This window comes from Pseudomonas sp. Fl5BN2, assembly GCF_009908205.1.
Lineage (GTDB): Bacteria > Pseudomonadota > Gammaproteobacteria > Pseudomonadales > Pseudomonadaceae > Aquipseudomonas.
The window spans coordinates 54855-101816 of sequence record NZ_JAAARL010000025.1 but is presented as its reverse complement, the minus strand read 5'-3'; the positions used below and the strand labels follow the sequence as shown (position 1 = coordinate 101816).

14 protein-coding genes (1 of these 14 cut by a window edge) are annotated in these 46962 nt (G+C 67.0%); 8 read left to right on the top strand and 6 right to left on the bottom strand.

Features of this window, described 5'->3' with window-relative positions:
• Positions 1–245: 245 nt before the first annotated feature.
• From GV819_RS27815 to GV819_RS27790, 6 genes are all read left to right on the top strand, one after another.
• Positions 246–434 (top strand): DUF1843 domain-containing protein, encoded by a 189-nt coding sequence (locus GV819_RS27815; protein WP_161759240.1) that lies wholly within the window; start codon positions 246–248, stop codon positions 432–434.
• A gap of 35 nt (positions 435–469) precedes the next feature.
• Positions 470–1105 (top strand): DUF1842 domain-containing protein, encoded by a 636-nt coding sequence (locus tag GV819_RS27810; protein ID WP_161759239.1) that lies wholly within the window; start codon positions 470–472, stop codon positions 1103–1105.
• 50 nt (positions 1106–1155) lie between these two features.
• Complete coding sequence (locus tag GV819_RS27805) at positions 1156–1761, top strand: DUF1842 domain-containing protein (RefSeq protein ID WP_161759238.1); 606 nt, start codon at positions 1156–1158, stop codon at positions 1759–1761.
• Between the two features lie 135 nt (positions 1762–1896).
• On the top strand, positions 1897–3363 hold the full coding sequence (locus tag GV819_RS27800) for a GDL motif peptide-associated radical SAM/SPASM maturase (protein WP_161759237.1): 1467 nt from the start codon (positions 1897–1899) through the stop codon (positions 3361–3363).
• 200 nt (positions 3364–3563) lie between these two features.
• Positions 3564–3977, top strand: coding sequence for a VOC family protein (locus GV819_RS27795; protein WP_161759236.1), 414 nt, complete (start codon positions 3564–3566; stop codon positions 3975–3977).
• A 242-nt stretch (positions 3978–4219) separates the two neighbouring features.
• Positions 4220–4996: a helix-turn-helix transcriptional regulator gene (locus tag GV819_RS27790; protein WP_161759235.1), complete on the top strand. Its 777-nt coding sequence runs from the start codon at positions 4220–4222 to the stop codon at positions 4994–4996.
• A gap of 88 nt (positions 4997–5084) precedes the next feature.
• Here the strand turns inward: GV819_RS27790 and GV819_RS27785 are convergent, their stop codons facing one another.
• From GV819_RS27785 to GV819_RS27765, 5 genes are all read right to left on the bottom strand, one after another.
• The gene (locus GV819_RS27785) at positions 5085–7043 is read right to left on the bottom strand and encodes a MacB family efflux pump subunit (protein WP_161759234.1); all 1959 of its coding nucleotides are present in this window, start codon (positions 7041–7043) and stop codon (positions 5085–5087) included.
• A gap of 2 nt (positions 7044–7045) precedes the next feature.
• On the bottom strand, positions 7046–8197 hold the full coding sequence (macA, locus tag GV819_RS27780) for a macrolide transporter subunit MacA (RefSeq protein WP_161759233.1): 1152 nt from the start codon (positions 8195–8197) through the stop codon (positions 7046–7048).
• 160 nt (positions 8198–8357) lie between these two features.
• Positions 8358–23063: a non-ribosomal peptide synthetase gene (locus GV819_RS27775; protein ID WP_161759232.1), complete on the bottom strand. Its 14706-nt coding sequence runs from the start codon at positions 23061–23063 to the stop codon at positions 8358–8360.
• Entirely contained in the window at positions 23060–36175 is a 13116-nt protein-coding gene (locus GV819_RS27770; RefSeq protein ID WP_161759231.1) for a non-ribosomal peptide synthetase, read from the bottom strand. Before GV819_RS27770 ends, GV819_RS27775 begins: the two co-directional genes overlap by 4 nt.
• Before the next feature lie 285 nt (positions 36176–36460).
• Positions 36461–42841 (bottom strand): non-ribosomal peptide synthetase, encoded by a 6381-nt coding sequence (locus GV819_RS27765; RefSeq protein WP_161759230.1) that lies wholly within the window; start codon positions 42839–42841, stop codon positions 36461–36463.
• A gap of 615 nt (positions 42842–43456) precedes the next feature.
• Between GV819_RS27765 and GV819_RS27760 the strand changes: the two genes are divergently transcribed.
• Both GV819_RS27760 and GV819_RS27755 read left to right on the top strand, forming a co-directional pair.
• On the top strand, positions 43457–44257 hold the full coding sequence (locus GV819_RS27760) for a helix-turn-helix transcriptional regulator (protein ID WP_161759229.1): 801 nt from the start codon (positions 43457–43459) through the stop codon (positions 44255–44257).
• A 60-nt stretch (positions 44258–44317) separates the two neighbouring features.
• A complete protein-coding gene (locus tag GV819_RS27755; RefSeq protein ID WP_161759228.1) occupies positions 44318–45739 on the top strand; it encodes an efflux transporter outer membrane subunit in 1422 nt (473 codons plus the stop codon).
• A gap of 364 nt (positions 45740–46103) precedes the next feature.
• On the opposite strand, the gene GV819_RS27750 is transcribed toward GV819_RS27755, so the two are convergent.
• Positions 46104–46962, bottom strand: partial view of an MFS transporter gene (locus GV819_RS27750; RefSeq protein ID WP_161759227.1) — the 3' portion only. 362 nt of this gene lie beyond the right edge of the window; the window shows 859 of its 1221 coding nt (coding positions 363–1221); the start codon falls outside the window, past its right edge; its stop codon occupies positions 46104–46106.

Genomic DNA, 46962 nt, shown 5'->3' with positions numbered 1-46962 from the left:
CCCCAACTGAAAAACCCGCCAATCCCGCCTGATCTATCGCCGCCAGCGATCAACCCAGCGGCTGCATATCGCCCTTTGGAATGACCACTCAAAGGCTCTGCAACAACCCTTTCCCAAGCGTGAATCCACCTGTCGGAAACCCCTTAAATCAATGTGCCATTAGCCTTCCATTTCCAACCGCGCTGCTTAACTGCAAAGGCTGCTGAACACAGCAGCCCCCTCAACACCCATGGAAGGCACACGCCATGAGCAACGCATCTCAACACACGATTCCACCCTACGGGGTGGCCATTCAGTCGGCGATCTCCGAAGGCAAACTGCCACAGATGAAAGCCCTGCTGGCCACGCGCGATCCGAAAAAATCCGAAGCCAAGGATCTGCGCAGCGCCTACGAACAGCTGGCCAAGGAAGTCGCCCGCCTGGAACACCACTAATCGCTGTTCCCCTGTCACGAATGGAGGCAAAGCAAATGTCCGGTTCCAACTCGCACGCCGAAGGCCTGTTCCCCCTGAGCTACCGCATCGGTACGTCCCAGCCCGGGGCCCCAGCCCTGATCCTCAACCTGCTGGTGTACTCCCCGGAGCACAGCGTACGCGGCACCTCATCGATCACCCAGGCAGTCAACCCACCCCTGGACCTGCACAGTGATGTCTGGGGCCAGTACACCTACATGACAGTCATGTCCCCCACGTCCAGCAAGATCCTCATCACCGCCCAGGGCAATCAGGGCGGACCTGGTTCCAACTCCATCATCAACTTCAAGCTGCACCTGGTGGTCGGCGACAACTGGAAGGAAGGCATCGCCAACTACCAGTACTTCAACGGCCACAGCTGGGTTTCAGTGAACCAGGTGCCGGCTCATCTGCAGGAAACCGTGCAGTCCAGCACGCTGTCGACGCCAGACCTGCAAGGCAGGAACAGCGCCGTACAGACCACCAGCGCCGCGCTGTATGGCGGGCCGATTCACGGGGCCATCGCCAGCGGCGACCTGGCGCAGATGAAAAGCCTGCATCGGGTAGCCACCCAGCAGCTGGAACAACTGCCGCTGATCCGCACGGCACTGGATTCGGCCAAGGCCGAGATCAGCCGGCAGGAACGACGCTGATACCGGTGGTCCAGCGAACCTGATGTCTTCCATAGATAAGGAGTTGCAGCATGACAATTGGACTGTTCCACACCCGTATCATCGTCGCCAACCCGGTCATCGGGGCCCCCGTACTGACCCTCGACTTGCTGGTCGACACACCGAAGAAACGCGTCAGCGGCGTCGCCCGGATCACCCAGAGCACCTCGCCACCGGTGCACTTCCACGCGGATGTCTGGGGCGACTATTCCCAGGTCAAACTGGACCCTTCCAGCGAGGGACACATCATCCTCAACCTCGCGGGCAACCCCGTTGGCCCCACCAGCCACATCGTCGAGACCTTTCATCTGCAGGGCATCCTCGGCCTCGACTGGGCCAGCGGCTTTGCCAGCTATCGGTATCAGTACCTGGGCCACTGGCATGTGGTGCAACACGCCGCCGTGAGCCAGGCACCGGTGGACCAGCAGTCCGCCGAGCGAGCCCCTCAGGCCAACCAGCCGAACCTGCATCCCCATCCGCTGTATGCCGTGGCGTTGCAGGAAGCCCAGAGCAGCGGCGATCTGGCGCGGCTCAAGGCCTTGGTGGCCCAAGGCGAAAAGCAACTGGCCAACAGTGAAAACCTGAGCCAGGCGGTGCAGCAGTTGCAGGCAGAAATCAGCCGCCTGGAACGGCGCTGAGTCCAGGCACTCGGGGCCGGCCGATCATCGCCGGCCCCGGGTCCCGCTGTACCTATCGCGCCATTGCCGCTCAAGGAAGGCGCGCCTATTTCGATGGGTTGGTGCCGCGTACCGCTGGGTACGCAAGGATCTTTCATGTCAGACCGTCTCCCCGCCCGCTACCTCAGCGAAACCGACCTCAAGCGCTATGTGCCGGTGCACGTGGTCTGGGAAATCACCCTAGCCTGCGACCTCAAGTGCCTGCATTGCGGCTCCCGCGCCGGGCATCGACGTCCCGGTGAACTGAGCACCCAGGAATGCCTCTCGGTGATCGATTCCATCGCCGCCCTGGGCACCCGGGAAGTCACCCTGATCGGTGGCGAAGCCTATTTGCGCAAGGACTGGACCCGACTGATCCAGGCCATCCACGACCACGGCATGTACGTAGCGATCCAGACCGGCGGGCGCAACCTGACCCCGGCCAAGATGCAAGCCGCGGTGGACGCCGGGCTCGACGGTGTCGGCGTGTCCCTGGACGGCCTGGCGCCGCTGCATGACGCGGTGCGCAACGTCCCCGGCTCCTTCGACAAAGCCCTGGACACCCTGCGCCGGGCCAACCAGGCGGGGCTCAAGGTCAGCGTCAACACGCAGATCGGCGCCGCCACCCTGCCCGACCTGCCGGCCCTGATGGACTTGATCATCGACGCCGGCGCCCGCCACTGGCAGATCCAGTTGACGGTGGCCATGGGCAACGCCGTGGATCACCCCGAACTGCTGATGCAGCCCTATCAACTGCTGGAAGTGATGCCGCTGCTGGCGCGCCTGTACCGCGAAGGCAACGAGCGCGGGCTGCTGATGAACATCGGCAACAACATCGGCTACTACGGCCCCTACGAGCACATGTGGCGCGGCTTCGGCGACGACCGCGTGCACTGGAGCGGCTGCGCCGCCGGGCAAACGGTGCTGGCCCTGGAGGCCGACGGCACGGTCAAGGGCTGCCCGTCCCTGGCCACCGTGGGTTTCTCCGGCGGCAACGTGCGCAACATGAGCCTGCACGACATCTGGCACTACAGCGAAGGCATCCATTTCGGCCGCCTGCGCTCGGTGGATGACCTCTGGGGCTACTGCCGTACCTGCTATTACAACGACGTCTGCCGCGGCGGCTGCACCTGGACCTCGCACTCGTTGCTGGGCAAGCCGGGAAACAACCCCTACTGCCATTACCGGACCCTGGACCTGCAGAAAAAGGGCCTGCGCGAACGCATCGTCAAGCTTGAAGAGGCCGGCCCGGCGTCCTTCTCCGTGGGCCGCTTCGACCTGATCACCGAACGCATCGACACCGGTGAAGCGGTGTCCAGCGTCAGTGACAGCGGCCAGGTGATCAAGCTGGCCTGGGTCAACCAGGGCCACGCCTCTCCCGCCGAAGGCCGTATCCCGCCGCGCCTGGCCCTGTGCCGCAGTTGCCTGGAGTACATCCATGCCCATGAGAGCACCTGCCCGCACTGCAGCGCCGACGTCGCCGCAGCCGAAGCCCGGCACCAGGAGGACCGGCTGCGCCAGCAATCGCTGATCAACACCCTGCACCACCTGCTCGGCTTGCCCCAGGACCAGCCGCACCTGTAGTCGCGCCCTACCCCAGCCGCGCCACAGGTTCGGTGCGGCTGGGTCTAAGCGTTGTTCAGGTCATGGAAAAAGCGTCTAAGAAACCCCTCCCGCTCAAGGCTGATTGGGGCTTTGCTATGGACAGTCTTCCGGCGGGCCCTGGCGCCCGCCGGTTGTTCCTGGGCAATGCCCGACCTGATGCCTGCACGCGGGAGTACAGCATGAAAATCAACCCCTACCTGATCTTCAACGGCGACTGCAAAGCTGCCTTCACCTTCTATGCCCAGTGCCTGCAGGGCCAGATCGAAATGCTCATGAGCTTCGGTGAAAGCCCGGCCCGGGAGCAGATTCCCGCCCACTGCCATGACCGGGTGATGCACACCCGGCTGAGCGTCGGCGACCAGGTGATCATGGGCTCGGACACCACCCCGGACCGTCCTACTCAAGGCTTTCACGGTTGCTCGGTGTCGCTGAACGTCAGCAGCGCCAGCGAGGCCGAACGGGTGTTCGCCGCCCTGGCGGACCAGGGCAGCATTCAGATGCCCCTGGAAGCGACCTTCTGGGCCGAGCGTTTCGGCATGCTGGTGGATCGTTTCGGCGTGCCGTGGATGGTCAACTGCGAAAAAACCCAATAATCAACCGCGCCTCGGGCAACCCACCGGGGCTTCACTGCCGGGTGCTCCGCAACGGAGCACCGCGCTGATTCCATTGCGAACAGCAGATTTTTCGGCACTTCATCAAACCGCCACCAGAACCCTGTACTAGGATACGAGGCGACCCTTTGTCGATCTGCGTAAATTGGAGGTAAATCAACACCCACCCAAACTCGTTGCTATAAAGACAGTCCTTCCACACCTTCACATTCATGGATGAAATGATGAACTCACAAGTACTGTTTCCACACATTGGCAAGGTCATCGCCAGCACCGGCAGCCGCAGCTTTCCGCGCATGCTGCACGACCTGATACTCACCCAAGTGGCGGTGGATGCCACCCATATCACCCAACTGCGGGTGAACCCGGAACACCCAGTGAGCAGCACTGGCCAGACACAGATGCAGACCCGGCATCCGCTGTACAGCGATGTCCACAACGGTGACGATCCGCTGCTGCGTGCGGCCTTTCCCGAGCCCTGCGCCGCGCCGCTACCCCGCTCTCGTCGAGACAGCGAGGACCCCGCGCAATTGCACCTGACCGGCCGCAAGGACTCCTACCACTACGTGCTCTCGGTGTACCGCAGCAGCCAGGCGCAAAGCTTCTCCCCCCAGGAACGCCTGCTGCTCGAGGACATCTCGCCACTGCTGCTGCCGATGGTGGAGAAACACATCAGCGCCCTGCAACCGCGCGGCGACTCGCCGGAACAGGAATGCGCCGCCATCGAGGGCCTGGAAACCCTGCGCCTGCGCTTTGCCGACCGCTTGGCGCAGTCCGGGTTGCGCCTGTCCAACCGCGAGATGGAAGTGTGTGTCGGGCTGCTGGCCGGACGCACTGCGCCGCAGCTGGCCGAGCAGTTCGAGCTCAAGGTCAACACCGTGGAGAGCTACCTGAAACGCGCCGCGATCAAGCTCGGCATCAGTGGCCGGCATTCGCTGCTGCGCTGGATGTATTCCCCGCAAGAGGCCTCGGACACCCCGGCCGGCAACTTGCCGACCTGATGCCCTGCGCGGCGTTCAAGCACTAACCCCTACCCCGCCGGCCCTCAGTGCCGGCGGTCTGCTTCTGCTCATGGCTTTCTGTCCGGGCTCAATCCCGGGCCAGGGCTTCGATCGGGTCCAGTCGCGCGGCATTGCGCGCCGGCACAAAACCGAAGACGATGCCGATCAGGGTCGAACAGGCGAACGCAGTGATGATCGAGCCCATGGAGAACACCATTTCCCACTCCTTGATAAACAAGGTGAACAGGTAGCCGATGCTGAAGGACAGGGCGATGCCGATGGCCCCGCCGATCAGGCAGACCATCACCGCCTCGACCAGGAACTGCTGGCGGATGTCCGACTGCCGCGCCCCCACCGCCATGCGGATGCCGATCTCCCGGGTGCGTTCGGTGACCGACACCAGCATGATGTTCATCACCCCGATGCCGCCCACCACCAGGGAAATCACCGCGATCAGCGACAGCAGCAGGGCCAGCGAACGGCTGGTGCGCTGCACCGTCTGCATGATGCTGTCGAGGTTGTTGGTGAAGAAGTCCTTGGTGCCGTGGCGCTGCGTCATCAGTTTCTGCACGTGCTCTTCCACCACCTTGCTCGGCTGGCCGTCCTTGATCCGCACGCTGATGCTGTCCAGGTGACGCTGGCCGAGCACCCGCCCGGCGGCGGTTTCATAGGGCAGCCAGACGTTCAGCAGGTTGCTGGCGGCGAACATGTTCTTGTTCTCCCGGGTCACGCCGATCACCGTGCACGGCAGGTTGCCCACCAGAATCACCTGCCCCAGGGGGTCGACGTCCGGGCCGAACAGGCGGTTGCGGGTGTTGTGGTCGATCACCACCACCTGGGCCTGGCGCCGGGCATCGTTCTCGCTGAAGGCAATACCGGCCGCCAGCTTGATGTCGCGCACCTGGAAGTACAGGTGGCTGACGCCGTTGACCGTGGCATTGAGGTCGATGTTGCCGTAGCGCAGCAACAGGTTGCGGCCGACCATCGGCGTGGCGCTGTCGACGTAGTACAGCTGGTTCAGGGCTACCACGTCGGCGGGCATCAGGGTCTGGATCGCCGCGGCCCGGCTGTCGCCGAAACTGGCCCCGGGAAAGATGTCGATGGTGTTGCTGCCAATGGCCTGGATGTCCTTGAGCACGTAGCGCTTGGCGCCCTCGCCGATGGCCACGATGGACACCACCGAGGTGATGCCGATGACAATCCCGAGCATGGTCAGCAAGGTGCGCATGCGGTGGGAAATCAGCGCCACCCAGGCCATCACGAAGGCTTCCTTGAACAGCCCCAGGCTGGCCACCAGGCGCCGCGCACCGGCCGGCCGCGCGGTCACCGGCGGCTCGCTCGGCGCCTCGTCGGCGGGGCGCTGGTTGGCCTGGTCGCTGACGATCTCGCCGTCGCGCACTTCGATGATGCGCTCGGCGTTGGCCGCCACCTTGGGGTCGTGGGTGACGATGATCACCGTGTGCCCGGCGGCATGCAGTTCCTGGAGGATGCGCATCACCTCCTTGCCGCTGCTGGTGTCCAGGGCCCCGGTGGGTTCGTCGGCGAGGATCACCTCGCCACCGTTCATCAGCGCCCGGGCGATGCTCACCCGCTGCTGCTGGCCGCCGGACAGCTGGTTGGGCCGATGGTCCAGGTGCCCGGACAGGCCCAGGCGCGCCAGCAGCTCCCGGGCCCGCTGGTGACGCTTGCTCTCCGGGGTGCCGGCATAGATCGCCGGCATCTCGACGTTGTGCATGGCGTTCAGGTGCGGCAGCAAGTGGTAGCGCTGGAAGATGAAGCCGAAATAATCCCGGCGCAGTTCCGCCAGGGCCTGATCGTCGAGGTCACGGGTTTCCCGGCCGTTGACCTGGTAGCTGCCGGCGGTGGCGTAGTCGAGGCAGCCGAGGATGTTCATCAGGGTCGACTTGCCTGAACCCGAGGCCCCGGTGATCGCCACCATTTCCCCGGCCTGGATGCTCAGATTGATGTTTTTCAGGGCCAGGAACTCGCGGTCCCCGGCGGTGAAGCTGCGGCTGATGCCAGTGAGCTGCAACAGGGGCTGGCTCATGCTCAGGCCCCTGCCGTGCCGGGCGCCGGATCACCGATCACCACCTTGTCGCCCTCCACCAGGCCGTCCTTGATCTGCACCTTGACGTTGTTGTTGATCCCGGTGCTGACGTTGCGCGCCTGGGCATGGCCCTTGGCGTCCAGCACCCGCACCGCGAAGCTGCCGTCGGCATTGCGCGGGCCGAGGGCGGCCACCGGCACCATCAGCACGTCCTTGGCAGTATCGAGGACGATGCGCACCTGGGCGGTCATGGCAATGCGCAGCCGATGGTCCGGATTGGGCACATCGAACAGCGCGTTGTAGAACACCGCAGTGTTCTGCTTGGGGGTGCCGGCGGTCTGGGTTTCGAGAAAGTTCTGCGGCGCCGGCTCGGTGCCGCGCAGCTGGGCGTAGTAGCGCTTCTCGGCCTCGCCGAGGATGGTGAAATACACCTGCTGGCCGGGGGCGATGTGGATCACGTCGGCTTCCGAGACCTGGGCCTTGACGGTCATGGTGTCCAGGTCCGCCAGCTTCAGCAGGATCGGCGCCAGCTGATTGGCGATCACTGTCTGGCCTTCCTGGGTCACCACCCCCACCACGTCGCCGTCGATCGGCGCGATGATGCGGGTGTAGGCCAGGTTGACCTTGGCGGTGTCGATCTGGATGTGCGCGCTCTTGATCTGCGCATCCAGGGACAACAGGTTGGCCCGCTGCACCCCATAGTTGGACTCGGCGGTTTCAAAGTCCTGCTGGGAAATCGACGCGTCCGACTGCAGGTCGCGGTAGCGCTCGTAGATCGCCTTGGTTTCCTTGAGCTGGGCGGCGGTGGCCTGGCGCTTGGCTTGCAGGTTCTCCTCATCCACCTGGGCCTGGCGCAGGGTGTTCTGCAACACCAGGGGATCGATTTCCGCCAGCCACTGGCCCTTTTTCACCTTGTCGCCGACCTTGACCTTGAGCGACTTCAATTGCCCCGACACCTGGGCACCGACGTCCACCTGCTTGATGCCCTCCAACAGGCCTGCGGCCAGGACCGCGTTCTCGATATCCCCTCGTTCGACCTTGGCGGTCAGGTACAGCGGCGGCTCTGCCGGGGCCTGCACCGTATAGAAAATCAATCCGGCCACAACCACCAGCAACAGCCCCATACCGATTTTGCGAAACTTCGACTTTTCCATAGATGACCACAAGTCCGTTGAGAGCGGGCTCCACCGGCCAGCGGCGAGCCCCCTTGCAGAACACCGTGCTGCCGTAGTGAGCGGTGTTCCAGATGAGTGAAATCTGTTGTTCAGCCAACGGCGGGCACCCTGCCCGCCGCCGTGCCGGCTGCGCCGCAACTCATGACACCACCTCCCCCCGGGCCAGCGACAGACCGTCGTGCCACCAGGCTGCCAAGTGGTAGACGTTGGGCGCCTTGAGCAGGCTGAAGTGGTTGCCCGGGCCGTACCAGACTTGCAGGTCCGTCCCTTGCCGACGCCAACCGTGGATCATTGCCTGCTGCTCGCGGCGATTGCCGGCAGCGTCCAGGCTCGGGTCGTCCGCCAGCACCAGGCGCACCGGGCCCTGGTAGCTTCGCTGCGGCTGGTAACGGGTGCGCAGCGCGGTGGCGAAGGTCCGCGCCGGGCCGTGCAGTGCCCGAGGGTCGGCGCGCCGAGACAGCAGGCCGACCCGCACCATGCCGGCGTGCAGCAGCTGCATCTGCATGCTGTGGTCCTCGGCGGCAAACAGCTCGGGGTCGATGCCCATGCTCTGGCCCGACGCCAGCTGCATGGACTCGATCAGCCACCACAGGGCCGCCGAGGTGGTGTAGGGCCGTCCCACCACGCCATTGCCCCCCGGGGCTTCGCTATCGATCAGGGTCAGGGAGGCCACCTCGCGGCCGGCGGCCTGCAGCATCCCGGCCATCTCGAACGCCACCCAGCCACCGAAGGAATGGCCGATCAGATGCAACGGCCCTGCCGGATACTCCGCCTCGATAGCCTGCAGGTAATGCTCGGCCGCCACCTCCACCTGGCCGTGGGGCACGCCGTGGCCGTCCAGGCCCCGGGCCTGCAGCCCGAGAATCGGCCAGTCCGCCCCCAGGGCCTCGGTCAGGCCGATAAAACCGGTGACGCTGTCGCCGGCCCCCGGCACACAGAAGATCGGCGTCTGCCCGGCGTTGCCGCTCTGGATCCGCAGCAACGGCTGATGCGCTGCCTGGCTGGCCAGCACCCTGCTGCGGGCAGCCTGAGCCTGGGCGATGGCGCGGCTCATGGCCTGGCCGAGGTCACGGATGTGCGGCGCCTTCATCATGCTCAGGTGATCCCCGGGCACGCTGACACAGTGCAGGCGTTCCGCGCCCAGCACCTCGCCCCAGCCCAGGGTCGGACTGCGCCGGGACAGCTCGGTGGGCCGCTCGGCAGCGCAGAACAGATGCACCGGCATGGCCAGTGGATGCAGGCAGTAATGGGCCAGCGCGTGACCGTGGGCCACCTCGCGATCCAGGTAATGCCACAGTGCCTCGGGCGCGGCCGCCGCCAGTTGTTCAAACAGCAGGCCCTGCTCCCGGCAGTGTTGCAGCAGGCCGGCAAAGTCGACGCTGTCGAGGTCCTGGCGCAGTTGTTCCAGGGCCTTCAGCGGCTGCACTCCAGCGGCGCCCTGGGCGCTCCAGAAGGCATGGCATTGCAACAGCAGGTGCTGCTTCTGGGCATGGGCCCCGGACCAGCGCGCCTTGCCCTGGTCGGTCAGGCGCGGCACATAGCTGTCGATCAAACCGAGGAATTCCACCTCCTGGTCCAGCCCCAGCAACTGCTGGGCGATCTCATAGGCCAGCACCCCACCGAAGGACCAGCCGGCCAGGCGATATGGCCCTTGCGGCTGTACCCCGCGCAGCACTTCCAGCAAGCGCGTGGCCAGGCACTCCAGGGTGCGCAACTGCGGCTGCCCGATGGCCACGCCCGGCAGGCCGTAGATCGGGAAATCCCCCTCCAGGTGTTGCCCCAGCGCCGGGAAGTACACATCCAGCCCGGTGAATTCATGCACCAGGAACAGCGGCGGCTGGGTGCCGCCGCTGCGCACCGGAATCAGCTCCAGCGCCCGCTCCGGTGCCGCTGTGCGCTCACTCAGCAAGCGCGCCATGGCGGCCACGCTGGCGTGCTGGAACAACTCCGCCAGGCTCACGACGAACCCGGCCTGCTGCAGCCGGTTGACCAGTTGGATCGCCAGCAGCGAGTGCCCGCCGCGCTCGAAGAAATGCTCGTGGCGCCCCACCTGCGCAAGCTTCAGGACTTCGGCCCAGTGCTGCGCCAGGGTCTGCTCCAGGGCATTCTCCGGGGCTTCGAAGGCCGCAGTGATCTGCGCCTCCAGGGTCGGCAACGGCAGGGCCTTGCGGTCCAGCTTGCCGTTGTTGGTCAGGGGCAATGCCTGCAATTGCACATAGGCCAGGGGCACCATGTACTCCGGCAACTGGGCTTGCAGATGGCCGCGTAACTGCTCGATGGCCGGCGGCGCCAGGTCCGGGTGCACGGTGTAGTAGGCCACCAGGTGCTTGTCCCCGGGCGCGTCTTCACGCACCAGGACCACCGCGTCGCGCAACCCGGGGAAGCTCGCCAGGCGTGCTTCGATTTCCCCCGGCTCGATGCGGAAACCACGGATCTTCACCTGCTCGTCATTGCGCCCGATGCATTCCAGCAGGCCGTTTTCCAACCAACGGCCGAGGTCTCCGGTGCGGTACATCAAGGCCTCGGGCTCAGCGCTGAACGGGTCGGCAAGGAACTTCTCGGCCGTCAGTTCGGGGCGCTTCAGGTAACCCTTGGCCACGCCCTGGCCGCCGATGTAGAGCTCCCCCACCACGCCGATGGGCAGCAGTTGGCCCTGGGCGTCCAGGACATACACGCAGGTATTGGACAGCGGCCGGCCAATCGGCACGCTGTCGGCCTCCGCGGCCAGTTCCCGGGGTTCATGGGTGACCGCGAAGGTGGTGGTTTCCGTCGGCCCGTAGCCATTCACCAGGCGCAGGTACGGGGCCTGTGCCTGCATCCGCCGGAACGCGCTCGGGTCGGCCCGCTCGCCACCGCAAAGGAGCATCCGCAAGCCTTTGAGGGCCTGGGGAATCAGTTGCACATACTGGTTGAACAGGCTGGTGGTGAGGAACAGCAGCGTGGCCCCGGAAGCCGTCAGCAAGTGGCCGAAGGCCTCGGGGTCGAGCAGGGTCGCATGGTCCACCACGACGACCCGGCCACCGTTGAGCAACGGCCCCCAGACGTCCATGGTGCTGGCGTCGAAGGCCGGATTGGAGGCAAAGGCGACCCGGTCCGCAGGGTTGAAGTCGGCGTAGCCGTTGTTGATCACCAGCCGGGTGATGGCCCGGTGCGGCACCAGCACGCCCTTGGGCATACCGGTGGAACCCGAGGTGTACATGATGTAGGCCACCGCCTCGGATGACTGCGCAAGGCCCGGGTTGTGGCCCGGCAACCGGTCGAGCCGCAGCCGGTCCAGATCGACCCGCGTGGCCGCGACGTCCAGCGGCTGTCCACGGTGGCTGAGCACGACCACCGCCTGACAGTCCTCGACCATGAAGCTCAGGCGCTCGGCCGGCGCGTTGATGTCCAGCGGCACATAGGCCGCGGCACACTTGCAGATGGCCAACTGGCCCAGCAGCAGGTCCAGGGAGCGTGGCAACAACAGCGCCACAGTGTCCCCAGGCTGCACGCCGAGCCCCAGCAGGTGATGGGCCAGCTGGTTGGCCCGGGTATTGAGCTGGGCGTAGCTCAACGCCTGCTCGCCATGCACCGCGGCCACTTGCTGCGGATGCGCCAGCACCTGCTCCTCGAAGCGCTGCTGCAGGGTCTGCTGGCGTGGGTAGTCGCGCGCGGTGGCGTTGAAGGTCACCAGCAGCTGTTGGCGCTCGGCCGCCGGCAGCACCGGGACTTGCCCAATGGCCCGCTGCGGATCCTGCTCCAGCGCCAGCAACAGGTTCTCCAGGGTGCAGTGCAAGTAATCGCAAATGCGTCGGGCATCGATCCCGGCGGCCACGGCGGTGAGCATGAAGCCGTCCCCCAGGTCGTCGATGCTCAGGGTCAGCGGGTAGTTGCTGCGCTCCTCGGCGTTGAGCAATTGCATGCCCGCCCAGGCCTCGCCTGCCGCCGCGGAATGGGCCGCCGACGGCGCGCTGTGGCGGTAGTTGAGCAGGCTGCTGAACAACGGCGTGCCCGGTTCCACCGCGCTGCAACGTTGCACCAGGGCCAGGGGCGCCTGTTCATGACCGAGCAACTGCGCCAGGCGTTCATGGGTGGCCAGCAGTGCACTGCGCACCGGCAGGTCCCCCAGGTCGACCCGTAGCGGCAAGGTGTTGATGAACACCCCCAGGGCCCGCTCGGCGCCCTCGCCGCCCTGCATCCGCCCCAGCAGCACAGTGCCGAACACCACCTGCTGCTGCGCCGCCAGGCTGCCCAGGACCCGGCCCCAGGCCAGGTGCATCAGGCTCGCGGCGCTGACCCCCAGTTGCCGCGCCTGCAAGCGCAGGCGCCGGCTCAGCAGGCGGTCCAGGGGCTGGCGCGCTTCGCTGAGTTCGGCGCTGCCCCCCGGCACTTCCTGCAGGCCCAGGGGCAGGGTCGGCTGATCAATGTCGCCGAGCATCTGGCGGAAGAAGGCTTCGTGCTCCGCCTCGCCGATCCCCAGGCGCGCCTGGGCCACGTAGTTGCGGTACGGCACCGCGTCCCCCAGGCGCTGGTGCTGGCCAAGAAGGAAGGCCTGCAGTTCGTGCTGCAGCACCTCCAGGGCCACGTGGTCCATCACCAGGTGATGGAACAGCAACAGCGCCACCAGCCGCTGGTTGACCGGGTCCCGAGCGTACACCAGCCGCAGCAGGGGCGCCTGGGCGATGTCCAGGCGGTAGCGGCGGCTGTCGAAGCGCGCCTGCAACTGGCCCAGGATGTCACCTTGGTCAGCGTTCAGGGCGATCTCATCGGCCGCCAGCGGCGCCTTGCGCCAGACCACTTGCAGCGGCTCTTCGAGGCCTTCCCAGAGCACTGCGCTGCGCAGGATGTCGTTGCGTTCGATCACCCCCTGCAAGGCTCGGGCAAACGCTTGCAGGCGCTCGCTGCTGTCGAAGGCGAACTGCGCCTGCAGCACATAGGGATCACCCTGGCTTGCCGCCAAATGGTGATAGAGGATCCCGGCCTGCAGAGGCGCCAGCGGGTAGATGTCCTGGACATTCGCGGTGCCGCCGGGAACCGTGGCCACCACCCGGTCGATGGCCGCCTGGTCCAGCGCCAGCAACGGCAGCATCGGCGGGGTGATGCGTGGGCAATCGCGGAAGATCAGGTTGGCCGGCACCGCCACTTCCCGGCCCCGACCCACGGCCGCGGCCAGGGCCGCCAGGGTCGGCTGGCCGAACAGCACCCGCACATCCGCCGACAGCCCGGCCCGGCGCATGCGACCAATCAGGCTCACCGCCAGCAGCGAATGCCCGCCGAGTTCGAAGAAGTGATCGTGGCGCCCGACTCGCTCGACCTTGAGCAACTCGGCCCAGAGCTGCGCCAGGAGGATTTCCACCTCGCCGACCGGCGCCTGGTACTCGCGCACCGTGGCCGCGGCCAGCCCCGGGGCCGGCAGCGCCTTGCGCTCCAGCTTGCCGTTGGGGCTCAGGGGCAAGGCCTCCAGGTGCACGAACAGCGCCGGCACCATGTAGTCCGGCAGGTGCTCCAGCAGCGCCAGCCGCAGTTGCTCCACCGCCAGAGGCGGGTGCCCGTCGCCAGTGGTGTAGTAGGCCACCAGGCGCTGATCGCCGGGCACGTCTTCGCGGGCCAGCACCACCGCCTCCTTGACCCCGGCCAACTGGGTCAGGCGGGCCTGGATTTCCCCCAGTTCGATGCGCAGGCCACGGATCTTCACCTGATCGTCATTGCGCCCCAGGTACTCGAGGGTGCCGTCGACGAGGTAGCACCCGAGGTCGCCGGTGCGGTACATCCGCCCCCCGGACACAGGGCTGAACGGGTCCTCGAGGAAGCGTTCGGCGGTCAGTTGCTCGCGGTTCAGGTAACCCCGGGCCACTTGCACCCCGCCGATGTACAGCTCGCCCACCACGCCCCGGGGCACCGGCTGCATCTGGCCGTCCAGCAGGTACATCCGGGTGTTGGCGATCGGCTTGCCGATCGGCGTGTTGTCCGCGGTCTGCGCCAGCGGGCCGGCGCAATCCCAGGCGGTGACGTCCACTGCGGCTTCGGTGGGGCCGTAGAGGTTGTGCAGCGCGGTGCTCGGCAGTTGCTGCTTGAAGCGTCGCACCAGGCTGCCCGGCAGCGCCTCGCCGCTGCACATCACCTGGCGCAGGCCGGCGCAGTCACGGGTATCGCCATAGGCCAGGAACACGTCGAGCATCGACGGCACGAAGTGCAAGGTCGTGATGCCTTCGCGCTGGATCAGCTCACGCAGATAGGCCGGGTCCTTGTGCCCGTCCGGGCGCGCCATCACCAGCCGCGCGCCGGTGAACAGCGGCCAGAAGAACTCCCACACCGACACGTCGAAGCTGAACGGGGTCTTCTGCAACACTGCGTCGGCGGCCGTCAGCCGGTACTGCTCCTGCATCCACAGCAAGCGGTTGACCACCGCCCGGTGTTCGTTCATCACGCCCTTGGGCTGGCCGGTGGAACCGGAGGTGTAGATCACGTAGGCCAGGTGACTCGGGCTCAGCTCGGCGAGCTGCGGATTGACCGGTGGCTGGTGATTCCAGAGCGGTTGCTCGAGGTCCACCAAAGGCAGCGCCAGCGAACCCAGCAGCTCGCGGCTAGCGCCCTGGACCAGCACTGCCAGGGGTGCGCTGTCCTGCAACATGTAGGCGATGCGTTCCCGCGGATAGGCCGGGTCGATGGGCACGTAGGCGCCGCCGGCCTTGAGGATCGCCAGCAGGCCGAGCACCATCGGCAACCCGCGCTCGACGCAGATCGCCACCCGGCTGTCCGGGCCCACCCCCAATTGCCGCAGGTGCCCGGCCAGTTGATTGGCCTGTTGATTGAGTTCGCGGTAACTCAGTTGTTGCTCACCCGCTTGCAGTGCCAGGGCTTCGGGGCTGCGCAACACCTGGGCCTCGAACAGCCCGTGCAGGGTCTGCTCCAGGGCATAGTCCCGGGTCGTGGCATTGAAGCCTTCCAGCAGTTGCTCGCGCTCTGCGCTATCGAGCAGCGGCAGTTGCTCCAGCAGCGCCTGATCGTCCGCCACCATGGCCTGCAACAACCGCTGCAGGTAACCGGCATAACGCTGGACGGTGGCTTCATCGAACAGCGCCGTGGCGAATTCCAGGCTGCCTTCGATGCGGTCCTGCACCTCGCCCAGGCTCAGGGACAGGTCGAACTTGGCGAAGTGGCTGGCCTCGTGGATGCCTTCCAGGCGCAGGTCGCCCAGCACCAACTCCGGGCCGTCGCCGCTCTGCCAGGTCAGCAGGGTCTGGAACAACGGGCTGTGGGACAGGCTGCGCAGCGGCCGCAGGATTTCCACCACCTGCTCGAATGGCAGGTGCTGATGGGCCTGGGCCTCCAGGGTCCGGGCCTTGACCTGGGCCAGCAGCGTTTCCACACGGGGCGCCGCGCCGAGGTCCAGGCGCAAGGCCAAGGTGTTGACGAACAGGCCGATCAGCCCTTCGACCTCGGCGCGCATGCGGTTGGCCACCGGGGTGCCGATCACTACTTCGGCCTGCCCCGAAAGACGCCCGAGCAACAGCCCCCAGGCCCCCAGCAGGGTCATGTACAAGGTGGTGCCGTGGCGCTGGCTCAAGGCCCGCAGGCCGGCGGTCAGTTGGCTGTCCAGGCGCACCTCGACGCTGCTGCCGGCGTAATCCTGCTGGGCCGGCCGTGGCCGGTCGGTGGGCAACATCAGCAACGGCGGCGCGCCGTCCAGGGCCTGGCGCCAGTACTGCGCCTGCTGCTCCAGTACCGCGCCGGACAACCAGCGTCGCTGCCAGTGGGCAAAGTCGCTGTACTGCACCGCCAGCGGCGGCAATGGGTCGGGCAGACCACGGCTGAAGGCGTGGTACAGCGCCACCAGTTCCCGGGTCAGCACGCCCATGGACCAGCCATCGCTGACGATGTGGTGCAAGGTCAGCAGCAACACATGGTGATCGTCGGCAAGGCGGATCAGCCGTCCGCGGATCAGCGGCCCGCGTTGCAGGTCGAACGGCGCCGAGGCTTCGCCCTGGACCAGGGCCTGCAAGGCTTGCTTGGCCTGGGGATGGCCGCGCAGGTTTTCCACCCGCAAATCGAGCCCGGCTTCCACCGGGGCGATCACCACCTCGGCTTCGTCAGCGTACTGGGCGAAGCGGCTGCGCAGGGTTTCATGGCGCGCGACGATGCGCTCCAGGGCCTGCAGCAGGGCGTCGCCGTCCAGCTGCCCGCGCAAGCGCAGGCCGATGGGAATGTTGTAGGCCGTGTTGGCCCCTTCCATCTGCGCCAGGAACCACAAGCGCTGCTGGGCGAAGGACAGCGGCAATGGCTGGCCCGCAGGGACCGGCAGCAGGTCCGGCAGGTCGCTGCGCGCGGAGCGCGCCAGGGCCTCGGCCACGGCGCTCAATTGGGCATTGGCGAACACGTCCCCCAGGGCCAGCTCCACCCCCAGGCGCTGACGCACCTGGGACAGCATGCGCATGGCCAGCAGCGAGTGGCCGCCGAGCTCGAAGAAGTGATCCTGACGCCCGACCCGCGGCAAGTGCAGCAACTCGCTCCAGATCTGCGCCAGGGCTACTTCGCTGGCGCCCTGGGGCGCCTCATAGTCCCGGGACAGCACGGCATCGAGCTGCGGCTGCGGCAGTGCCCGGCGATCCAGCTTGCCGTTGGCGGTCAGCGGCAGCGCCTGCAGGTGCACGTAGGCCGCCGGCACCATGTACTCGGGCAATTGCCCCAGCAACTGCGTCCGCAGTTCGGCCGGGGTCGGGATGGCGGTGCCGGACGCGGTGAAATAGGCCACCAGGCGGCTCTGTCCCGGCGAGTCTTCGCGCACCAGCAGCACTGCTTCCTTGATCCCCGGCAACCGGTTGAGGCAAGTCTCGATCTCGCCCAGCTCGATGCGCACGCCACGGATCTTCACCTGATCGTCGTTGCGCCCCAGGTACTCGATGCGCCCGTCCGCCAGCCAGCGGGCCAGGTCGCCGCTGCGGTACATGCGTGCGTCCGGATGATCGCCGAAGGGGTCCTTGAGGAAGCGTTCGGCGGTCAGTTCCGGGCGATTGAGGTAACCCCGGGCCACCCCGGCGCCGCCCACATACAGCTCGCCGGCAACCCCCAGGGGCACCGGCTTCTGCTGTTCATCCAGCAGGTAGATGCGCGCATTGGCGATGGGCCGGCCGATGTCCAACGGGCCTGCGGCCTCGATCACCCCGGAAGTGGCGACCACCGTGGCTTCGGTGGGGCCGTAGTTGTTGATCAGGACAAAGCTTTGCCCCTGGCTGAACTGGCGCAGGCGGTCGCCGCCGATCAACAGGGTGCGCAGGTGCGGATGACCGAGGCCCTGGCTGAAGGCGTACTCGGCCACCGGGGTCGGCAGGAAGCTCACATCCAGCGGCTGGGCCTGCCACCAGCGCAGCAGCTGGTCGATGTCCTGGTGGCTGACATTGGCCGGCGGCAGGTGCAGGGTCGCACCGCCGCACAGCGCCGGCCAGACCTCCCAGGCCATGGCATCGAAGCCGAACCCGGCGACGCTGGAGGTGTGCCGGCCCGGCCCCAGGTCGAAGGCCTGGCAGTGCCAGTCCACCAGGTTTGCCAGGCTGCCGTGCTCGACCATCACGCCCTTGGGCAGGCCGGTGGAACCGGAGGTATAGATCACATAGGCAAGGTTGCCGCTGGTCAATCCAGGCACCTGCGGATGGTCCAGCGGTTGCTGTTGCCAGCCGGGCCGGTCGAGATCGATCAAGGGCAATCCCGGGGTGCCGACGGCACGGCGGGTCGCGCCCTGTACCAGCAGCGCCAACGGTGCACTGTCCTGCAGCAGGTAGGCGATGCGTTCCTCGGGGTGGCTCGGGTCGATGGGCACATAGGCGCCACCGGCCTTGAGAATCGCCAACAGGCCGACGACCATCTGTGGGCCGCGCTCGACGCAGATCGCCACCCGGCTGTCCGGGCCGACACCGAGCTCGCGCAGGTAATGGGCCAGTTGATTGGCCTGGGCATCCAGCTCGCCATAGCTCAGGCGCTGTGTCCCGGACAGCACTGCAATAGCCTCGGGCTGCGCGGCGACCCGGGCGGCGAAACGCTGGTTCAGGGTCTGGCCCCGCGGGTAATCCACCGCACTGGCGTTGAAGTCTTCCAGCAACTGCCGGCGCTCGGCCGGCTCCAGCAATTGCACTCGGGCCAGGGCCTGCTGATCGTCCGCGACCATGGCCCGCAGCACCTGGACCAGGTAACCGGCAAAACGCTGCACGGTGCCGGCGTCGAACAGTGCGCTGGCGTAGTCCAGGGAACCACGGATCTGCCCCTGGCTCTCGCCCAGGCTCAGGGTCAAATCGAACTTGGCCACCTGGCTGGCGCCGGTCACGCCTTCCAGCTTGAGGTCACCCAGCACCAGGTCCTGGGCGAAGTTGTCGACCCAGGCCAGCACCGCCTGGAACAGCGGGCTGTGAGACAAGCTGCGCTGGGGCCGGACGATTTCCACCACCTGCTCGAACGGCAGGTCCTGGTGGGCCTGGGCCTCCAGGCTGCGGGCGCGAACCTGGGCCAGCAGCCCTGCGACGCTCTGCTCGCCGCTGACATCCAGGCGCAGGGCCAGGGTGTTGACGAACAGGCCGATCAGGCCTTCGACTTCGGCGCGCATGCGGTTGGCCACCGGGCTGCCGATCACCAGATCACTCTGCGCCGACAGCCGCCCCAGCAGCAGGGCCCAGCCCGCGAGCAAAGTCATGTACAGCGTGCAGCCATGGCGCTGGCTCAAGGTCTTGAGCTGGGCGGTCAATGGCGAGTCCAGGAAGATCGCCACACTGCCACCGGTAAAATCCTGCTGCTGCGGCCGGGGCCGATCGCTGGGCAACACCAGCAAGGTCGGGGCACCGGCCAGGGCCTGGCGCCAGTAGTCGCCCTGCTGTTGCAGCACCTCGCCGCTGAGCCAGCGCCGTTGCCACAAGGCAAAGTCGCTGTACTGCACGGCCAGCGGCGGCAACGGGTCGGCACGGCCCTGGCTGAAAGCCTCGTAGAGGGCCACCAGCTCGCGGGTCAGCACGCCCATGGACCAACCATCGGCGACGATGTGGTGCAGGGTCAGCAGCAACACGTGGTGGTCATCCGCCAAACGCAGCAAACGCCCGCGAATCACCGGTCCCTGCTCCAGGTCGAAGGCCTGGGCAGCCTCGGCCCGCACCCGTTCGGCCAAGGTCAGTGGCGCCTCGGCGAGGTCCTCGAACGCCAGTTGCAGGGCGCCGTCGATCGGCCCGATCAGCACCTGGGGTTGATCGTCAACAGAGACAAAGCGGCTGCGCAAGGTGGCGTGCCGGCTGACGATGCCGTGCAGCGCCTGTTGCAGCGCCGGGCGATCCAGTTGCCCGCGCAGGGCCAGGCCGATGGGAATGTTGTAGGCGCTGCCGGCGCCGTCGATCTGCGCCAGGAACCACAGGCGCTGCTGAGCAAAGGACAGCGGCAGGTCCTGGTCCTGCAGCGCCGGGAAGATCTCCGGCAACTGGCTGCGCCCGGCCCGGTCGAGCACCGCGGCCACGGCGCTCAACTCGGCATTGGCGAACAGCTCCCCCAGTGCCAGTTCCACCCCCAGGCGCTGACGCACCTGGGACACCATGCGCATGGCCAGCAATGAGTGGCCGCCCAGCTCGAAGAAGTGGTCATGGCGCCCAACCCGCGGCAGGTGCAGCACCTCGCACCAGATCGCCGCCAGGGTGGTTTCGGTCGGGCCTTGGGCGGCCTCGTACTCGCGGGTGAACAGCGCCGCCTGGTCCGGGGCCGGCAGCGCCTTGCGGTCGAGCTTGCCGTTGGCGGTCAGCGGCAAGGCGTCGAGCTTCACGTAGGCCACCGGCACCATGTAGTCCGGCAACTGCGCCAGCAAATGCCCGCGCAACTCGCTCAGCACCAGCGCGGGGTGTGCTTCGTGCTCGGTGAAATAGGCCACCAACCGTGGGTTGCCTGGCTGGTCTTCGCGAGCCAGTAGCACCGCTTCCTTGATCCCGGGAAACTGGTTGAGCCGGGTCTCGATTTCCCCCAGTTCGATGCGCACGCCACGGATCTTCACCTGGTCGTCATTGCGCCCCAGGTACTCGATGCGTCCGTCCGCCAGCCAGCGGGCCAGGTCGCCGCTGCGGTACATGCGCGCGCCGGGAGCAGCGCTGAAGGGGTCCTTGAGAAAGCGTTCAGCGGTCAGTTCCGGGCGATTGAGGTAACCCCGGGCCACCCCGACGCCGCCCACATACAACTCGCCAGCGACGCCAATGGGCACCGGGCGCTGCTGTTCATCCAACAGGTAGATCCGCGCATTGGCCACCGGCCGGCCGATGTCCAGCCCCTGCCCCGCCTCGATCAGGCCGGAGCTGGCGACCACCGTGGCTTCGGTGGGGCCGTAGTTGTTGATCAGGGCAAAGCTTTGCCCCTGGCTGAACTGGCGCAGGCGATCGCCGCCGATCAGCAGGGTGCTCAGGGTCGGATGGCCGCGGTCCTGGCTGAACGCGTACTCGGCCACCGGGGTCGGCAGGAAGCTCACGTCCAGGGGGTGGGCGCGCCACCAGGCGAGCAAGCCATCCACGTCTTCCGTGCCGTCATGGGCCGGCGCCAGGTGCAAGGTGGCGCCGACGCACAGGGCCGGCCAGACCTCCCAGGCCATGGCGTCGAAACCGAAACCGGCGAGACTCGAGGTCTGGCTACCGGCCTGCAGGTCAAAGGCCTGGCAATGCCAGTCCACCAGGTTGCACAGGCTCTGGTGCTCGACCATCACGCCCTTGGGCAGGCCAGTGGAACCGGAGGTGTAGATCACATAGGCCAGGTTGCCCGGGGTCAGCTCCGGCACCTCACTGGCGTCTACGGACAGCCCTTGCCAGAGGCGCTGATTGAGCTCGATCACCGGCACCGCCAGGGCAGGCAGGCGGCTCAGCAGATCGGCCTGGATCAGCACTGCCTGGGGCCCACTGTCGTCGAGCAAGTAGCGCAGGCGTTCGGCCGGATGGGCCGGGTCGATAGGCACATAGCAGGCCCCGGACTTGAGGATCGCCAACAGCCCCACCAGGGTTTCCAGGCTGCGCCGGGCGACGATCGCCACTCGGTCGTCAGGCTGCACCCCAAGCCCGCGCAACTGGCGGGCGAGCACATTGGCCTGCCGATCGAGTTCGCCATAGCTCAGGTCGCGGCCCTGATACCAGGCCGCCACCGCATTGGGGGTGCGTGCCGCCTGGGCCTGGATGCGCCCGTGCACGGTCTGGCCCCGCGGGTAGTCCGCCAGGCTGCGGTTGAAGCCGTCGAGCAGTTGCTCGCGCTCGGCCGGGGGCAGAATCGACAGTTGCTCCAGGGCCAATTGCGGGGTCTGCTCCAGGGCCTGGGCCAGGTTCTCCAGGGTGCACAGCAGGTAGCCGAGGATGCGCTGCGGGTCGACCTGGGTGCTGGCCAGCAGGGTCAGGCTGAAAGCGTCGCCGAGGTCGTCGACGCTCAGGGTCAGGGGGTAATTGGTGCGCTCCTCGGAGCTCAGGGTGCTGATGCCGGCCCAGGCCGCCTGGGCCTCGGCACTGGCCCCGGCGGCGCTGTGGCGGTAATTGAGCAAGGCGCTGAACAGCGGGGTCGGCGCACTGACCCCGCTGCAGCGCTGGGCCAGGGCCAGGGCCGCGTGTTCATGCCGGAGCAAGGTGGTCAGGCGCCCGTGGGTGGCCTTGAGCGCATCGCCCAGGCCCTGCCCGTCCACATCCAGGCGAAACGGCAAGGTGTTGATGAAGATTCCCAGGGCCCGGTCGGTGGCCTCGGCGCCCTGCATGCGGCCCATCAATACGGTGCCAAACACCACTTTGTGCTTGCCGGCCAAGGTCCCCAGCACCCGCCCCCAGGCCAGGTGGAACAGGCTCGCGGCGCTGACCCCGGCCTTGCGCGCCTGGGCCCGTAGGCGCTGGTTCAACAACGGCGGCAGCGCCAGGCTGGCTTCGTCGATGGCCCGGCCATCGCCCTGCACGTCCTGCAGGCCGAACGGCAAGGTCGGCTCGTCGATATCGCCAAGCATCTGGCGGAAGAAGGTTTCGTGCTCCTGTTCACTGACCCCCAACCGGGCCTGGGCCACGTAGTTGCGAAATGGCAGCGCCGGTCCCAGGCGCCCGGCCTGGCCCATGAGGAACGCCTGCATCTCGTGGCGCACCACATCCAGGGCGCTGTGATCCAGGGCCATATGGTGGAACAGCAGCATGGCGACGATGCGCTGCCCGGCTGCATCCCAGGCATGCACCAGGCGCAGCATCGGTGCCTGGCTGATGTCCAGGCGATAGTGGCGGGCATCGAAACGTGCATGCAATTGGGCCAGCACCTCGCCGGCGGCCGGGTCAGTCTCGACTTCCTGAAGGATCAGCCCGGCCTCGCGCCAGACCACCTGCATCGGCTGTTCCAGGCCGTCCCAGAGCACGGCCGTGCGCAGGATATCGTGGCGCGCGATGACCCCGCGCAAGGCCTCGGCGAAGGCTTGCAAACGCGCCAGGCTGTCGAAGGCGAACTGCGCCTGCATGACATAGGGGTCGCCCTGCACGGCACTGACGTGGTGATAGAGAATGCCCTCCTGCAGCGGCGCCAGGGGGTAGATGTCCTGAACGTTGGCCACCCCGCCCGGCACCGTGGCGACAATCCGTTCGATGGCCGGCTGGTCGAGGTCGGCCAGGGGCAGCAGCTCCGGGGTGATGCGCCGGGTGTGCGGGGTGATGCCGTTGGCCGGCACCTGCACCTGCCCGGCCTTGGTCGGCGAATACTGCCCGGATCTGATCAACTCGATCAGCTGCGGTTTGTAGGCCCGCAGCCGGGCCAGCAAGGCCGCTTCACTCAAGGCCTGCTTGTTGCCCTGGACCACCAGTTGGTCGTCCTTGAGCACCAGTTGAACGTCCTTTTCCTTCAGTGTCGCCAACAGTTCGATCACGCTCACAGGACGATCTCCATTCGCTCGGTAATTGCCGCATAACCCGCCAGGGTCGGTTGTTCGAACAACGCCCGGACATCGGCTTCCATGCCTTCGTCACGCATTCGGCTGATCAGGCTGACTGCCAGCAGGGAGTGCCCGCCCAGTTCGAAGAAATGATCATGGCGACCGACCCGCTCGACGTTGAGCAACTCGGCCCAGAGCCGCGCCAGGGTGATTTCCACTTCCCCCTGCGGCGCCTCGTACTCGCGCACCAGGGCCGCGTCCAGCCCCGGCGCTGGCAGTTCCTTGCGCGCCAGCTTGCCGTTGGGCCCCAGGGGCAAGGCCTCCAGGTGCACGAACAGCGCTGGCACCAGGAAGTCCGGCAGATGCTGCAACAACTCCCCGCGCAACTGCTCGGCGGGCAGCCGTACGGCCTGGTCATGGGTGGTGTAGTAGGCCACCAGGCGTTTGTCGCCGGGCACGTCCTCGCGGGCCAGGACCAGCGCTTCCTTGACCGCAGCGAGCTGGGTCAGGCGGGCCTGGATCTCCCCCAGCTCGATGCGCAGGCCACGGATTTTCACCTGATCATCGTTGCGCCCCAGGTACTCCAGCGTGCCGTCGGCCCGGTAGCGGCCCAGGTCGCCGGTGCGGTACATCCGCGCTCGTGGCTGGTCGCTGAAGGGGTCCTTGAGGAAGCGCTCGGCACTCAGTTGCTCGCGGTTGAGATACCCCCGGGCCACCTGCACCCCGCCGATGTACAACTCACCTTCGACCCCCAGCGGCACCGGTTGCATCTGCCCGTCCAGCAGGTACATCCGGGTATTGGCAATGGGCTTGCCGATAGGGGTGTGGTCCGGGGTCTGCTGCAGCGGCCCGGCGCAGTCCCAGGCGGTGACGTCCACCGCCGCTTCGGTGGGGCCATAGAGGTTGTGCAAGCCAACCCCTGGCAACTGCGCCTTGAAGCGCCGCACCAGGCTGCCCGGCAGGGCCTCGCCGCTGCACATCACCTGGCGCAGGGCGACGCAGTCCGTGGCGTCGCCGTGGGCCAGGAACACATCGAGCATCGACGGCACGAAGTGCAAGGTGCTGATGCCTTCGTCGCGGATCACCTGGCGCAGGTACGCCGGGTCCCTGTGGCCCTCCGGACGCGCCATCACCAAGCGTGCGCCGGTGAACAGCGGCCAGAAGAACTCCCAGACCGACACGTCGAAGCTGAAGGGGGTTTTCTGCAACACCGCGTCCTCGGCCGTCAGGCGGTACTGCTCCTGCATCCACAGCAGGCGGTTGACCACCGCCCGGTGCTCGTTCATCACCCCCTTGGGCTGGCCGGTGGAACCGGAGGTGTAGATCACGTAGGCCAGGTGGCTTGGGCTCAGCTCGGGGCATTGCAGGTTGGCCACCGGGCGTTCGCTCCAGGCCAGTTGGTCGAGGTCCACCAGTGGCGCCGATACCGGCCCCAACAGTGCGCGGGTCGCGCCCTCGGCCAGCACCGCCAGCGGCGCGCTGTCCTGCAGCATGTAGCCGATGCGTTCTGCGGGGTACGCCGGATCGATGGGCACGTAGGCGCCACCGGCCTTGAGGATCGCCAGCAGGCCGACGACCATCGGTAGCCCGCGCTCGACACAGATCGCCACCCGGGTATCCGGGCCGACACCCAGCTGCCGCAAGTGCCCGGCCAACTGGTTGGCCCGCTGGTTGAGCTGGCGATAGCTCAGTTGCAGCTCCCCCGCTTGCAGTGCCAGGGCCTCGGGGCTGCGCAGCACCTGGGCCTCGAACAGCCCGTGCAGGGTCTGTTCCAGGGGGTAGTCCACGGCCGTGGCATTGAAACCGTGCAACAGCTGGCGACGCTCCTCCAGCGGCAGGATCGGCACCTGGCGCAACGGCGTCTGCGGCGCCTGTTCGAGGTTGTCCACCAGGGCCCGCAGGGCCTGCTCCATGTAGCCGCAGATGCGCCCGGCGCCAATTCGCGCGAGGGTCATCGCAGTGAGGCGAAAGCCCCGCCCCAGGTCATCGACGTTGAGGCTCAAGGGATAGTTGGTGCGCTCCTCACTGTGCAGGGTGTCGATGCCTTGCCAGGCCTGTTGCACCGCGCCGCTTTGGGCCGCGTCGCTGCCGTGGCGGTAGTTGAGCATGGCGCTGAACAGCGGCAGCGGCGCGGCCACGCCACTGCAACGCTGGGCCAGGGCCAGGGACGCATGCTCATGGCCCAACAGGGCGCTGAGCCGGGCGTGAGTGGTCTTGACCGCCGCACGGGTGCCGCGGTCATCCAGGTCGACCCGCAACGGCAAGGTGTTGATGAACATGCCCAGGGCCCGATCAGCCCCCTGCCCGGCTTGCAGGCGCCCCAGCAGCACGGTGCCGAAGACCACGCTGTCCTGGCCCGAGGTGACACTCAGGACCCGGGCCCATGCCAGGTGGAACAGGCTCGCGGCGCTGACCCCGAGCAAGCGCGCCTGGGCCCGCAGGCGCGCACTCAGCTCGGCCTCCAGCGGCTGCTGCAGTTCCTCGATGGCGTCGCCGTCGCCTTGCACGTCCTGCAAGCCGAACGGCAGGGTCGGGGCCTCGATGTCCGCCAGCATCTCGCGGAAAAACCCTTCGTGCTCCTCGCGGCTGATTCCCAGGCGAGCCTGGGCCACGTAGTTGCGGTAGGGAATCACCGCACCCACCGGCTCCTGCCCCAGCAGGCAGGCCTGGATTTCCTCACGGACCACCTCCAGGGCGGTGTGATCCAGGGCGATGTGATGGAACAGCAGAATCGCCACGATGCGCTGCCGCACCGGGTCCTGGGCATACACCAGGCGCATCAGCGGCGCCTGGGTCAGGTCCAGGCGCCAATGCCGGGCATCGAAACGTGCGTGCAGTTGCTCCAGGATGTCGCCGTGCGTCGGCTCCAACTCGATCTGTTCCAGCACCACCGCGGCCCGCCGCCAGACCACTTGCACCGGTTGTTTCAGGCCTTCCCAGAGCACCGCGGTGCGCAGGATGTCGTGGCGCTCGGCAACCCGCTGCAGGGCCGTGGCGAAATCCTCCAGGCGTTGCCGGTTGGCGAACCCCAGGTGCGACTGCAGCAGGTAAGGGTCGCCCTGCCGCGCACTGAGGTGGTGATACAGAATGCCTTCCTGCAACGGCGCCAGGGGATAGATGTCCTGCACATTGCCCACCCCGCCCGGAACCGTGGCGACGATGCGCTCGATGGCCGCTTGATCCAATTCGATCAGCGGCAACAGGTCCGGGGTGATGCACGGGCAATCGGCCGCGATCAGGCTGGCCGGCACTTGCACCTCGCGGCCGCTGCCCACCGCAGCAGCCAGGGCCGCCAGGGTCGGCTGGTTGAACAGCACCCGCACATCAGCGCCGAGACCGACCTGGCGCATGCGCTCGATCAGGCTCACCGCCAGCAGCGAATGCCCGCCCAGTTCGAAGAAGTGATCGTGGCGCCCGACCTGTTCGACCTGCAGCAGTTCACTCCAGATCCGCGCCAGGGCAAGCTCTACCTCGCCTTCAGGCGCCTCGAAGCCGCGGCTCAGCCAGGCGCCCTGCTCCGGTTGCGGCAGGGCCTTGCGGTCGAGCTTGCCGTTGGCGGTCAGCGGCAGGGCATCGAGCTGCACGTAGGCCACCGGCACCATGTAATCCGGCAAGCGGCCTTGCAGGTGGTCGCGCAGGTCTTCGGGGGCCGGGCCTTGGCCGGCAGCGCTGGTGTGCAGCGTGAAATAGGCCAGCAGGCGTCCATCGCTGACCAGCACCAGCGCCTCCTTGAGGGCCGCATGGCCGAGCAGAACTGCCTCGATCTCCCCCGGTTCGATGCGCATGCCGCGGACCTTCACCTGGTCATCGTTGCGCCCCAGGTAGTCGAGGCTGCCGTCGGCGCGCCAGCGCGCCAGGTCGCCGCTGCGGTACATGCGCGCCTCGGGCTCGGCACTGAACGGATCGTTGAGGAAGCGCTCGGCCGTCAGCCCGGCACGGTTGAGGTAACCCCGGGCCACCCCGGCACCCGCCACGTACAGCTCGCCCGTGACCCCCAGGGGCACCGGGCGCTGCAGTTCATCCAACAGGTAGATCCGCGCATTGGCCATGGGCCGGCCGATATGCAGGGCGCCACCGGCCGCGAGCAAACCGGAAGTGGCCACCACCGTGGCTTCGGTGGGGCCGTAGTTGTTGATCACCGCAAACCCCGGATCACGGGGGAATTGACGCAGCCGGTCACCGCCGATCAACAAGGTGCCCAGGGTCGGATGCCCGAGGTCCTGGCTGAAGGCGTATTCGGCCACCGGGGTCGGCAGGAAGCTCACGTCCAGGGGTTGCGCCCGCCACCAGTCGAGCAGCGCATCGAGGTCCTGGCTGCCGACCTCGGCCGGCGGCAGGTGCAGGGTGGCGCCACTGCACAGGGTCGGCCAGACCTCCCAGGCCATGGCGTCGAAACCCAGGCCGGCCAGGCTTGAGGCGTGACGTCCCGGGCCCAGGTCGAAGGCGCTGCAATGCCAGTGCACCAGGTTCTCCAGGCTCTGGTGCTCGACCATCACGCCCTTGGGCTGGCCGGTGGAACCGGAGGTGTAGATCACATAGGCCAGGTGCGCCGGGGTCAGGCGTGGCACCTGGGGATTGCCCAGGGCAGCGTCCTGCCAGACGTAGCCGTCGAGATCGATCTGCGGCAGGTCGAGGCTGCCCGGCAGCTCGCAGGTCAGGCTTTGCACCAGCACCGCCAAAGGCGCGCTGTCCTGCAACAGGTAGGCGATGCGCTCCGGCGGATGGCTCGGGTCGATGGGCACATAGCTGGCCCCGGCCTTGAGAATCGCCAGCATGCCGGTCAACAGGTGCGGGCCGCGCTGCAGGCACAGCGCTACGCGATCATCCGGGCGTACGCCCAACTCCAGCAGTTGCCTGGCCAGTTGGTTGGCCCGCTGGTTGAGCTGCCGATAGCTCAAGCGCAGCGTCCCTTGCACCAGCGCCACGGCCTCGGGGGCCTGCTGTACCCGGGCCTCGAACAGGCCGTGCAGGGTCTGCCCACGGGGATAGTCGGCGACGCTGGCATTGAAGCCTTCCAGCACCTGTTCACGTTCTGCCGACGGCAACACCGAGAGTTGCCCGAGCGCCAGCTCCGGGCTCCATTCCAGAGCGTCCACCAGTTGTTCCAGGGCACTGAGCATATAGCCGCCCAAGCGCTGGGCACCGATGCTGGCCTGGGCCAGCAGCGACAGGCCGAAGCCTTCGCCCAGGTCATCGACGCTGAGGCTCAGCGGGTAGTTGCTGCGTTCTTCGCCGCCCAGCCGTTCGACCCCCTGCCAGATATCCATAGCGTCCTGCACGGCCCCTGGCGGGGCGCTATGGCGGTAGTTGAGCAAGGCGCTGAACAGCGGCGAACTGGCCGCCACGCCGCTGCAGCGTTGGGCCAGGGCCAGGGACGCATGCTCGTGGCCGAGCAAGGCGCTGAGCCGGGCATGAGTGGCCTTGACCGCCGCGCGTACTCCGCCGTGGTCCACATCCACCCGCACTGGCAAGGTGTTGATGAACACTCCCAGGGCGCGGTCGGCGCCCTCGCCGCCCTGCATGCGCCCCATCAGCACGGTGCCGAACACCACCTGCCGGCGGTTCGCCACCTGCCCCAGCACCAGGCCCCAGGCCAGGTGCATCAGCGCCGCGGCACTCACCCCCAACTGCCGGGCGTGCTCGCGCAGGCGCTGGCTCAAGGCATCGGGCAAGGGCAACTGAGCCTCTTCGATATCACGGCCGTCGCCCTGCACATCCTCCACACCGAAGGCCAGGGTTGACGCGTCGATATCGCCAAGCATCTCGCGGAAGAACGCTTCATGCTCGGCCTGGCCGGCTCCCAGCCGAGCCTGGGCCACATAGTTGCGGTACGGCACCGGTGTGCCCAGGTGCTCGCTGCGGTTGAACAGCAGATCGCGCATTTCCTCACCGATCACCTCCATCGCGGTGTGATCCAGGGCCAGGTGGTGGAACAGCAGGATCGCCACCACCCGTTGCTGCGTCGGGTGCCGGGCATAGACCAGGCGAATCAGCGGTGCCTGGGCCAGGTCCAGGCGCCAGTGGCGGGCGTCGAAGCGCTGGTGCAATTGCTCAAGCAGATCACCGTCCGCCGGGTCCAGCAGTTGCTCCTGGACCTGCAGCGCCGCCTCGCGCAAGACCACTTGCAGCGGCTGCGGCAAGCCCTCCCAGAGCACCGCAGTGCGCAGGATGTCGTGGCGCAGGATCACCTGCTGCAAGGCCCCGGCGAAACGCTGCAGGCGCTCCAGACTGTCGAACGCCAGGCGCGATTGCAGCAGGTAGGGATCACCCTGCTCGGCACTCAAATGGTGATAGAGAATGCCTTCCTGCAAGGGTGCCAGGGGGTAGATGTCCTGCACATTGGCGATGCCTCCGGGGACACTGGCCACCACCCGGTCGATGGCGGCCTGGTCCAGCTCGATCAATGGCAACAGCTCCGGAGTGATACGCGGGCAATCCAGCGCGATGCGGTTGGCCGGCACCTGCACCTCGCGACCACTGCCCACGGCAGCGGCCAGGGCCGCCAGGGTCGGCTGGCTGAACAGCGCCCGCACATCGGCACTGAGGCCAATCTGGCGCATGCGTTCGATCAGGCTCACCGCCAGCAGCGAGTGCCCACCCAACTCGAAGAAGTGATCGTGGCGCCCCACTCGCTCGACCTTGAGCAACTCGCTCCAGATCCGCGCCAAGGCTGTCTCCACCTCGCCCTCGGGGGCCACGAATTCACCGCTGAGCAGTGCCGACGCGTCCGGCGCCGGCAGGGCCTTGCGGTCGAGCTTGCCGTTGTTGGTCAGGGGCAGCGCGTCGAGGCGCACATAGGCCAGGGGCACCATGTAGTCCGGCAACTGCTGTTGCAGGGCGGCGCGCAGGGCTTGCGCGGACAGCAGCGGAGCCTGCGCCGGCTGGGTGTAATAGGCCACCAGGCGCTTGTCCCCGGGTTCGTCCTCGCGGGCCAGGACCACGCCGTCCTTGACCCCCGGGCACGCCACCAGCCGCGTCTCGATCTCGCCCAATTCGATGCGCAGGCCGCGGATTTTCACCTGGTCGTCGTTGCGCCCCAGGCACTCCAGCAGGCCGTTTTCCAGCCAGCGGCCAATGTCCCCGGTGCGATACAGGAGCGCCTCGGGCCGGTCGCTGAAAGGGTCGCGGATAAACTTCTCGGCCGTCAGCTCGGGGCGGTTGAGATAGCCCTTGGCCACGCCGTCGCCGCCGATCACGATTTCACCCTGGGCGCCGATCGGCAGCAGCTGCTGCCGGGCATCCAGGACATACACCCGGGTGTTGGAAATCGGCCGGCCGATGGGCACGTGCTCGGCGTCATCTGCCAAGTGCTGGAGCTCATGGGTGGTGGCGTAGGTGGTGGATTCCGTGGGGCCGTAGCAATGCACCAGGCGCAGTTGCGGCGCCAGCGCCAGCAACCGGCGGAAGACCGCCGGGTCAGCGCGCTCGCCACCGCAAAGGAGAATCCGCAGGCCCTTGAGGGCCTCGGGGATCAGTTGCACATACTGGTTGAACAACGCCGTGGTGACGAACAGCACCGTGGCCCCCGAGGCACTCAGGGCGCGGCCAAAGCGCTCAGGTTCAAGCAACGTGTGGTGATCAATCACCAGCACTCGCCCGCCATTCAGCCAGGCGCCCCAGACGTCCATGGTGCTGGCGTCGAAGGCCGGGTTGGAGGCAAAGACCACGCGGTCGTCGGCATTGAAATCGGCGTAGCCATTGTTGATCACCAGGCGGCTCACGGCCCGGTGCGGCACCAGCACGCCCTTGGGCAGGCCGGTGGAGCCGGAGGTGTACATGATGTAGGCCAGGCTCTCGGAAGACTGCAGCAGGCCGGGGTTATGCTCGGGCAGCGCTGCCAGTTGCAAGCGGTCCAGGTCGACCCGGCGCGCCGGGAATTCCAGCTCCCGGTCACTGTGGGTCAGCCAGGCCACGCTCTGACTGTCCTGCACCATGTAGCCCTGGCGCTGGGCCGGCGCATTGATGTCCAGGGGCACATAGGCCGCGGCGCATTTGCTGATGGCCAGCTGGCTCACCAACAGGTCCAGGGACCGCGGTAGCAGCAGCGCCACAGCGTCTCCGGGCTGCACACCCAGTTCCAGCAGATGGTGGGCCAATTGATTGGCCCGGGTATTGAGCTCGGCGTAGCTGAGCTGCGCGCTACCCTCTACCGCCGCCACCCGCTGGGGATGGGCCAGGACCTGGGCTTCGAACAGCTGGTGCAAGGTCTGCTGGCGTGGGTAGGCGCGGTCGGTGGCGTTGAATTCCAGCTGCTGTTGCCGGCGTTCGGCCTCCGGCAGCACCGGGACTTCTTGCAGGGCCTTGGCCGGGGTCTGCTCCAGGGCCTCGGCGAGGTGTTGCAGGGCACAGTTGAGGTAACCACAGACCCGGGCGCCGTCCAGCTGCGCCACGGCTTGCACGGTCAGGCGCAAACCCTCGGTGTCATCGTCGATGTTCAGCGCCAGCGGGTAGTTGCTGCGCTCCTCGGAATCGAGCACGCGAATCCCGTCCCAGGTCGCCGGCCCCTGCTCGCGGCCGCTGTCCAAGGTGCCATGCCGGTAATTGAGCAGGCTGCTGAACAGCGGCAATGAGGCAGGCACGCCACTGCAACGCTGGGCCAGGGCCAGGGGCGCGTGCTCATGGCCGAGCAACTGTGCGAGCCGGGCGTGGGTGCCGCGCAGCGCATCCGCCACCCCCTGGGAGCCGAGGCTGACCCGCAGCGGCAAGGTGTTGATGAACATGCCCAGGGCCCGGTCGGCCCCCGCGCCGCCGTGCATCCGGCCCAGCAGCACGGTGCCGAACACCACCTCGTCGCGGCCGGACACTTGCCCCAGCACCAGGCCCCAGGCCAGGTGCATCAGGCTGGCGACGCCGACCCCGAGCCGCCGCGCCTGCTCACGCAAGCGCTGGCACAGCGCCGGGTCCAGCAGCAACGAGTGCTCGTGAATGCCACTGCCGTCGCGATTGACGTCCTGCAGGCCGAACGCCAGGGTCGGCTCGTCGATGTCCGCCAGCATCTCGCGGAAGAACGCTTGATGCTCCGCCTCGCTGAGCCCCAGGCGCGCCTGGGCCACATAGTTGCGATACGGCGCTGCGGGCGCCAATTGCCCGCAGCGCCCTTGCAGCACAGCGCCGATTTCCTCCACCAGCACGTCCAGTGAGGTGTGGTCCAGGGCCAGGTGATGGAACAGCAGGATGCCCAGCCAGCGCTGCTGTCCCGGGTCCTGGGCACAGGCCAGGCGCAACAGCGGTGCGCAGGTCAGGTCGAGGCGATAGTGCCGAGGGTCGAAACGCGCCTGCAGTTGCGCCAGGGTCGCGCCCTGGGCCGGGTCCAGTTCCAGCACTTGCAAGGCCAGGGGCGCATTCCGGCACACCACCTGCACCGGCTCATCGAGGCCTTGCCAGTGCACGCTGGTGCGCAGGATGTCGTGGCGCTGAATCACCTGCTGCATGGCCAGGGCGAAGGTTTGCACGGCGTCTTCGTCGCGGAATTCGAACTGCACCTGCAGCACGTAGGGGTCGCCGGCGGCGCTGCTCAGGTGGTGATAGAGAATGCCCGCCTGCAACGGCGCCAAGGCATAGATGTCCTGGACATTGGCGACGCCGCCGGGGACCGCCGCCAGCACCCGCTCGATGGCCGCCTGATCGAGGTCCGCCAGGGGCAGCAGCTCCGGGGTGATACGTTGGCAACCGGCACCGATGCGGTTGGCCGGCACCGATACTTCGCGCGGCCCCCCCACGGCGGCGGCCAGCGCGGCCAGGGTCGGCTGGCCGAACAGCACGCGGACATCGGCGCACAGGCCCACCTGGCGCATGCGCTCCATCAGCTTGACCGCCAGCAACGAATGCCCGCCCAGTTCGAAGAAATTGTCCTGGCGCCCGACTTGCGGCAGGTTGAGCAATTCCTGCCAGATCCGCGCAATCGCCTGCTCCACTTCGCCCTGTGGCGCAACATAGTCTTGCCGGGCCACGGCCTCGCTGTGCGGTGCCGGCAAAGCCTTGCGGTCGAGCTTGCCGTTGGTGGTCAGGGGCCAGGCATCGAGCAGCACAAAGGCGCTGGGCAGCATGTAGTCGGCCAGGCTGTGGCGCAGTTGCTCACGCAGCTGGGTGGCGCTGGGCGTTGCTCCTGGCCGGGCAATCACATAAGCCACCAGGCGCTTGTCCCCCGGGCTGTCTTCGCGGGCGATGACCACCGCCTCGCGGACCCCGGCGCAATCTGCCAGGCGTGCTTGGATCTCGCCCAACTCGATGCGGAAACCGCGAATCTTCACCTGGTCATCGTTGCGCCCCAGGTATTCCAGGCTGCCATCGTTGCGCCAGCGCGCCAGGTCGCCGGTCTTGTACAGCCGTGCGCCCGGTTGCGCGCTGAAGGCATCGGCAATGAAGCGCTCGGCCGTGAGCTCATCGCGATTGAGATAACCCCGCGCTACCCCGGCACCGCCCACGTACAACTCCCCCACCACGCCGGTGGGCAAGGGTTCGCGCCGGGCATCGAGTACGTACAGCTGCAAATCGGGGATGCGCCGGCCAATGGGGCTGCTGCCCACCAGCAAGGCATCCGCCGCCTGCAACGGTCGATAGGTCACATGCACCGTGGTTTCGGTGATGCCATACATATTCACCAGCTGGGTGCCGACGTTGTCGACCCGCGCGTACCAGGGCTTGAGCATGGCCGGTTCCAGGGCTTCGCCGCCGAAGATCACCTGGCGCAGGGAATGCTTGAGCGAGCTCTGGCCCTGGGCCGCGATCAGCGAGCGGAAGGCGCTGGGGGTCTGGTTGAGGATGCTCACCGAGGTTTCGCAGAGCAGCGTGTAGCAGGCGTCCGGCGAGCGACTGATGGCTTGCGGCACCACCAGCAATTGTCCGCCATGCACCAGCGCGCCCCAGATTTCCCAGACCGAGAAGTCGAAGGCAAAGGAATGGAACAGCGCCCAGATATCCCGCCAGTTGAAATCGAACCAGTCACGGGTGGCGGCAAACAACCGGGCAACGTTGCGGTGCTCGACCATCACGCCCTTGGGCAAGCCGGTGGAACCGGAGGTGTAGATCACGTAAGCCAGGTTGGCCGAGGTCAGCCCCGGCACTTCGGGGTTATCCAGCGCTTCATAGGCCAGGGTGCGGCTGTCGAGGTCGATCAGCGGCACCCGCAGGCCGCTCACCAGGCCTTGGGTATCAGCCTGCACCAACAGCGCCACCGGGGCACTGTCCTGCAGGGTGTAGGCGATGCGCTCGCGCGGGTAGGCCGGGTCGATGGGCACGTAGGCACCACCGGCCTTGAGGATGCCCAGCAGGCCAATGATCATTTCCAGGCCACGTTCGACACAGATCGCCACCCGCTGATCCGGCCGAACCCCGAGGGCCAGCAACCGATGGGCCACCTGATTGGCGCGCTGGTTGAGTTCGCCATAGCTCAGGCGCTGCTGTTGGTAGATCAGCGCCGGGGCCTCGGGCTGGACCCGGGCCTGGGCCTCGACCTGCTGATGCAGCAGCGGGCTGTCCGGGTAATGCGCCAGGGGCGTGTTCAAGCCTTGCAGCAAATAGCGCCGTTCGCTGGCCGGGAGCATTTGCAGGCTGTGCAGCGCGGCCTCCGGGGTTGCTTGCAGGGCCAGGGCCAGGCTTTCCAGGGTGGTCAACAGGTAGCCGCCGATGCGCTCGGCGCCAATCGTCGCGTCCACCAGTGCCGTGATGCGGAAGTCTTGCCCCAGGTCGTCGACATTGACGGTCAGCGGGTAGTTGGTGCGCTCCTCGGCCCCCAGCACCTGGATCCCCGGCACCAGTTCCTGGACGTCGGCACCATCACTGGCGTGGCTGTGGCGGTAGTTGAGCATGGCGCTGAACAGTGGGGTCGGTGCACTGACCCCGCTACACCGCTGGGCCAGGGCCAGGGACGCGTGTTCATGGGCGAGCAAGGCGGTCAGCCGCTGGTGGGTGGCCAGCACTCCGGCGCGCACGCCCTGGGCGCCGACATCCACCCGCAACGGCAGGGTATTGATGAACATCCCCAGGGCCCGTTCGCCACCCTCGCCGACCTCCATGCGGCCCAGCAGCACCGTGCCGAAGACCACGGCCTCGCGGCCGCAGACCTGGCCCAGCACGCGTGCCAGGGCCAGGTGCATCAGGCTGGCCGTGCTCACCCCCAGTTGCCGGGCCTGGTTACGCAGGCGCTGGCTGAGTTCGCGGTCCAGGGTCAGCCGGTGCTCTTCGATGTGCCTTGCCGTGCCCTGCACGTCCCCCAGGCCGAACGGCAAGGTCGGCTCGTCAATGTCGCCGAGCATCTCGCGGAAAAAGCCTTCGTGCTGCTCCTCGCGCTGGCCCAGCCGGGCCAGGGCCAGGTGATCACGGAACGGCACTGGCGCCGGCAGTCGGGCACTGTGCCCGAGCAAGCGGGCCTGGATCTCCTGGCGCACCACGTCCAGCGCGGCGTGGTCCAGGGCCATGTGATGGAACAGCAGCAGGGCGACATACCGCTGGTTGCCCGGATCCTGGGCGTACACCAGGCGCAGCAGCGGCGCCTGGCGCAGGTCCAGGCGGAAACGACTGGCATCGTAGCGTGCCTGCAGTTGGCCCAGGACATCACCGGCGGCGGGGTTCAGCGACACCGCCTCACACACCAGCGGCGCCTGGCGCAGGACCACCTGCAGCGGCTCATCGAGACTTTCCCAGGCAATCGCGGTGCGCAGAATGTCATGCCGGTCGATGACCCATTGCAGGGCGTCGGCAAAGGCTTGCAGGAGTGCCTCGCTGGCAAAGGCGAAGCGCGCCTGCAGCACATAGGGATCGCCCTGGGGCGCGGACAGGTGGTGATAGAGCATGCCTTCCTGCAGCGGCGCCAGGGGGTAGATGTCCTGCACATTGGCGGCGCCACCGGGCACCGCGGCGACGATACGCTCGATGGCCGCCGGGTCCAGCTGTACCAGGGGCAGCATGTCCGGGGTGATCCTGAACGCCGGGCTCAACCAATGACCGCCCTGCCCGGCCACCAGCTCCAGAAGCTGCGCCTTGTGCTCGACCAGGCTGTCCCAAAGCGCATCATCCAACGCCTCGTCATCGCCCTGCACCAGCAGATCCTCGGCATCCCGTTGGAGACGGATCGCGAGGGTCGAAAGAACTGCCATCAATTCGCTGAACTGCATTGGATAACCTGCCTGAGAATTCGGAAACGGTTGAAGAGAACGTCCTTGTTTCAGATGCAACCTTTCAGGGGCGGCGTAGTGCCCGAGCGTCGAACTGCCGCCCGCCGACAGGAACGCCAGGGACAGTGAACCCGCCAGGGCTCCCGGCAGCCTGGAAACGCTAAAACATCCGCCCCCAAGGGGCTGACATGGGAAGCCGGGACAAGGCCCGGGCCCTGTCCCGGAGTGGTGCCACGCAGCGCGCCGGCCCAGGTGCCGGCGCAGATACAGGGCCGTCAGGCGGGGTCAGAGACGCCGTTGGCGCTTGAGCTGGGGAATGGTGGTGGCGGGTATTTCCAGGCGCGGCGACGAGGGTCGGGTGTTGGCCGCCAAGGCCGCCAGGGTCGGCTGGCTGAACAGCAGCCGGGCATCCGCGTGCAGGCCTTCCTGGCGCATCCGCGCCACCAGGCTGACCGCCAGCAAGGAATGCCCGCCCAGCTCGAAGAAGTGGTCGTGGCGCCCCACTCGCTCAACCTGCAGCACCTCGGCCCAGAGTCGCGCCAGGATGGTTTCCAGCGGGCCTTCGGGGGCTTCGAACGCCCGGCTCAACACCGCGTCTGCCCCGGGCTCCGGCAAGGCCTTGCGATCCAGTTTGCCGTTGGCACTCAGGGGCAAGGCTGCGAGCCGCACAAAGGCCGCCGGCACCATGTACTCCGGCAGGCGCTCGAGGACATGGGCACGCAAGGCCTCGATGCCAGGAACCACGACGCCATCGTGCAGGCTGAAATAAGCCACCAGGCGCTCTTCGCGCATCAGCACCGCCACCTCCCGCAGGGCCGGATGGGTCGCCAGCCGCGCCTCGATTTCCCCAAGCTCCAGGCGCAGGCCCCGCAGCTTGACCTGGAAGTCGTTGCGGCCGAGAAACTCGAGGTTGCCGTCGGCGCCGTAACGCACCAAGTCGCCGCTGCGGTACAGCCGGTCACCGGCGACGAAGGGGCTGTCGATAAAGCGCTCGGCCTGCAACTGCGGCAAGCCCAGGTAGCCTCGGGCGACCCCGATGCCGCCGATGTACAGCTCACCGCTGACGCCCAGTGGCACCGGCTGGGCATGGGCATCCAGGACATACAGACGGGTATTGGTAATGGCCCGGCCAATCGGCAGCTGGATCGGCGGCACCGGCGCCCCGGGCTCCAGGGTCCAGGCGCTGCTGTCCACCGTGGCCTCGGTGGGGCCGTAGACGTTGTGCAGGCGCACCTTGGGCAGGCGTTGCTGGAACAGCCGAGCGATGGCTTCGGTGAGTTCACCGCCACCGCAGAACACATCGGTGAGGCTATGGCACAGGCTGACCTCCGGCAGTTGCAGGAACTGCAAGAGCATCGCCGGCACGAACTTGATCATCGTCACCTGCTGCTCGCGCACCAGCTGCGCCAGGTAGGCCGGATCGCGATGGCCGTCGGGGCGCGCCAGGAGCAGGCGCATGCCGTTGACCAGGGGCCAGAACAGCTCCCAGACCGAGCCGTCGAAACTGCAGGGGGCCTTTTGCAACAAGGTGCCCTGCTCCGCGCCCGGACACAGCTGCGAGCTCCAGTGCATCAGGTTGCCCAGGCCGCGGTGCTCGACCATCACCCCCTTGGGCTGGCCGGTGGAGCCCGAGGTGTAGATCACATAGGCCAGGCTCGAGACGTTCAACCCCGGCACCAGCGGATCGTGCTGCGGCCCCTGGTGCCAGGTGCTGCGGTCGAAATCGATCAAAGGCACTGCCGACGTCTCCAGCAATGCGCGGGTCGGCTGATGCACCAGCACCGCCAGCGGCTGGCTGTCCTGCAACAAGTAGTGCAGGCGTTCCGCCGGGTATTCCGGGTCCAGGGGCACGTAGGCGCCGCCGGCCTTGAGGATGCCCAGCAGGCCGATCACCAGCTCTGGGCTGCGCTGGACACACAGCCCCACCCGCACATCCGGCCCCACGCCTTGCCCACGCAGGTGATGAGCCAGTTGGTTGGCTCGCCGGTTGAGCTGCTCATAGCTCAGCCGCTGCTCACCGGCCTGCAGCGCAATGGCCTGGGGCGTGCGCCGTACCTGGGCTTCGAACAGCCCATGCAGGGTCAGCTCGCGAGGGTAGTCGGAGTCACTGGCGTTGAACTCCAGCAACTGCTGCCGATACTCCGCCGTCGACAGGATCGACAGGCTGTCGAGCGCAGTTTGCGGCGCCTGTTCGAGGGCCTCGACCAACCCCTCAAGGGCAACGGTCAGGTAACCCAGCAGACGCTGCGCGCCGACCCGCCGAGGCGCCCGGGTGCCCAGGCGAAAGCCCGGTTCCAGGTCGTCCACCGCAAGCATCAGCGGATAGCTGAGCACTTCTTCGCTGCTCAGCAGCGCCACTCCCGGCACCCCTTGCAGCAGCGCGTGTGCGTCGCCAGCCACGTTGTGCCGGTAGTTGAGCAAGGCATTGAACAACGGGGTCGGCGCGGCCACCCCGCTGCAACGCTGAGCCAGGGACAACGGCGCGTGTTCGTGGGCCAGCAGTGCACTGAGGCGCTCCTGGGTCTGGCGCAAGCCGGCGGCCACCGTCTGCCCCGCCAGCTCCAGCCGCAGCGGCAAGGTGTTGATGAACATGCCCAGCGCCTGATCGGCGCCCGGCCCGGCCTGCAAGCGGCCCAGCAGTACGGTGCCGAACAGCACGTCCTCGCGGCCACTGGCGCGGCCCAGAACCAGGGCCCAGGCCAGGTGAAACAGGCTGGCGGCACTGACCCCGAGCTGGCGCACCTGGGTCCGCAGGCGCTGGCTCAGGCTGGCGTCCAGCAGCGCGCCGGCCACTTGATGATCCAACACCTGCCCCGGCCGCTCCTGCAACTCGAAGGCCAGGGTCGGCTCGTCCACCTGGGCCAGGTACTCACTGAAGAACGCGGCATGCGACGCCTGCCCCAGCCGTGTGCGGGCCACGTAGTCGCGGTAGGCAAAGGCCGGCGCCAGCAGCGGCGGCTGACCGCCCATATGGGCAGCGATTTGCGCCATCAGCACGGCGGTTGAAGTGGCGTCGTTGACCAGATGATGAAAGCGCAGCATGGCGATCCAGCGCTGGTTGACCCGGTCCTCGGCCCAGGCCAGGGCCAGCATCGGTGCCTGGCGAATGTCCAGCGGGCGCTGGCGTGGATCGTAATGCGCGCGCAATTGCTCGAGCACCTCGCCGCCCGCGGCTGGCGGCAGCCACTCTTCCACCGGCAGCCGGGCCTCGCGCCAGACCACCTGCACCGGCTGCTCCAGCACTTCCCAGACCAGGCTGGTGCGCAGGATGTCGTGGCGCTCGATCACCGCCTGCAGGGCTTGGGCGAAGGCGTCCAGGTCCTCGCGACGGGCGCAGGCGAACAGCGCGTGCTGCTGGTAAGGGTCACGTTCGGCAAAAGTCATGTGGTGGTAGAGCAGGCCTTCCTGCAGCGGTGCCAGGGGGTAGATTTCCTGCACATTGGCGGCGCCGCCAGGAACCGTGGCCACCACCCGGTCGATGGCGTCCTGGTCGAGGTCCACCAGGGCCAGCATCTGTGGGGTAATTCGCGAGCACCCGGCGGGCACCCGGTTGGCCGGGATCGCCAGTGGCTGATGAGCGTCTACCGCAGCGGCCAGGCTGGCCAGGGTCGGCTGGCCGAACAGCACCCGCACATCGGCCGCGAGGCCCGCCTGGCCCATTTTCTGGATCAGTTGCAGGGCCAGCAGCGAATGCCCGCCCAGCTCGAAGAAGTGATCGTTGCGCCCGACCCGCTCGACCTGCAGCACCTCGGCCCACAGCGCAGCCAGGGTGGTTTCCAACGGACCCAGGGGCGCCTGGTATTCGCGACTGATCAAGGCCTGCGGCCCGGGCGCCGGCAGGGCCTTGCGGTCCAGCTTGGCGTTGGCGGTCAGGGGCAAGGCGTCGAGTTTCACGTAGGCCATCGGCACCATGTAGTCCGGCAACTGCTGGCGCAGGTAGTCCCGTAGCTGGGTGATCGGCAGCTCCTGGCGGGCGCTGAACCAGGCCACCAACTGACCGTCGCGGACCTGGACCACCGCTTCCTGGAGGGCCGGATGGGCCCCCAGGCGGGTTTCGATTTCTCCCAGCTCGATGCGCTGGCCGCGGATCTTCACTTGATCGTCATTGCGCCCCAGGTATTCCAGGGAGCCGTCCGCCAGCCAGCGGGCCAGGTCGCCGGTGCGGTACAGGCGCGCCCCAGGCTGAGCACTGAAAGGGTCGCGGAGAAAACGTTCGGCGGTCAGTTCAGCGCGGTTGAGGTAACCCCGGGCCACCCCGCTGCCACCGACATAGAGCTCGCCGGCGACCCCAATCGGCACCAGGCGTTGCTGGTCATCCAGCAGGTACACCCGGGTATTGGCGATGGGCCGGCCGATATGCAGGACCTGCCCCGGCTCGATGGCCCCGGAGGTGGCCACCACCGTGGCTTCGGTAGGGCCGTAGTTGTTGATCACCTTGAAGCGCTGCTGGCCGGGCAACTGGCGCAGGCGCTCGCCACCGATCAGCAGGGTACGCAGGGTTGGATGGCCAAGCTGCTGGCTGAAGGCGTACTCGGCCACCGGCGTCGGCAAAAAGCTCACCTGCAGGGGCTGGGCCCGCCACCAGGCGAGCAGGCTGTCGAGGTCTTCGGGGCCGTCGCTGACCGGCGCCAGGTGCAGGGTCGCGCCGACGCACAGGGCCGGCCAGACCTCCCAGGCCATGGCATCGAAGCCAAACCCGGCAAGGCTCGAAGTGTGGCTGCCCGAATGCAGGTCGAAGGCCTGGCAATGCCAGTCCACCAGGTTCGACAGGCTCTGGTGTTCCACCATCACGCCCTTGGGCAAGCCGGTGGAACCCGAGGTGTAGATCACATAGGCCAGGTGCTGCGCCGTCAGCCCCGCCACCTGGGGATTGTCTGCCGAGCCCTGGGCCCACAGCGGGCTGTCCAGCTCGATCAGTGGCACCGCCAGGGCCGGCAGGCGTTCGCGCAGCTTCACCTGGCTCAGCACCGCCACCGGGGCACTGTCTTCCAGCAGATAAGCCAGGCGCTCTGGGGGATGGGCCGGATCCAGAGGAACATAAGCGGCCCCGGACTTGAGGATCGCCAGCAGTCCCACCAGGGTTTCCAGGCTGCGCCGGGCAATGATCGCCACCCGATCGTCAGGGCGCACGCCGAGCGCCTGCAGGTGCAGTGCCAGGGTATTGGCCCGCTGATTGAGCTGCGCATAACTCAGTGATTGCCCCTGGGCCATCAGGGCAATGGCCTGCGGGGTGCGCTGGGCCCAGGCCTCGACCCGGGTGTGAATGCGCGGCTCGTCAGCCAGCGGCTGGTCGGTGGCATTCCATGCTTGTAGACAGGCATCGGCAGCGCTGGTCAGCAACGAGAACCGCTGTACCGCCAAGGCAGTGTTCTCCAGCCCCTGTTCCAGCACATGGATCAGGCAGGCCGCCAGGGCCTCGATTTCGTGGGGCTGGAAAAACGCCGAGTCGTAGACGTAATGCATCCAGGCGCTGTCATCGAAACTGTTGCTGCGCAGGTGAATCGCCAGGGGCGTCGGCTCATGGCGGTTGGAGACCTTCACCGACGAGGCCTGCGCCTCGCCGTAGCGGTAGTCCAGGTCCTCCAGTTCATAGGACAGCGACAATTCGAACAGCTGCCCTCGGTCCTCTCGCAGCAATCCGAGGGTGCGATTGAGTTCACTCAGGGGAAAACGCTGGTGGCGGAAATCCTGCTTCAACACATCCCGTACCGCCACCACCAGGGCTTCGAAGGTCAGCTCGCGGCCAAAATCCATGCGCACCGCACTGACCTGGGTAAAGGAGCCCAGGGTCACCTTGAACGCAGCATTCGGTCGGTTGAGCACCGGCATGCCCAGGACCCATTCGTCGCGCTGCCCGGCCCGGGTGAAATACACATGCAACGCCGCCAGCAGCACATGGAAGGCCGAGGCCCCGGCGCTTTTGCCCAGGGCCTTCATCCGTTCATGCAGGGCTGCGGGGAAGGCCTGCACCAGGGTCGCACCGGGGGTCGTGGCGTCCTGGGACGGGCGATAGCGCGGGCGCAGCAGCGGCTCCGGCAAGGTGCGGTATTTGTCCAGCCAGTAGTCCCGGTCCCGGGCGTAGCGATTGGACTGGTGGTAGCGGGCGTCATCCTCGATGAAGTCGATAAAGGACGGCGCCGAGGCCTGCGGTTCCTCGTTCTGCACCAGGGCGCTGTAGAGCCCCCCCAGAGACTGGGACAGCTGGGCGAAGCCCCAACCGTCGAGGATCAAGTGGTGGGCCTCGACTTCCATCAGGTGATGGCTGGGGCTCAGGCGGAACAACGAAAAACGGCACAGGCGCTCGCCGCTGAGCTTGAATGGCTGCTGCATCTGCCAGCGAATCCGCGCCTGGGCGGCGGCCAGTGGATCGCTCTCCTGCGACAGGTCATGGAATTCCAGCTGCACCGGCCACTGCCGGTCAAAGTACTGCAAAGGCAGGCCATCATCACTGCCCTCAAGGGACAGCACAGTGCGTAGCACATCGTGCTTATGCACCAGCAACTCCACCGTGCGCTGCATCAGTTCTGGCGTGAAGGGCCCCTGAAGGTCCGCATAACCGCCAATGTTGTACAGCGGCGAGTCGCCACGGCTCAGTTGGTCAAGCCAGATATCGCGCTGCCCGGCAGTCAGTGGCAGGCCTTGGTTCGACAACGCTGCGACGTTCATGAGCACCCCCGGACCGGGCATGCGGCGGATTGCGGGCAGTGGATGGCAAGGGTGGCTTGCGCGGCGAAGGCGCCCACGACAGTGGCAGAAAAATGCGTCATAAGGTCCTTCTCAGGTGATGGTCCGGGCACCGGCGTTCGCGGATTTAAGCATCGGCCCCGGGGCCTGTATGTCACCCGAAACCCGGACAGTCCACGGGGTGCCCGGAGCCTGGCAAGCCCCCGATGGAACGCGGGCCAGGGGCCTGCACCCAAGCTCCCGTAGCACCTGCTGATCTGCTGAATCAGCTGTAGGAGATTGGCTATCCGTACACGACGCTCCTGACCTGCCCGGCCCCTCTTCGGGGACCCGGACCTATCGCTGATTCAGTGCCTTGCAGCACCGCGAGGACGAACACCTGCGGGCCCGAAAGGCCTGTTGGAGGGCCATTGCCCAAGCCCCGCCCAAGGCTCTGGCATGGCCCTTGTGTCCCGGTTTCCCCCTACAGACGTGAAGTAAATGCTTGGGATTAAATCAGACTTTTCCTACAGGCTAGGTTCATCAGGAACCTGCCCCAGGCCGCCGTGGCAACCGCGCTTCGATCAGCGATTTGTCTTGATCAAGGATGATAAGGATATGAGTCTGACCAGCAGTATCGCCAACATGGGAACCCCGAACTTCTACTTCGAACTGGGGCAGTTGATCTCCAGCACCGGCCACGCTCAATTCGCCAGCAACATGCTGCAACTGGTGGACAAACTGGTACCGGTGAATCCATTGCGGCTCAGCGAATGGACCCTCGACGAACACCAGGCCAGCCCACTGGAAATCACCCTGCTGGGACGCGCCGGATTGCACGAGGATGTGCCACTGCCGGAGCCCCCGCGGCGCCATGATCCGCTGCTGCACAAGATACTGGAAATGGACGAATCGCTACTGATCCAGATGAATGCCCAGGCCCACAGCGGGCATCCGCGCAACTCCCCGCACCAATGCCACCTGGTCTCGCGCAAAGCCAATCGCCGCTGTGTCATCACCCTCTACCGCGAGCCCACCCAGGGCGGTTTCTCCCTGGCAGAACTGTCGTTTCTCAAGAGCCTGTCGGAAACCCTGCTGCCGCTGCTGGAGCGCCACGCCCAGTTGCATCGGCAACAAGCCCTGAAAAACCTGCGCAGCTGGAACCCCCGGCCGCTGGACGCGCGTCAGCAGACCCCCTTGCAACGGGAGTTCGACGAACGCCTGTCCCTGGGCGACATCAGCCTTTCAGCGCGGGAAAAAGAGGTGTGCCTGGGACTGTTGACCGGGGGCACCGTGCCGGAAATGGCCGAGCGCCTGAGCGTCAAGAACAGCTCCGTCGAAACCTACCTCAAGCGCGCGGCCACCAAGCTCGGGGTCAGCGGCCGCCACGGACTGGCCAAGTGGATGGTCGGCGCCTGAGGCGCGGCTCCGCATCGCTTGTCGCCCGCCATCAGGCTGTCCTTGTCACGAGGCTGATCAATGCGTAACTCCCCACTGCACCTGGCGGCCCTGGCCCTGGCCCTCGGCGGCTGCTCGCTGATCCCGGACTACCAGCGTCCCGCATCACCGGTGGCCCCGCAGTACCCGCAAGGCGCGGCCTACGCCCCGGCCAGTGGCACGGTCGGGGCCGACTGGCAGGGCCTGTTTCAGGACCCGCTGTTGCAACAGCTGATCCACAGTGCCCTGGAGAACAACCGCGACCTGCGGGTCGCGGCGCTGAACGTCGCGGCCTACCAGGCCCAGTACCGCATCCAGCGCGCCGACCTGCTGCCGGCGGTATCGGCCAGCGCGTCCGGCAAGCGCCAGCGCCTGCCGCAATCGGTGACCGGTAGCAAGGCGATGATCAGCTCCAGCTATTCCGCCAACCTGGGCATCAGCGCCTACGAGCTGGATTTTTTCGGGCGCATCCGCAGCCTCAGCCAGCAGGCGCTGATGACCTACCTGTCCAGTGAGCAAGCCCGGCGTAGCGCGCAGTTGAGCCTGGTGGCCAATGTCGCCACGGCCTACATGACCTGGTGTGCCGATCATGAGTTGCTGGAGCTGACCCGCAAGACCCTGGCAGCAGACGAACAGAGCCTGCGCCTGACCGCGCGCAACGGCAGTGCCGGCAAGGTCTCGGCACTGGACGTGGCCCAGGCCCGCACCAGCGTCGACAGCACCCGTGCCAGCCTGGCCCGCTACCAGCGCCAAGTGGCCCTGGACCTGAACAACCTGACCTTGCTGGTGGGCGCACCGCTGCCCTCAAGCCTGCCAGAACGCGGGCTAGCTGAGGGCATGCTCGCCCAAGTACCCGCCGGGCTGCCTTCGAACCTGTTGCAACGGCGCCCGGACATTCTCCAGGCCGAGTACCAGCTGCAAGCCGCCAACGCCAATATCGGTGCGGCGCGAGCGGCGTTCTTTCCCAGCGTCAGCCTGACCGCCAGCGCCGGCAGTTCCAGCAAGGAGCTTTCGGGGCTGTTCAAGAGCGGCTCCGGTGGCTGGATCTTTCAGCCACAGATCAACCTGCCGATTTTCAATGCCGGCAACCTGCGGGCCAGCCTGGACTATTCGCGCCTGCAGAAGGACATCAGCGTGGCCCAGTATGAGAAAGCCATTCAGACCGCCTTCCAGGAAGTCGCCGACGGCCTCGCCGCGCGCCAGACCTACCAGCAGCAACTGAGCGCCCAGCACAACCTGGTGCAGGCCAGCCAGGACTATTACGACCTGGCCGAACATCGCTATCGGATCGGCGTCGACAGCAACCTGGTGTTTCTTGACGCCCAGCGCTCACTGTTCAGTGCCCAGCAGGGCCTGATCAACGACCGGCTGGCGCAGTTGCTGGCCGAGGTCAATCTGTACCAGGCCCTGGGCGGCGCGTGGGGCGAAGTGCCGGGGCTGGCACTGTCACAGCAGCGACCCTGAAACCGGGAAGGCGAAGCAAGAAGGAGGAAGGAGGAGTAACAGCAAGCGGACGGATCGTCCTGAGGGGTGTTGAACGCTGAAAAGCCGACCCGGCCAGCCAAGGGCAGTAGGCAGAATTGAGGCCGGGCGGGCAGGTGCCGCGATGTTGCAGCCCGCCCTGACCAGTGACCGCCATTCAGCGTGTTGCCTGTGGTACCTGGCCGGGCGAACGGGACAATCTTAGGCAGCCGCCCCATCAGCGTCTGTAAGAAAATTCTGAATGCAGGACATCCCATGTCTCGGGATAACCGCAGATTAAACAGCGTCCCCAAGAAACAGGATGAACCACCCCCACCTCATCGCCAGCCTAACGGACGAGAAACTGTCAGCCTGCGTGGCGCAGCGAGCGGGCATCCGCATCCAGCCCCCGTTGTACGTACCAGGACAGGGGCAGCGTCAGCAACAGGGTCACGGCTAGCGCCATCACCGCCAGGGGAATGCCGGTGAAGTCCCCGAGGCTGCCGAACAGTATCGGGGCCAGCGCCCCGCCGCCGATGGTGCCGGTGTAGAACAACGAGAACGCCTGCTCGCGCTTGTCGGCGCCCGCCAGGTCCGGTACCGCGCCATACAGCACCGATGAGGTGCCATTCAGGGCCAGCCCCAGCAGCGGCAACATCAGCATCAGGCCGCCATAGGGCAGGAACAGCGCCAGCACGATCAGGCTCGCGGTGCTGAACTCGGTGAGCCACACGGTCTTCATCATGCCGATGCGCACCCCCAGGTAACCGCAGAGCAACTTGCCGAACGCACCACCGATAAACAGCAAGGTCAGGGCCAGGCCGATACCCGCGGTGCCGGCGCCCTTGGCCTTGAGCAGAAACGGCAGGAAGGTCAGAAAGCCCATGCGCACGGCACTGTCCAGAGTGCCGGTGAGGATCAGTGCCCGCAGTCCGCTGGCGGAACCCTGGCCCCTGGACGCCTTGAGATTTTTTTCCCGCAACGCCGAGGTACTGCTCCGGGGCGGAATCAGCCACCACAGCAACAACGCGGCGGCCAGGCCCAGGAGTCCGATCAGGGTGACACTGGCGCGCCAGCTGATCAGCGTCAGCAACAGCCCTACCAGCCCGGGGATCAGAGTCTTGCCGATATCACCGGCAAAGTTGTATTGCGCCAGGGCTTGCTTGACCCCGCCAGCGGCTTCGTGGGTGTCGCTGATCAGCGAGGACGCCAGTGGGTGCTGAGTA

Bases quoted from the DNA above. Each gene is read 5' to 3' on its own strand.
- GV819_RS27815 (WP_161759240.1), top strand. From the start codon at position 246: ATGAGCAACGCATCTCAACACACGATTCCACCCTACGGGGTGGCCATT.
- GV819_RS27785 (WP_161759234.1), bottom strand. From the start codon at position 7,043: ATGAGCCAGCCCCTGTTGCAGCTCACTGGCATCAGCCGCAGCTTCACC.
- GV819_RS27765 (WP_161759230.1), bottom strand. From the start codon at position 42,841: ATGAACGTCGCAGCGTTGTCGAACCAAGGCCTGCCACTGACTGCCGGG.
- GV819_RS27800 (WP_161759237.1), top strand. From the start codon at position 1,897: ATGTCAGACCGTCTCCCCGCCCGCTACCTCAGCGAAACCGACCTCAAG.
- GV819_RS27805 (WP_161759238.1), top strand. From the start codon at position 1,156: ATGACAATTGGACTGTTCCACACCCGTATCATCGTCGCCAACCCGGTC.
- GV819_RS27810 (WP_161759239.1), top strand. From the start codon at position 470: ATGTCCGGTTCCAACTCGCACGCCGAAGGCCTGTTCCCCCTGAGCTAC.
- GV819_RS27770 (WP_161759231.1), bottom strand. From the start codon at position 36,175: ATGCAGTTCAGCGAATTGATGGCAGTTCTTTCGACCCTCGCGATCCGT.
- GV819_RS27760 (WP_161759229.1), top strand. From the start codon at position 43,457: ATGAGTCTGACCAGCAGTATCGCCAACATGGGAACCCCGAACTTCTAC.
- GV819_RS27755 (WP_161759228.1), top strand. From the start codon at position 44,318: ATGCGTAACTCCCCACTGCACCTGGCGGCCCTGGCCCTGGCCCTCGGC.
- macA (WP_161759233.1), bottom strand. From the start codon at position 8,197: ATGGAAAAGTCGAAGTTTCGCAAAATCGGTATGGGGCTGTTGCTGGTG.
- GV819_RS27795 (WP_161759236.1), top strand. From the start codon at position 3,564: ATGAAAATCAACCCCTACCTGATCTTCAACGGCGACTGCAAAGCTGCC.
- GV819_RS27790 (WP_161759235.1), top strand. From the start codon at position 4,220: ATGAACTCACAAGTACTGTTTCCACACATTGGCAAGGTCATCGCCAGC.